We start from the raw sequence: 55,118 nt of genomic DNA, 5'->3' as shown, positions 1-55,118 counted from the left end.
GCCGACGCGATCTCGCGCCACTCGCCCTCGTAGCCGTTGTGGTCGGCGGGGAGGAAGGTCCGCACCAGTCCGCCGCCGACGAGGGAGGCCGTGCCCGAGCCCGCCTGGACGTACGAGGGAGTGAACTCGATCTCGGCGACGGTGTCCACTCCGATCGCCGTCAGACGCCAGTCCGGGGCCCAGTTGTCGCTCATCAGGGCGTGGAGCTCGATCTGCACCCGGCCCGCCGTCAGCACGATGAGGTACCCGAACGGGTCCAGCATCTCGGCCGAGTGCACCTCGATGTCGTCCCAGCCGGGACCGACGAGTGCGCGGACGAGCGGGAGGTCGTGGATCGCCAGCCCCATGATTCCGCCCGTGATCGCCTCGGCCGCCTGCTCGAGGCTCCGGACCGAGCCCTGCTCCGCGGGCTCCGGCCGTCCTTCCACCTCGGTCGCGAAGTCCTCGAAACGAGTATTCGGCGGCAGGACTATCGACGACCGGACGGTGTGCACGTCCCCGGTGGCGAGGCGGTCGGACACCGCGAGCCAGGCGGGATCGTAGGCGTGCATCGCGCCGACCAGGATGGGCACGCCCGTCTCGGCGCTCACCGCGGCGATGCGCTCGGCCTCCTCGCTCGTCATCGCGAACGGCTTCTCGCAGAGGATCGCCTTCTTGCCTGCTCGGCACGCGGCGATGACCTGCTCCGCGTGGAAGCGGTGCGGAGAGCAGACGGCCACGACCTCGACCGCGGGGTCGGACAGGAGCTGCTCCACGTCGGTCGTCCAGGTCGCGCCGACCCGGTCCGCCACGGCGCGCGCGACCTCGGCGCTCACGTCCATGACGCGCACCACCCGGAAGGTCCCGGTCAAGCGCGCGAGCGCCGGCAGGTGGATCGCCTGGGTCACGGGGCCGGCTCCCAGGATGCCGACGCCGATCACGCGCCGACCTCGCGGTCGTCGAGCAGGTCGCGGACGGGCGAGAGCATCGTCCGGACGCTCATCGATCTCGGCATTCGGTTCTCCTCGTCGAGTGGACCGCTCGAAACTTGATCGACCGGTCAGGTTTCCTGAAACATACATGCACGTTCAGGTTTAAGCAACGACCGAATAGACTGCCGGAGGAGGCGGTCGATGACAGCGCGCGAGGACCGGGGCACGAAGCCGAGAGGCCCCTACAAGAACGGACTGAAGCGCCGTCGCGAGATCGTCGACGCCGCGACGGTGGTCTTCGGGCAGTACGGCTACCACGGCGGATCGCTCCGGACGATCGCCGAGATGGTCGGCACGACTCCGGCGACCCTGGTCGGCTACTTCACGAGCAAGGAGCTGCTCCTTGTCGCGGTGCTCGAGAACTGGAACGTCGTCAGCTCGCAGTCCGACGGCGAGCGCGGGCTGGACTACTTCCGCGCGAACATCCCCCTGATGCGCTACCACGTCGCCCATCCCGGTCTGATCCAGCTGTTCCTCACGATGTCCACCGAGGCGACGCAGGAGGACCACCCCGCCCGGCCGTTCATGCGCGCGCGTCAGCAGACCACCCACCGGACGATGACGCGCGAGCTGCAGCGCCTGGTCGACGACGGCGTCGTGAAGCCTCTCTCCCCCGAGCTCGTCGAGCGCGAGGTCAGGGTGATGATCGGCGTCCTCGACGGCGTCGAGCTCGGCTGGTTGATCGACCCGGGCATCGATCTCGAGGGGGTCGTGCGGCACCACATCGATGAGGCGATCGCGCGGTGGAGCGGTCGCTCCCTCGACGCCGTGCGCGCGGAGACCGACGCCTACCTGGCCGGGAGAGCTGCGCGGGCCCGGTCCGAGAAGGCCGACGTCGGAGTCGGCTGAGCCCTCCCGACGTCGGCACGGCGGCCCCGGCGGAGCGCACCCGCCCTTCCCCGCTCGCGGCGTCCGCACGAGCGGCCGGCGGGCGCGGACCGGCTACTCCGCGACCTCGACCGTGAACACCACGTCGTCCGGGAGGCTGCGGAACACCGAGAGGTCGGACGTGATCTCTCCCATGAGGGTCAGGGTCGGGACCGAGCTCGTCTCCTCGTAGATGATCGTGAAGCTGTCCGCGGGGTTGTAGTAGACGATGTCGCCGGGCTGGACGTCCGTGAAGAACGGACCGGTCTCGGTGAGCGGCGCGTCGAGCTCGGTGATGTACTCGATGCCGAGGTTGCGGAACCAGGGCAGCTCGACGGGGAGCATCGCGAGGAGGTCCTGCGAGACCCGGCTGTCGTTCAGCACGGCCATGACGACCTCGTCGCCCGCGGTCAGGGTGATCGCGGTCGACGTCGCGGGAGTCTCCGCGGGAGCCGTCGCGATCGGAGGCGGCGAGGCAGGGCCGGGCGAGGCAGGGCCGGGCGAGGCAGGGCCGGGTGAGGCCGAACCGGTCGCGGAGGCCGCGCTGGTCGGCGTGGACAGGACGTCGGACGCCTCACCCGTCGATCCGGTCGAGCAGGCGGAGAGCGCGGCGACGAGGACGGTCGCAGCGAGGACGGCGGGGATTCTTCTCATGCCCCCAGTCGATCCGCGTCGCCGGATCCGAGCCAGTCCCGCCCGTAGGGTGCCCCGGCGGGACCCGCCTGCGGGATGGCGCCGGTGCCCGGGGGTTAACACGGAGGACCCCCTCCCCGCCGCTCCAGCGCGTAGCGTCGCTCGCATGGACAGCCGTGCCGAGATCAGCGAGTTCCTCACGTCCAGGCGCGGCAAGCTCACACCCGAGGCGGCCGGGCTCCCCGACTTCGGCGGGCGCCGACGCGTGCCTGGCCTGCGCCGCGAAGAGGTGGCGCTGCTCGCCGGGATGAGCTCCGAGTACTACAAGCGCCTCGAGCGCGGCAACGCCGCCGGGGTCTCCGAGGCGGTCCTCCAGGGCATCAGCCGAGCACTGCAGCTGACGGAGGCGGAGCACGCGCACCTCCTCGACCTCGTGCGGGCGGCGAACGCGGCCGCGCATCCGATGCAGCGTCGCACCGTCCCGCGGACGTCCCGCGTGCGAGCCTCCGTCCAGCAGATGGTCGACGCGATGTCGACCGTCCCGGTCTACGTGCAGAACGGGCGGCTGGACTGCGTCGCGACCAACCGGCTCGGCCGGGCGGTGTTCTCGGAGATGTTCGCCGATCAGCCGGCGCCGATGAACGCGGCGCGCTTCGGCTTCCTCGACGCTCGCGCCGAGACCTTCTACCGCGACCTGGCCGACTCGCGACGGCAGTCCGTCGCGCTCCTGCGACGCGAAGCGGGACGGAGCCCTTCGGACCGGCAGCTCACCTCGCTGATCGGCGAGCTCTCGACTCGCAGCGAGGTCTTCCGCGGCATCTGGTCGGCGCACGACGTGAAGGAGCACCGCACCGGCGTGAAGCGCCTGCACCACCCGCTCGTCGGCGACCTCGATCTGTCCTTCGAGTCGATGGACCTCGCCTCGGAGCAGGGTCTCCAGCTGATCGTGTTCTCGGCGGCCCCGGGGAGCGCGTCCCACGACGCGCTCACCTCGCTCGCCCGCCGGGCCGCCGGGAGCGACCCCGTCACGACCGGCCCGGGAGCGAGCACAGCGGGGCCCTGACCCGCTCAGGCCGTCTCGGGGAAGTACCCTCCCGCGGGGCCGCGGACGGCGCTCGCGATGAGGTCCCGGGCTCGCCGCCGGGACACCGGTACGACCGGCGCCGCGAGGAGCCAGGCGAGCAGCTGATCGAACGGGAGCGCCTCGGTCGGCCACTCCGGCATGTACGGATCGCAGTAGATCGGCGTTCCCGGCTCGCTGCGCCAACTCTGGGCGAGTCCGCCGATGTCGAGCGCGTCGTAGCCGAGCGCGTCGAGGACCTCCGCAGCCCGGGCCTTCGCGTCCGCGTCCTCCCCCGCGATCGGCAGAGTGCTGCGCTCGAGGTCCCCGGCCGGTCGAGCCCCGTTGCCCAGGCTCGCGAACGTGATGCTGTTGAACGCCTTCACGACGAACGAGTCCGCGAGGTGCGCCTGCACGAGCTCGCTCGCCGTCGACTCCCGGTCGTCCAGGACCGCGATCCGGCCGTCCCGCTGGGGGTAGTAGTTCGTGGTGTCCAGCACGACCTTGCCCGCGAGGGCGTCGGCGGGGAGGTCGGTGTGCGCGATGAGCGGGATCGCCGCGACGATCACGTCCGACTCCTCCGCCACCTCCCGCACGGTCGCCGCTCGGGCGCGCGGCCCGAGCTGCTCGACGAGCTCGGCGAGGCTCTCGGGGCCCCGGGAGTTGCTGAGGACGACGTCCAGGCCGCCGGCGACCGCGAGGCGCGCGAGCGTGCTCCCGATCGCTCCGCTGCCGATGATGCCGAGGGGTGCGTTCACGGTGGTGTCCTTCCTGGGGAGAGGGGTCAGGAGTCGTGCGAGAGCGACTCGGAGAGCGCGCGGTGCGCGTCGATCTGCTGCTGCACCGCGGCCTGCTTCTGCTCGATCGATGCCGCCGCATCCGCTCCCGCGATGAAGCGGAGGGGGAGGTCGCCGGAGTCGGACAGCGTGACGAGCGCGCGCGCCAGCTTCGCGGGATCGCCGGGCTGCTGCCCGTGCATCCCGGAGAAGGCGGCGAGAGTCTGCGCCGTCCCCTCGGCGTAGTCGTCGATCGCGATCTCGGGGTGGATCGTCGAGGAGCCCTCCACCAGCAGCTCGGTGCGGAAGAAGCCGGGCTCGACGGACATCGTCGAGACTCCGAACGGCGCGACCTCGGGATCGAGCGACTCCATCCACCCCTCGAGCGCGAACTTCGACGCGGCGTACGCCGAGGTGAAGCCGCCGCCGACGAAGCCGGCCGTCGAGGTGACCGTGATGATCTGCCCGGACCGCTGCCCGCGGAGCAGCGGCAGGACGGCGCGGGTGACCGAGAGGGCGCCGAAGAAGTTCGTCTCGAACTGCGCGCGCATCTGCGCATCGCTGAGTGTCTCGAAGTAGCCGGCGTAGAAGTTGCCCGCGTTGTTCACGAGCACGTCGATGCGTCCGAAGCGCTCGACGGCGGCGGCCGCGGCCTTCTCTGCGGCGGCGGGATCGGTGATGTCGAGGGCGACGGCGAGGAGGTTCTCGTGGTCGCCGATCGCCGTGCGCACGCGGTCGGAGTCGCGACCGGTCGCGACCACCTCGTGCCCCGCGGCGAGAGCGGCGCGGGCGATGTCGACGCCCAGTCCTCGTCCTGCTCCGGTGATGAACCAGACGTTCGTGTCAGCCATGCTCGTGCTTCCTTCGTCGAGGGCCCGTCCGGGAGTCGGGCGGGCGCTGAGGTCAGTCAACGAGGGGAGCGACGGGTCGAGACAGACCCGCTCGTGAGGGTCACCGGCAGGGTCCCCCTCGACCGCGACCGCTGCCGTAGCGTCGGGGCATGGACGCCGCCGCCGAGATCCGCGAGTTCCTCACGACGAGGCGGGCCCGGCTGACGCCCGCGCAGGCCGGTCTGCCGGACTACGGCGGCCGGCGCCGCGTCCCCGGGCTGCGCCGCGAGGAGGTCGCGCTGCTCGCGGGGATGAGCGTGGAGTACTACGTCCGCTTCGAGCGCGGGAACGCCCTCGGGCTGTCCGAGGAGATCCTCGACGGCATCGCCCGGGCGCTCCAGCTCGACACCGCCGAGCGCCGGCACCTCGACGACCTCGTGCAGGCCGCGACCGACGGAGTCCGCCCGTCCCGGCGCCGGGCAGCGGCTCACGAGCAGCGGGTCGGTTCCGGCGTCCTGCGCCTGCTCGACGCGATGACCGGGGTTCCGGCGCTGGTGCAGAACGGGCGGATGGACGTCGTCGCGATCAACGCGCTCGGGCGGGCGCTGTTCGCGGGGCTCGACGCCCGACCGGGACGGCCGGCGAACTTCGCCCGCTTCCTGTTCCTGGATGCGCAGGCGCGCGACTTCTACCGCGACTGGGACGACTCCGCCCGGCAGATCGTCTCGCTGCTGCGCGCCGAGAGCGGGCGCTCCCCTCGCGACGCGCAGCTGGCCGAGCTGATCGCGGAGCTCCGCGGGCGCAGCGACGAGTTCGCGGGCCTCTGGCTCGAGCACGACGTCGACGAGCACGGCACCGGCGCGAAGCGGCTGCACCACCCCGACGTCGGCGATCTCGACCTCGGCTACGAGGCGATGCAGCTCTCCGGCGACCCCGGTCTGCTGTTCCTGGCCTGGACCGCGGAGCCCGGAAGCGCGTCGCAGGACGCGCTCCGGCTGCTCGGCAGCCTGGCGGGGTCCGGCGCACCGGCCCGCCACTCGAGTTAGCGCGCCGGCCCGGTCCCGCCGTCGACGGCGTCCGGCCCCGAGGCCGGTGCGGACCAGCTCGCCAGCAACCGCAGATCCTCCGCCGACCGCGATCCCTGGGATGCGGTGTACGCGACGAGCAGCAGCCCGTGATCGCTCGTGATCTCCAGCACCTCGCAGTCGAGGTCGAGGTCGCCGACGAGCGGATGGTGCAGCCGCTTCGGCCCTGCGCTGTGCTCGCCCGCGTCGCGCGACGCCCAGAGGTGGCGGAAGCAGTCGCTGCGCGTGGAGAGCTCGCCGACCAGGTCGGTCAGCGGGCGGTCGAACGGGCGGCGGCCCGCTTCCGCACGCAGCAGCGCCGCGCACTGCTGCGCGATGCGCTCCCAGTCGCGGAAGAAGACGGGAGCGCGCCCGTCGAGGAAGACGAAGCGGCAGAGGTTCCGTGCCGGAGCGTCGAGCGCCTCGGAGAACAGCGCGGCTCCCAGGCGGTTGGCGCCCACCACGTCCAGTCGCCCGTTCTGCACGAGCGCCGGTACGTCGCCCATCGCGTCGAGCAGCTGCTGCACCGGCGGGCGCAGTCCGATCGGTCGGGGCGCGGAACGGCGCCTGCGCGGCTGCTCGCCTCCGTTGGCGGCGCGCACCAGCTCGAAGAGCCGGGACCGATCCCGGTCGTCGAGCCGCAGTGCGCTGCAGAGCCCGTCGAGGACGTCCTCCGAAACTCCTCCGACACGGCCCTGCTCGAGGCGGTGGTAGTACTCGGCGCTCATCCCGGCGAGGAGGGCGACCTCTTCGCGGCGGAGCCCCGGGACCCGTCGCCGTCCGCCGAAGTCCGGCAGTCCCGCCTGCACGGGCGTGAGCCGGCTGCGGCGGGAGATCAGGAAGTCCCTGATCTCGGTGCGGGTGTCCATGCCCTCGACGCTACGGGTGTCCCGTGCGGGGAGAGGGGCCCCGCCGGTGCCCCTTCCCGCAGGGACTCTCACGGATCCCCTGCGGAGCGGAGAGTGGATCCGCCGGCAGGACTCCGCGCAGGAAGCGCCCGGGCCGTCGGCATCGACAGGAAGGACTCCTCCATGACTCCGACGCTCTCCGGAACCGTCGCCGTGATCACCGGCGCCTCCAGCGGCATCGGCCGCGCGACCGCTCGCGCCCTCGCCGCCGAAGGCGCCTCCGTCGCTCTCGTCGCCCGTCGCGAGGACCGCCTCGACGAGCTCGTCTCCGAGATCGAGGGCCTCGGCGGCACCGCCCTCGCGCTCCCCACCGACATCACCGACCGCGACCGGGTCGAGGCCGCGATCGCGACCGTCGTCGAGCGCTTCGGACGCCTCGACGTGCTCGTCAACAACGCGGGCCTCATGCTGCTGGGCCCCGTCGCCGAGACCGACGTCGAGGAGTGGGAGCGGATGATCGCGATCAACCAGCTCGGCCTGCTCTACACGACGAAGGCGGCCCTCCCGCACCTCCTGCGCGCCGCCGAGGACGACCTGCGCGGTGTCGCCGACATCGTCAACATCTCCTCCATCGCCGGCCGCCAGGCCTGGGGCGGCTTCGCCGCGTACGCGATGACGAAGTTCGGAGTGACCGGCTTCAGCGAGGCGCTGCGCCAGGAGGTCACGAAGAAGAACGTGCGCGTCGGCGTGCTGCAGCCCGGCGCTGTCGCGACCGAGCTGGTCGCGCAGAACACCCAGCGCATCCAGGAGCAGCTCGCCGCCTCCGACGCGGAGGCGATCCCGGAGCGGCTCCAGCCCGAGGACATCGCCGAGAGCATCCTCTACATGGTCACCCGGAACCGCCGCTCCTCGATCGCCGAACTCTGGGCGATGCCCACCTCGCAGGCCTGATCCCCCATTCACCGACGCACAGGAGCAGCAGCAGATGAAGAACGCACGTCTCGGAGCCCTCGAGGTCTCCCGCATCGGACTCGGCGCGATGACCATGGCCGGCACGTACACGACCGGCGGAGGGCTCGACGACGACGAGTCGATCCGCACGATCCACCGCGCCCTCGATCTCGGCGTCACCCACATCGACACCGCCGAGGTCTACGGCCCGTTCCACAGCGAGGAGCTGGTCGGCCGCGCCCTCCGCGGACGCCGCGACGGGGTCGTCGTCGCCACGAAGTACGGGTTGATCCGGCACGACGGAGGCTCGACGAGCGGAGCGATCGACAGCAGCCCGGCGAACATCCGCGCGGCCGTCGAGGGCTCGCTGCGCCGCCTCGGCACCGACCGCATCGACCTCTACTACCAGCACCGCGTCGACCCCGGCACTCCGATCGAGGACACGATCGGAGCGGTCGCCGAGCTGGTCGCCGAGGGCAAGGTCCTCCACCTCGGACTCTCGGAGGCGTCCGCCGAGACGATCCGCCGCGCTCACGCCGTGCACCCGATCGCGGCCCTCCAGACGGAGTACTCGCTCTGGACCCGCGACGTCGAGGACGGGATCCTCCCGCTCCTGCGCGAGCTCGGCATCGGCTTCGTGCCCTACTCCCCGCTCGGGCACGGACTGCTGACCGGGCAGCTGCGCTCGGCGGCCGACCTCCCCGAGGGCGACTGGCGGACGTCGAACCCCCGCTTCACCGGCGGGAACTTCGAGCGCAACCTCGCCCTCGTCGACGAGGTGCGCGCGATCGGCGCCGAGATCGGCGCGACTCCCGCCCAGACCGCCCTCGCCTGGATCCTCACCCGCGGCGACGACATCGCGCCCATCCCCGGCACGCGCCGCGTCTCGCGGGTCGAGGAGAACACGGCGGCCGACGCCGTCGAGCTCAGCCCGGAGCAGGCGGCCCGCCTCGAAGCGCTCGAACCCGCGGCGGGCGCCCGGCACGACGACGCGAACATGGCCTCGATCGACCGCTGAGCCGCCGGTCGGGGCGTCAGGCCGGAACGCCCTGCGCCCCGCCCGGCAGCAGCGGCCGCTGCATCCGCCGCTCGTAGCGCACGATGCACCGGGAGTCCCGCGCCAGCTCGTAGGCGGCGATGCACTCCGGGTCGGTGAGCGAGTCGATCCGGTACCGCTCGTAGTCCGCGAGGGACGGGAACGTGAAGAGCGCGAAGGCCTCGTCACTGTCCCCCTCCGCCGGGAGGAAGTACCCGTGGTGCTGCCCGCCGAAGCGGTCGACCAGGGCCATCCACCGGGTGGCGTAGTCGGTGAACACGTCCAGGAGCGACGGGTCGATCCGGTACCGGAGGTGGATCGTGATCACGCGCGTCCCCCTCGGAGTCGATCGGGTGTGGTCGTGCTGCGCATGGCTCCCCCTCGGGAGATCGGCCGTCTCCGGCGTGCGGATCCTCCGCACTGCTCCCACCGTGTCAGCGCGCCGCGTCCCGCGAGGCGCGACGACGGCCGATCACCGTCGAGAAGCCGCCAGGACGTCTCACCAGCCCGCGGGCCCCGCGCTCCCCGCCTCGTACTCCTCGAGCGGCGCCGCCCCGTCGGCCCAGTGCGCGAGCACCGGAGTGACGATGCGCCAGCACTGCTCGGCGACGTCGCACGGCACCGACAGCAGGGTGTCGCCCTGCAGGATCCCCGCGAGCACCTGCCCGTAGGCGTCGAGGGTGGCGGTCCCGGGATGCGCCTCCAGCGTCGCGCGCTCGAGGTCGGTCAGGTCGTCGGCGCTGTTCACGAACAGGTCGAGCCCGACGTCGCCGCCCTTCAGCGACAGGCGCAGAACGGTCCCGGCGTCCTCCCCGCCCGAGCGGAGGCCCCGGGGCGGAGTCGCGGCGCGGAAGTGGACGGCGACCTCGGTGCGCGGGTCGCCGATCCCCTTGCCGGAGCGCAGCACGAACGGCACGCCCGCCCAGCGCGGGACGTCGACCTGGAGGAGGAGCTGCGCGAGCGTCTCGGTGCCGGCCTCGGGGTCGACGTCGGGCTCGTCGACGTAGGAGGGGAGCAGGCGGCCGTCGAGGCGCCCCTCGGTGTAGCGGGCGCGGCGGGCCGTGGCGGGGTCGTCGCGCCAGAGGCGGACGGCACCGAGCGCCTCGGCCATCCGGGCGTGGACGTCCTGGGGAGAGACCTCGTCGGGCCGCTCCATCACCGTCAGCGCCAGCACCATCAGCAGGTGGCTCTGCAGCATGTCGCGCAGCGCCCCGGTGCCGTCGTAGAACTTCCCGCGCCCCTCGATCCCGAGCGTCTCGTCGTAGACGATCTCGACCTTCTCGATGTGCTCGGCGCTCCAGCTCGCCTCGAGCAGCCGGTTGCCGAAGCGCAGGCCCAGCATCCCCATCACCGTCGCGTTGCCGAGGAAGTGGTCGATGCGCCAGAGGCGGTCCTCGGGGATCACGGCCGCGAGGGCGGCGTTGAGCGAGACGGCGTCGTCGAGGTCCTCGCCGAACGGCTTCTCGATCGCGACGACGAGGTCCTCCGGCAGCTCGATCCGCCCCAGCGACTCCGCGACCGCGTGTCCCATGGCCGGCGGGAGCGCCACGTAGAGCACGGGCGTCGACGGGCAGGCGTCGAGCAGGGCCGCCAGCTGCTCCGGATCGGAGGCGTCGGTCGCGACGAAGCGCGCCCGCGAGGCGAGGTCGTCGACGGTGTGCGCCGCGATCCCCGCGTCCTCGAGGCTGCGGCGGACGAGCGCCTGCCACTCCTCGTCGCTCTGCGGCGTGCGGGCGGCTCCGACGAGGGTGAGCTCGGAGTCGCGCGCGAGCTCCGCGACCCGTCCCAGCCCCGGGAGCAGCAGCCGCTCGGTGAGGTCGCCTCCGGCCCCGAGGATCGCGACGGTGCGCCGCTGCTGCTCGAGTGCGGTGGCCTCGGGGATCCCGATCTGCTCGGTCATGGTGTCTCCTCCTGTGCGTGGTCCCGGCTCCGGCTGTCCGTCCTGGATCCGGCGTGCGTCCTGGATCCCGTCGGCGGTGCGAGCCGCCACGCTAACCGACCGGTCTGCTCGTGCCCCGAGAGGGGGCTGACCGAGCGGTGACTCCGCCGCGGGAACCCCGGAGCGTCGAGGGAGCCCGCAGGAGCGGGTTCCCCCACCGCCCGCCGACCCGCGCTAGCGTCTCCCCCGACGGCGGACCACCGCCAGGGGGGAAGGTCCGCATGCTCGAGGAATCCGACCGGGAGCTGATGCGGGTCGTCTCCCGCTACCTCAAGCACGTCGAGAAGCTCGCCGCGACCGAGCAGATCGCCGAGCGCACGCCGCTCGGCGACGCCGTGAGCGAGCACCTCGGCGTCGACGCGACGACCCTGTCGGTCACGACCGAGGAGGTCCTCCCGCACCGCCTGGTCGACGCCGACCTCGCGCTCGACGTCCTCTCGGGAGCCGACTCCTCCGTCCTCGGCGTCGGCGGCGGCGAGCAGCGCGCCCACTCCTCGATCGGCGAGATGCTCGCGAACCCCTACAACCGGTTCGCGCCCGGCCCCGTGACGTACGCCACCCGCGCCACCGGACCCGACTCCGACCGCCGCGTCATCGCGTTCGGCCTGCGCCTGCTCCGCTTCGAGGGCGTGCCGGTCGCGGTGCTGCAGCGGGACGCGATGCCGCAGGTGGGTCGGGAGACCGCGACGCTCGAGATCCTCGCGGCCGACGAGGGGGTCGTGCCGGCGTTCGTCCGCCGCCTGCACGCGCTGATGATCGAGCACAGCGTGCTGCGCGGCCAGGTGCTCTCGTTCGCGGGCACCGAGTTCGGCCGTCACGCCGGAGCCGTCTTCCTCCCCCGTCCCGCGGTCGCCGCGAGCGAGGTCGTGCTCGAGGAGGGCGTGCTCGACTCCGTCGTCGACCACGTCGTCGGCATCGGCGAGCACCGCGCCGAGCTGCTCGAGGCGGGCCAGCACCTCAAGCGCGGCCTGCTGCTCTACGGCTCTCCCGGCACCGGCAAGACGCTCACGGTACGCCACCTGCTCTCCCGCACCCCGGGGACCACTGCGATCGTGCTGACCGGGTCGAGCATCCGCTTCATCGGCGCCGCCGCCGAGATCGCGCGCACCTTCCCGCCCGCGCTGGTCGTGCTCGAGGACATCGACCTGGTGGCGATGGAGCGCTCGCACAGCCCGCAGCCGCTGCTGTTCGAGGTGCTCGACGCGCTCGACGGCCTCGACGGGGACGCCGACGTGGCCTTCGTGATGACCACGAACCGCGTCCAGGTGCTCGAGCGCGCCCTCGCCGCGCGTCCCGGCCGGGTCGACCTCGGCGTCGAGATCCCGCTCCCCGGACTCGAGGCGCGCCGCCGCCTCTTCCGCCGGTACGCCGACGCCCTGCCGTTCAGCGGGGCGGCGCTCGACGCCGCGGCGGAGCGGGCGGAGGGGACGACCGGCTCGTTCGCGAAGGAGCTCATGCGCCGCAGCGTCCTCGCCGCCGCCCTCCGCGGATCCGCACCCGGCGACGGCGACCTGGCGGCCGCGCTCGAGGTGCTGCTCTCGTCGGCGGAGTCGCTCACCCGCCTGCTCCTGGGCAGCCCGGGCGAGCGGCGGGACCCGGAGGGCGACGACGTCGACCCGCACGACGCCGGCCCCGACGGCGAGGTCACGGCCGCGGGGTACTCCGCGTCCGCGATGAGCACCTCCTACTCGGTCTCGTACGACGACGACCCGGGCGTCTGACGGGGGCTCGCTAGCAGCACCGACCCGGCTCAGCCAGTCCCTGCGCGGCGTCGGCGATCGTGATCGACTGCAGGCACACCTCCCGAAAGCCGGTCCCATGCTCTCCCTCGTCTACTCCAGCCGCGCCACCGCCCCGTTCGACGAGGCGCGCCTCGCGTCGCTCCTGCAGCAGAGCCGCGCCGACAACGCGCGGGTCGACCTCACCGGCATGCTCCTGTACCGCGACGGCCGCTTCCTCCAGGTGCTCGAGGGCCCCGACGAGGCGGTGCGCGAGCGGATGGACGCCATCGAGCACGATCCCCGGCACGAGTCGATCCGCATCCTGCTCAAGGAGTCGACGACCGAGCGCCTGTTCCCGGAGTGGTCGATGGCGTACGCCGCCGTGCCCGAGACCGCGCAGCCCGAGGGCTTCCGCACCACGTTCGAGGACCTCGCCGGCGACCGTGAGACGAGCTTGACCCTGCCGGCCCTGCGCGAGCTCGTCCGCTGGTTCCAGGAGCGGCCCGCCGCCTGAGCGCGCGGCGGCCCACCCGTCAGCGCCCCGATCCGTCGCGAACGGCCGCGTTCCGACCTCTGCCGGGCCTCCGCCCGCGTCGACCCGTCGCGGACGGCCGTCCTGATCCTCCCGCGGCGACCATCAGTGACGGATCACGCCCGCGCCACTCCGTTCCGCGACTCAGCCCCAGCCGAGCTCGACCAGCGCCTCGCGCGCGTCGCGACGCGGCGAGTACGGCACCTCGACCCCGCGCACCAGGCGGTAGTCCGTGTCGCCCGGCCCCACCCACAGCACGCTGTCGGAGGCGGTGGCCGAGCCCAGCGCCGAGCGGATCGCCTCCGCGGGCTCCGCGATCTCGCGCACGTCGCCGCCGAGCCGGGCGCCCTCGAGCAGCGCACGGCGGATCCGCGCCGGATCCTCCGACCGCGGGTGGTGGTCGGTCACGACGACCACGTCCGCCCCCTCGGCCGCCGCCCGCCCCATCGGTGCGCGCTTGGAGGGGTCCCGGTCGCCGTCCGCTCCCAGAACCACGATCACGCGTCCCGGAGTCACCTCGCGCAGCGCCGCCACCGTCTTCTCGATCGAGTCGGGCGTGTGCGAGAAGTCGAGGAACACCCGCGGCCCGCGCTCCCCCGAGATTAGGAGCGAGCGGCCCGGCACGCGCGCGTGGATCCCGTCGCGCACCGCCTCGGCGAGCGCCGGGAGCGGATGCCCGGCCGACAGCAGCATCACCAGCGCGAGCCCCGCATCCGCCGCCATGTGCCGACCGACGAGGGGGACGGAGGTGGTCAGCGAGCCGCCGGGCCCGCTCAGCCGGAACGCGGTGCGCGTCGTCGTCGACTCGAGCACCTCGACCCGCCAGTCCGCGCCGGTGCCGCCGAGCGACGCGACGGTGACCACGGGCACCTCGGCCAGGTCGCGCATCCGCTCGCCCGCCGGCGAATCGAGCAGCACCACCGCCCGACGCGAGAGCGACGGATGCAGGAGCCTCGCCTTCGCCCGCAGGTACTCGTCCATGCCGCCGTAGTCGTCGAGGTGGTCGTGGCTGAGGTTGGTGAATCCCGCGACGTCGAAGTGCAGCCCGTCGACCCGGTGCCGCGTCAGCGCCTGCGCGCTCACCTCGAGGGCGGCGGCGTCGACCCCGTCCTCGACCATGCGCGCCAGCAGCGCGTGCAGCTCCGGGGCCTCGGGCGAGGTGAGCCGGCTCGCGATCTCGACGGAGCCGCTGCGCCGCGTCGCCGTCGAGCTGTGGCCGACGCGCCTCCCGAGCTGCTCGAGCACCGCCGTGAGCAGGTGCACGGTCGTCGTCTTGCCGTTCGTGCCCGTCACGCCGAAGAGCGGCGGGCGAGCGGAGTCGGTGCCGTAGACGCGCGCCGCGATCCGTCCCAGGACCCGCCGCGGATCCGGAGCGACCAGCACCGGCAGACCGGCGGTGCGCGCGGCCCCCTCCTCGTCGGTGAGCACCGCGACCGCTCCCGCCGCCCGAGCCCGCTCGACGAAGTCGGCACCGTGCGCGCCCCGCCCCGGCAGCGCGGCGAACAGCCCGCCCGGCTCGACCTCGCGGTCGCTGACGGTCACGCTCGTCACCCGGACGTCGGGGCCCTCGAGCCGCGCGCCCGTCGCGGCGAGCTCCGAGAGCACCGCCCCCGCCGTCGAGCGCGGCCGGAGGAACGAGAAGTCCGGCACTGCGCCCCTCGCTGCTCCCGGGCACCGCGATCCGGCCCGACCAGCCGATCGTAGGAAACCCGCCGACCGGGGTGAAGACGATTGACAAACCGGACCCGGTCCGATCCGCCGGGAGCGCTCTCAGCGTGCCGCGCCCTCCGCGTCCGCCCGTGAGAACCCGAGGTCGTATGATGCTTATTAATAGTCATGGAGGATCGATGTACACCGCACCGGAGCTCACGGACGAGGAACTCGAGGTCCGCCACGAGATCAGAACCGTGAGCGACTCCCTGCTGCACCAGGTGCGCCAGGCGAACCGCTGGACGGCGCCGCTGCGCCGCATGACGATCGCGCGCAACGTGCAGGGGTCGAACAGCATCGAGGGCATCACCGCGAGCGTCGACGAGGTGGGCGCACTCGCCCAGGGCGAGCAGCCCCCGGGAGTGGGCGACGACACGGCGCGCGCTCTCCTCGGCTACCAGCTCGCGATGACCTACGTCCTCCAGCTCGCGCAGGATCCGGTGGTCGTCGACCCGACACTCCTGCGCAGCCTGCACTACATGATGACGTCGCACGATCTGTCGGTGCGGCCCGGGCGCTACCGGCTCGGGCCGGTGTTCGTCCAGCAGGAGTCGACCGGGGACATCGTGCACGAAGGCGCGCCCGCCGACGGCCTCCCTCCGCTGATGGAGGAGCTGACCACGACCGTGCGCGGCACCGGCGACAGTCTCGTCGACGCGGCGATGGCGCACCTCAACTTCGTGCTCATCCACCCGTTCCGAGACGGCAACGGGCGCATGGCGCGCATCCTGCAGTCCCTCGTCCTCGCCGCCGACGACGACGTCTCGCCCGTCTTCCTCTCGACGGAGGAGTACCTCGGCCGCCACACGCAGGCGTACTACGACGTGCTCGCCGAGGTCGGCGGCGGGGGCGGGGGGTGGTCTCCGGGGCGCGTGCCTCCCGAACGTGCCCGCCCATGGATCCGGTTCATGCTCACCGCGCACCTCAACCAGGCCCAGGAGCGAGCCTTCCGCATCGCCGCCGCGAGCGAGGCGACGACGGACCTGAGCACGATGGTCCTCGCGGCCGGCGTCGACGACCGCACCCTGGACGCGCTGTTCGACGCCCTCCTCGGCGCGACGCTCACCAGAGGCCGCTACATCTCCTCGCTCGCCGAAGTGGGCGTGACGGTCAGCCCCCAGACCGCGACGCGCGACCTGGCGACGCTCGCGCAGGCCGGGCTCCTCGAGGCGACCGGCGAGAAGCGGGGGCGCGCCTACACCGCCGCAGCACCCCTTCTCGCCCTGCGCCGCGAAGTCGGCCTCGGGCGCGCGTGGCGGCACGTCGATCCGTTCGCCGGCTCGTGAGCGCGACGCCGCGCCGCGGTCCTCAGGCCCGCTGCCGGAACCAGTCCAGCAGCAGCTGCGCCCGCGACGGCTCGTCCCAGCTGCTCCGGCGCTTCTGCGGGGAGTCGAAGAACGCGTCGTAGCCCGGCGCCCGCCGCAGCTCCGCGTCCTCCGGCGTCGGGAAGCCCATCGACCACTGCGGGAAGCGCCGGCCCTCGATCGACTCGCTCAGCAGCTGGGTGACGTCGGTGTGCCGCGGGTCGGCCGCGATCACGCGGTACCGCTCGAGCACGTCCTCCTCCTCGCCCTCGAGGACCTGCATGAAGCGGCCGTTCTTGAACAGGAGCATCCCGGTCAGACCGGAGCGCGCGTTGTTCTCGCGGCTCTGCCGCAGCAGCTCGGCGAGGTCGGCGTCGCCGAAGGTCTCGGAGGCCGTGCTCACGTAGGTGACGGACAGCATCAGCGCTCTCCTCCTTCTTCCTCGTCCCGGCGGAGGACCAGCAGGGTGACGTCGTCGTCGGGCGGGACCGACTCGATGAGGTCCTGGACCGCGGCGAAGAGCTCGCCGTCGTCGGCGCACGAGCGGACGAGGGCCGCCAGCTCGTCGAGCGCGGCCAGGGTGCCGTCGTACAGGTCCAGCGCCCCGTCGGAGCAGGAGAGCAGCGTGTCGCCCGGGAGGAGCGTCGTCGCGCGCGCCTCCCATCCGACGTCCTCGCCGATGCCGATCGGGAAGTCGAACGACGTCAGCCGCTCGGCGGTGCCGTCGGCGCGGACGATCACGGTCAGCCCGTGGCCCGCGTCGGCGTAGTGCAGCTCGCCGGTCCGCGTGTCGAGGCTGGTGTGGACGAGGGTCGCGAACGTGCCCGTCGCGGACAGATCGGCGAGCAGTTGCTCGTTGACCGCGGTCACGGCCGCGCCGGGCTCCCAGCCGCGTCGGGCCTGGAACGCCGAGCGGACGGCGGAGGCGACGAGAGCAGCGGACACGCCCTTGCCCATGACGTCGGCGAGCGTCGCGTCGACGCGCCCCTCGAGCACATCGACCGAGAAGTAGTCGCCGGCCACCTCGGAGTGGGGCCGCGTGAATCCCGCGAAGGTGTAGCCGTCGACGCGCACCGGCGCGGGCAGCATCTGCCGCTGCGTCCAGCCCGCGTGGTCGGCCGCGCGCTGCTCCACGAGCTCGCGCTCCACCCACCGGCCGAGCTCGTCGAGGAGCTCCTGGTCCTCGCCGCTGAGGTCGCGCGGCGCCGTGTCGACCAGGCAGATGGTGCCCACCCGCGCGCCGTCGGCCACGCTGAGCGGGCGGCCGGCGTAGAAGCGCACGTGCGGCGGACCGGTGACCGTGCCTCGCTCCGAGAACCGCGGGTCCTCGAGCGCGTCCTGCACGACGACGATGTCGGGCTGCTGCACGACGACGTCGCAGAAGGAGTCGGCCCGCGGAGTGAAGTGGGACCCTCCCGGCCGCTGCGGCGACTTGGTGAACTGGTGCTGCTGGTCGATGAAGTTGATCTCGGCGATCGGCACGCCGAACAGCTCTTTGGCCATCCGCGTGACCCGGTCGAACCGCTCCTCCGGACCGGTGCCCACGATGTGCAGGTCGTCGAGTGCCGCGAGCCGGATCCGCTCCCGAGCCACCGACCGATCGATCGGCGCATTCTGCGTCACGTGACAGCACCTCTCCCCGAACTGCACCTCCGGCCCGAGCGAGCCGCTCGCGCTCCTCCCGGAGGGGAGCACTCGAGGGAACTCTGGCAGACGACACGTGTTTGATCGACGCGATCAGCCAGTACGCCCCTCAGACGGGGGTGGCACGAAACGTCACGCGCGCTCCGTCAGTCGTCCGTCGGACGCCGCCGCTGCCGCTTCGTCGCCGACCGCTGCTGCTTCGCCGCCAGGTGGCGCCGAGCCGATCCGCGGGTCGGCCGGGTCGGGCGCCGCGGAGCCGCCGGGGGCGCCAGCGCCGCGCTCACCAGCCCGCGCAGCGACTCGAGCGCCGCCTCGCGGTTCCGCAGCTGCGACCGCTGCTCCGACACCGTCACGGTCACGGTCCCCGCGACCAGCCGCCGCTCCAGCCGTTCCAGGAGGCGCGCCCGCTGCTCCTCGTCGAGCACCGCCGATCCCGCCACGTCCCAGGTCAGCTGCACGCGGCTGTCGGACGTGTTCACGTGCTGCCCGCCCGGCCCGGACGACCGCGAGAAGCGCCACTGCAGCTCCGACGCCGGGATCGTCAGGCCGCGCCCGATCTCGAGATCCATCGCGGCCTCCCCCTCGTCCGGCGGTCGCTCCCGCACACGGCGGCCCGGCACGCTCGACGGCGGCGACTCCCTCCGCTCACGCTATACGGCGGTCACGGCGGAGCGGAGTGGGGCCGGGGCGACCCTCCAGACGCCCCGGCCCGAGGAGCGGACGCGGACGCCCGCTCCCGTTCAGCCCGGGACGCGACGGTCCCGGTGGTCTGCGCTCACGCCGGAACCGGCGCGAGGTCCCTCCTGGGCGCGACGGCCGGGAACGACGGCGCCTGGCCGCCGGCCAGGGTCTCGAGGACCCGCACGACCTGGCAGCTGTAGCCGAACTCGTTGTCGTACCAGACGTAGAGCACGACCCCGTCTTCGGTCGCGATCGTCGCGAGGCCGTCGACGACTCCCGCGTGGCGGGAGCCGAGGATGTCGGTGGACACGATCTCGGGCGACTCGAGGTAGTCGATCTGCCGGCGCAGCGGCGAGTCCAGGGAGGCGCGGCGCAGGTGCGCGTTGATCGCGTCCCTCGTGATCGGCCGCTCCGTGCGCAGGTTCAGGATCGCGAGCGACACGTCGGGCGTGGGCACCCGGATCGAGCTGCCGGTGAGCCGTCCCTCCATCTCGGGCAGGGCCTTCGCGACGGCGGTCGCCGCTCCGGTCTCGGTGATCACCATGTTGAGCGCCGCCGAGCGGCCGCGGCGATCGCCGGCGTGGAAGTTGTCGATCAGGTTCTGGTCGTTGGTGAACGAGTGCACCGTCTCGACGTGCCCGCTGCGCACCCCGACCAGGTCGTGCACCGCCTTCAGGATCGGCGTGATCGCGTTCGTCGTGCACGACGCGGCCGACACGATCCGGTCGTCGGCGCTGATCGCGTCGTGGTTGATGCCGTGCACGATGTTCTTCAGCGCGCCCTTGCCCGGCGCGGTCAGCAGCACCTGCCGGGCACCGGGCGATTCGAGGTGCCGGGCCAGGCCCGCCTCGTCGCGCCAGCGGCCCGTGTTGTCCACGACGATCGCGTCCTCGATCCCGTGGGCGCGGTAGTCGATGCTCGCGGGGTCGTCGGAGTAGAGGAACTTCAGGAGCGTCCCGTTCGCGAGGATCGTGTCGTTCTCCTCGTCCACCGTGATCGTGCCCGCGAACGGCCCGTGCACCGAGTCGCGCCGGAGCAGGCTCGCGCGCTTGCGCAGATCGTCGGCCGAGCCGCGGCGCACGACCACGGCGCGCAGCCGCAGGGTCGAGCTCTGCCCGCCCCGCTCGATCAGGAGTCGCGCCACGAGGCGCCCGATCCGCCCGAACCCGTAGAGGACCACGTCCCGCGGCCCCTGCCCGCCCGCGACCCGCGGCACCCCGCCCACGACCTCGGCGAGCTGCTCCCGGAGGAACTCCTCCAGCAACTCGGACCCCTCCCGCGTGCGGAACAGGAACGCCAGCTGCGCGACGTCGATCGACGCCGCACCCAGCTCGAGCCGCGTCAGGACCCGCAGGATCGGCAGGGTCTCGGCCAGCGACAGCTCCGACTCGTCCAGGTGGCGGGCGAAGCGGTGCGCCTTCAGCAGCTCGATCGTCGACCGGTTGATCAGGCTCGTCCCGTGCAGCGACGTCACCACCCGGCGGCGGCGGTAGAGATCGCCGATCAGCGGGATCATCGTCTCGGCGAGCGCCTGACGGTCCTCCCACGTCGCGGCCTGCAGCTGGTGATCGGTCAGGTTCACTCGGGGCTCCTGGAGGGTCTCGCGGTCGCCGGAGGGTGCGGCGTCCCGGTGGTGTCGATGGGCCGCCGCGGAGTTCTGCTCCACGGCCGGCCGCCGGTTCCCGCTCCGCTCGGCAGGGGCGTCAGCGTCGTCGCGAGTCCTCGTCGAGCAGCGGATCGGGTCGCTTCGAGCCTGGCGCAGAGGCGCGGGCAGGTGCCGGCCGGAGCCACCGCAAGAACCGTGCTTTTTACGCTTCCGTCAAACCTCGGACCGCACCGACCTTCACGGCGGCCCTCAGCACTGCAGCACCACGGCCCCGTAGTGGGTGCCCGCGCCGGTCCCGACGAGCAGCACCGACTCCCCCTCCTGCACCCGCGCGCGGTGCAGCGCCAGCGGGATCGCCGAGCCGATCGTGTTGCCGACCTCGGCCAGCGTGACGACCATCCGCTCGCGCCCCCACAGCCGCGCCATGCCCTCGAGGCCCGCCTTGCTGGTCTGGTGCGGCACCACGCGGTCGATGCCCGGCAGCCCGGAGCCGAGCCCCGGCCGCACCGTCTCGAGGAACGCGGGGAAGTGCCGCAGCGCCTCGATCAGCAGGCGGGTGCCGTCCATGTCGAAGCGGAAGTCGGCGAGGCGCTCGGAAGCCTCCTCGATCCGGATGCGGGTCCCGAACCCGCGGATCTCGGCGTGCATAACCCCGCTCGTGCGCGTCGTGAACCTCGACGTCGTGATGCCCTGCCCCGGAGTCGTCGCCCGGCCCACGACGACGGCCGCGGCCGCGTCGCCGATCAGCAGCGCGCTCTCGGGCTGGCCGACGTCGATGCCGCGGCTGCCGCCCTCAGTCGACACGATGAGCACCCGCTCGGCGCGGTGCGTCGCGAGGAGGAACCCCGCCTCCTGCAGCGCGAAGAGGAACGAGAGGCAGGTGGCGTGGAGGCTGTAGGCCGAGACGTCGGCGAGGCCCAGTCCGGCGGCGAGCAGCGCCCCGCCGTCGGGGATCGCCTGCAGGTGCGTGCCCGAGGCGTTGAGCACGACGTCGATGTCGCCGGGCTCGAGCTCGGCGGCGGCGAGCGCCCGCCGCGCGGCCAGCAGGCCCAGCTCCAGCGGATCCTCGTCGTCCGCGAGCCAGTGCCGGGTCACGACGCCCGTGCGGCGGATCGCCTCGTCCGCGTCGATGCCGCAGAGGGCGGCCACCTCGGCCGTCGGGACGAGGCGCTGCGGCAGGGCCTCGCCCGTGCCGAGGATGCGGACGGGGAGCACATCGGACACGGTCGCGTCCCTCCTGCGCCGACCTGCCGGAGGGACGCCGCTCCCCCTGTATAGCGGGGATATGCACTCTGCGCTCTCCCGCGAGCGCCCTCCCCTGCTGGTCGAGCAGCCCCGCAGGCGCGTCTCGGGACCCACCACCCCCGGACACGGGGATCTCGATACGCCGCTGCGCGGCTGCTCGATCAGCAAGGACGGCGCCGGCCGTCTTGAGCGGCCGCCCTCCCCTCTGCTGGTCGAGTAGCGCCGCAGGCGCGTATCGAGACCCACGTCCACCAGAAGCCCTCCCCGTCCCGCTCCGCCCACGAGGCCGCCCCCTCCCCTCGCTAGGGTGGTCCCGGCGGAGCGCGAGGGGGTCCGGGTGAGCTTCTGGGTCGTCGTGCCGCTCTTCAACGAGGAGAAGCTGCTCCGCGGTACCCTCGATGCCCTCGCGGCGCAGTCCGATCAGGACTTCACCCTCCTGCTCGTCGACAACGGCAGCACCGACGGCTCGCGCGCGGTGATCGACGCGTTCGCCGCCGAGCGCCCTGAGCGGCCGGTCCTCACGATCGGCGAGGCGCAGAAGGGCACGGGAGCCGCCTCCGACACCGGTTTCCGGTACGCGATCGCGCACGGGGCTGCCGTGGTCGCCCGCACCGACGCCGACTCGCTGCCGGACGCGCGCTGGGTGGAGCTGCTGAAGGCCGACTTCTGCGCCGGCTTCCGCTTCGTCGGCGGCCGCGTCACTCCGCGCACCGACGAGCCCGAGTACCGCTGGTACGACGGAGTGATCGGCGCCGGTCTCATCCGGATCCTCGAGCGTGCGCCGGGCATCGTCTACCGCCGCCCGGGCCAGCGCTACCGGATGTTCATGATCGCCGGCCTGAACCTCGCCATCGACGCCGCGCTGTACCTCGAGGTCGGCGGCTTCCCGCGCTCGAGCATCGACGACACCGACGAGGACCTGGAGCTGCACCTCAAGGTCTGCCGGGTGATCCCGGGCACGCAGGCGCGGCTGAACCGCCGCGCGATCGTCCGCTGCTCCATCCGCAAGGGCAAGGCGCTGGGCTACCTGGGGATCCTGCTCTGGTACTGGGGCCGCAAGAAGGGGCTGGAGGTCGTCGATGTCCGCTGATCCGTCGGTGTCCGCCGGCCCCCGAGCGCCCCGCCGCGTCCTCGTCACCGGCGCCACGGGCTTCCTCGGCGGCCACGCCGTGCGCGAGTTCCTCGCCGAGGGCGACGAGGTGATCGCCGCCGGCCGCAACCTCCCGGCCCTCGAGCGCCTCGCCGCCGACGGCGCCGAGACGATCGCCGCCGATTTGGCCGACCTCGCCACCCTGCCCGTGCGCGCCGACGTGCTCGTCCACTCCGCCGCCCTGTCGAGCCCGTGGGGCCGGTGGAGCGAGTTCCGCGAGGCGAACGTCGACGGCACGGAGGCGATGATCGGCCTCGCCGAGCGCGTCGGCATCCCGCGCATCGTCTTCGTGTCCTCGCCCAGTATCTACTCCGCCCGCCGCCACCAGCACCTGGTGCGGGAGGACGAGTTCGATCCTGCGAGCCGGATGAGCCTCTACATCCGCAGCAAGATCGAGGCGGAGCGCCTTCTGCAGCGGGCGCTCGCCGAGGGACGGATCCGCGAGCTCGTGATCCTGCGCCCCCGCGGCCTCATCGGAGTCGGCGATCCGAGCCTGATCCCCCGCTTCGTGGCCGCGAACCGGCGCCGCGGCATCCCGCTCTTCGACGGCGGGCGCAACGTCGTCGACGTGACCTGCGTCGAGAACGCCGCCCGCGCACTGGTCCTCGCCGCCGGCACCGAGCACGCGGACGGCAGCGTCTACAACATCACCAACGGCGAGCCGACCCCGTTCGGCGAGCTCCTCCGCGCCTTCTTCGCCGCGATGGGCGAGGAGCCGCGCTTCCTCACCGTCGACCTGCGCCTCCTGACCGCGCTCGCCGAGGTCCTCGAGCGGGTCTACGCCCGGCTGCCCGGCGGGGCCGAGCCGCCCTTCACCCGCTACACCGTCGCGACCCTCGCCTACGCGCAGACCCTCGACATCTCGCGCGCCCGCGCCGAGCTGGGCTACGAGCCGGTCGTGCCGCTCGCCGAGGGCATCCGCCGCGTCGGCGAGCACTACCGGGCCGCGTCCCGTGCCTGAGCGCGAGCCCGCCCTGCGCGTCTTCGCGTGCGGAGACACCACCTTCCCGCTCTCGCGCGTGTTCCGCGGCGAGGGCCTCCCCCGCCGCACCTTCCCCTCCGCGGTCTTCCTCTACACGCACCCCAGCGGCCGCCGCGTGCTCGTCGACACCGGCTACCCGCCGTCCTTCGCGGGCACCGGCCCCATCGGCGCCCTCTACCGGCGGATCCTGCCGGCGCGCGTCACTCCGGCCGAGACCGTCGACGCCCGGCTGCGCTCCGAGGGCCTCGAGCCCGGCGACATCGAGTTCGTCGTCCTCACGCACCTCCACCCCGATCACGTGGGCGGCCTCCGGCACTTCCCCGACGCGACCCTCGTGCTCTCGCGCGGCCAGCTGCAGAGGATCGAGCGGAGCCGCGTCACCGACGGCGTCTTCACGGGCCTCATCTCGCCGTGGTTCGCCGACTCGGACCGCCTCGTCGTCGACGAGCAGCCGGTGAGCACGGTCGCCGGGGTGAGCGGCTTCGACCTCTTCGGCGACGGCCGCTGCGTCGTCACTCCGCTGCCCGGGCACGCCCTCGGCCACCTGGGCGTCCTCGTGGAAGGCCGGTTCCTGATCGCCGGCGACGCCGCCTGGGGCCGCGAGTTCCTGGAGTGGTCCGACCGCCTGCGCCCGCTCCCCCGCCTCATCAGCGACGACCCGGCGGCGCACCACCGCACCTCCGAGCAGCTGCTGCGCCTCGAGGCCTCCGGCATCACCCTCTGCTTCAGCCACGACGCGTACCCGTCCCGGGTGCTCCTCGACTGAGCGCCGCGGCGGTCGGGAACAGGTGAAGCCGCCGTGCCCTCAAGGGCTACGACGGCTTCCGGAACCCTGCTCAGCTCGCGCTGCGGGATTATGCGTCCAGTGTACGGAGCCGGGGCGATCCCTGTGGCTCGCCTGATCGGTTCGGATCGACAGACGCTGCAGGAACAAGGCTGAGCGCGCGGAACCGGATGAATCCGCCAGAATCGTGGCTGCCGACCTTAGTTCTGTTGGTGCAGCGGCTCGCAACCGAGGGTGGGAGCTCGTCAAGCGCCCGGGGGGATCGAAACCGCCGTCTCCTCCTCGGTTGCGAACGCCTTCAGCGGCGCTCCGTCGCGGTCGAGGAACCGAGGGTCGGCACTCCTCCTCGAGGAGGGATCGCCGTGCGCGACCCTCAGCCCGGGAAGTCCTCCGGCCAGCCGCGCTCGGCGAGCGAGCGGCGCACCCGCTCGACGTCCTCGTCCGACGGCAGCTCCGAGGTGACGCGGGCGATCGCCGCGGCGACGTCGATCCGGCTCGCGGGCAGGGCGCCCTCGGCGGCGAGGCGGGTGCCCACCTCCGTCACCTCGTCGTCGGTGAGGCGGCGGCGCAGCAGCGCGACCAGCGGGATGAAGTCCTGCTCCGGCAGTCCCGCCGGGTAGCCCGCGCGCAGCCAGCGGACGATCCGCGTGACGAGCCCGGCCTGCGGCGCGTCCTCCTCCGGGATCCCGAGCGGCCAGCCCGCGCTCGCGAGGCGGACGGAGACGCGCACGAGATCCTCGGGCAGGGCCGGACCCAGCAGGAGCTCCTCGATGCGGTGCCGCAGCTGCGCGCGGTCGAGGGGCACGCCGTCCGCGTCGGCCCGCGCGGCGTCGAGCACCAGCCGCTCGACCACCTGCTCGACCTCGTCCGCGGTGAGACTGCGCCGGAGGATGCCCAGCAGCGGCACGTAGTCCTGCTCGGGCACTCCCGTCGGGTAGCCGGCGCGCAGCCAGCCGACGACGCGGGCGACCGGCCCCGACACGGTCTGCTCACCCACGCTCAGCCCTTCGGGACGAAAACGGGCACGCCGTGCGAGAAGTCGACCTCCTGGCCGAAGCCGGTCGCGAGGATGACGCTCAGCCCCACGACCACCGCGAGCACCACGATCGCGAAGCAGGCGACTCCGATCGCGCGCAGCAGCGGGACGGGTAGGCGCGGCTGCTCCCCGGCCGCGCCACCGGCGACCGCGAACGAGCGCACGCCGAGGGCGAAGAGGACGGGGAGCCCGGCCCCGAGGAGGACGGCGACCACGGCCACCTGACCGGCGGCCTCGAAGAACAGTGCGAGCACGGTGCGACTCCTCAGGCGTTCGTGGGCTGGGGCGAGCGGCGGGCGTCCTGCCACTCGTCGTTGACGTTGTGCGAGCCGATCGCGTCGCGGCGCGAGCGGAGGTAGATGAGGACCGCGACCGCGACGAGGACCGCCGCCATCAGCAGTCCGCCGAGCGCCCCTCCCGCGAGGTGCCCGATCCACCACATGACCGCGCCGACGAGCCCTGCGGCGGGCAGCGTGATCACCCACGCGATCACCATCCGCAGCGCCACGCGCCAGCGCACCTGGGCGCCGGGGCGGCCGACGCCGGAGCCGAGGATCGAGCCGGTCGCGACGTGGGTGGTCGAGAGGGCGAAGCCGAGGTGGCTGGAGGCGAGGATCACCGCGGCCGACGAGCTCTCGGCCGCCATGCCCTGAGGCGTGTCGATCTCGACGAGGCCCTTGCCGACGGTGCGGATGATGCGCCAGCCGCCGAGGTAGGTGCCGAGCGAGATGGCGAGGGCGCAGCTGAGCTTGACCCAGAACGGCACCGACTCGGTGTCGCTCCAGCCGCCGGCCGCGATCAGCGCCAGCGTGATCACTCCCATCGTCTTCTGCGCGTCGTTGGTGCCGTGTGCGAGCGAGACGAGGGAGGCGCTGCCGATCTGGCCGATCCGGAAGCCGTGGTCCAGGCCCTTCGAGGCCAGGTTCCCGACGACCTTGAAGACCAGCCAGGTGCCGATCGCCGCGACCGCTCCGGCGAGCACGGGCGACATCAGCGCCGGCAGGATCACCTTGCCGACCACTCCGTCGAGCTTGGAGCCGTCGCCCGCCCAGTTGACGCCGTCGACGCCGAGTCCGGCGAGCGTCGATCCGATCAGCCCGCCGAAGAGGGCGTGCGACGAGCTCGAGGGCAGGCCGAGCAGCCAGGTCAGCAGGTTCCAGATGATGCCGCCGATGAGTCCCGCGAGCACGATCAGCAGTAGAGCGGATCCGCCGCTCTCGAGCAGCGCCGGGTCGGGTGCGCCGGACGAGTCCTGGATCCGGACGACCGCGTTCGTGACGGTCAGCGCCACCTCGATGCTGAGGAAGGCGCCCACGAGGTTGAGCGACGCGGAGAGGGCGACGGCGACCTTCGGCTTCAGCGCACCGGTCGCGATGGACGTGGCCATCGCGTTCGCGGTGTCGTGGAAGCCGTTGGTGAAGTCGAAGGCGAGGGCGGTGACGACGACCAGGACGAGCAGAACGAGGGGATCCACGCAGGAATCATGCGCTTGCTGACGGGCCCTGTGGCGGGGTCCCCGGATGTATTTACCGGCTATTCACTTTCACCGGGCGGGCGGGCTGCAGGACCTCGGTCGGGAGTGCTCCTCGCGCACGATCGTGGCTGACGAGCACTCCCAGCCGAGGGTGCGCTCTCAGTGACCCGAGGGCAGCGGCGGAGTGAGATCCGGGGTGTGCTCCGGGTCGGAGTCGACGACGGGCTCGTCCTCGTGCGGCACGCTCGGCAGCGGCGGAGTGAGGTCGGGGGTCGTGTCGGGATCGACGACCGGCGCCGCGTGCTTCGGCTCGCTCGGCTGCGCTCCCCGCTCGGCGGCGGCCGCCTTCTTCGCGGCCTTCTCCTGCTGGCGGCGCAGCTTCTCGGTCTGCTCCGACAGCTTGCGCGCCTTCTTGCGCAGCTTCTTGCTCGAGTCGCGCACGGCCTCGTGCGCCGCGCGGACCGACTTCTCGGCCTTCTTCAGAGCCTTCTTCGCCCGCTTCTGAGCCGCCTTGTCGTTCCCGGTGGTCTGCGCCATGGTGTCGTCCTCCGCTCGTCGGGCCCGATCGGCCGTGATCCTCCTAAAGTACCGAGCCGGGCCCGTGCGGCGCCTGGGCGATCCGCGGAGTGGCGGCGCTGGCGGCCGGGCGCGGGTCGGCGTAGAACTGCCGCATGAGCGATCGGATCTCCCCCCGCACCTTCCGCGCGACGCCCGGCACCGAGGGCTGGCGCGTCGTCGGCGACGGCGCCCGCGTTTGGTTCCCCACCGGCTCCTTCGCCCGCGGAGCCGCGCTGGTCGCCGCCGTCGCCGCTCTCGCCGACGAGGCCGACCACCATCCGGACGTCGATCTGCGATTCGGCGGCGTCGGGGTGCGCCTGACCAGCCACGACGTGGGCGACGTCAGCCGCCGCGACGCGGAGCTGGCCGGCCGGATCTCCTCCGCGGCGCAGGAGCTCGGGCTGGTCGCCGACCCGTCGGCCGTGCAGAGCCTGCAGATCGCGATCGATGCGGTCGACGTCGACGCCGTGCGGGCCTTCTGGGCCGCCGTGCTGGGCTACTCGCCCCGGGAGGACGCGGATGCGGCGGATCCCCGCGGCCTCGCCCCGAACGTCTGGGTCCAGCGCATCGACGAGACGCGCTCCGAGCGCAACACCGTGCACCTCGACCTGTACGTCCCGCGCGAGGCGGTCGAGTCGAGGATCGCCGCCGCCCTCGCCGCGGGCGGAAGGGTGGCCGACGACGACCACGCTCCGGACTGGTGGACGCTCGCCGACCCGGAGGGCAACGAGGTCGATCTCGCACCCTGGCGCGACGACAGCCCGTGGGGCGAGTGAGCGCGGGTCCGCCTCGTGCGTCTGGGAGTCCGGTTCGAAAGCCGCCTGCCCCGCAGCACCGCCGGGCAGGCTGAGGTCATGGCTTTTCAACCGAACCCCACGGGCTTCTTCGGGAAGGCCGCTCAGCGGCGGCCGATGCGCGGCCCGAGGCGCGACCGCTGGATGTGGTGGCGCCTGGGCACCGGAGTCGCGGTCGTCGTCGGCGGGGTCGTCGCACTCCTGGCCTTCACAGCGGGCTAGGCGCGACCGTGGAGAGAGTCACGGGGATCGGCGGCCTCTTCTTCGCCGCCCGCGATCCCGCGGCACTCGGGCGCTGGTACGCCGAGAACCTCGGCGTCGACGAGCCGCCGACCTCCTACGGATCCTCGTCGTGGCGGCAGGAGGCCGGAGCGACCGTCCTCGCGCCGATGCCGGTCGGCTCGAAGCACCTCGGCCCGACCGGCTGGGCCGTGAACTTGCGCGTGCGGAGTCTCGACGCGATGGTCGAGCAGCTGAGGAGCTCCGGGACGACGGTCGTGGTCGACCCCGAGCACTACCCGAACGGGCGGTTCGCCGATCTGCACGACCCCGAGGGCAACCGGATCCAGCTCTGGGAGCCGGCGGGCGCCGACGACTGACACCACATACGACGGCCGGAAACACGAGCCCGCACGAGGGGGCTTGACTGCTGACCCCGGACGGTGAGCGGTCTCCCAGGTGCGTTCCGGAGCATCCCGGGTACCCTGGAGGGTCGTACGGCGCGGACAACCCCTCCGCGCCCGACGGTTCCCCGCCCCAGCCGCGCGCATCTCCGCGCGGCGCACGACCCGGAAACTCTGACTGCATGCACCACTCCGATCTCGCCCCGACCCCCTCCCCCCGGGGAGTCGAGCAGACCGACAGCTCCACCGCCCTCCCGACCCGGAGGCAGCTGCGCGCCCAGCAGGAGGCGCAGCGCACCGCGTCGCGTCGCGCGTCGCGTCGTCCGACCCGGCCCCGCGCCTCCGCTCTGGCGGCCATGTCGTTCGTCGTCGGCATCGCGGTCACCACGACGATGCCCGCGTTCGCCACGCCGGGCGCCCCCGACTCCGAGCTCGCTCACGACACGGCGACCGCCGTCGCGGCCGCCCGCCCGCAGAGCTTCGTCGCCGCCGGTGCCGTGCAGCACACCGTCACCCGCGACGCCTTCGCCGCCGAGGCGAAGCCCGAGGTCCTCGTTCCCACCGCGTCCCTCGAGGCCATCACGGCCGGAGCGGGCGAGTCGACCGCCGCGGCGAACGGCGCCTCCGGCACCTGGGTCCTCCCCGTCTCGGGCCGCATCAGCAGCAGCTACGGCCCGCGTCCCGACGCGCCCGTGTCGGGCGTCAACCTGTTCCACAAGGGCACCGACCTCGCCGCGGCCTGCGGCACGCCGGTCGTCGCGGCCTCCGGCGGCGTCGTCGAGGAGTCCCGCTACTTCGGCACCTACGGCAACTGGGTCCTGATCGACAACGGCGGCGGGATCGAGACCGGCTACGCCCACAACAGCGAGCTGCTCGTCGGCGTCGGCGACGTGGTCGAGGCGGGCGACGTGGTCGCGCTGCTCGGATCCACCGGCGCCTCCTCCGGCTGCCACCTGCACTTCGAGACGCGCGTCGACGGCGAGGCGGTCGACGCCGTGCCGTTCATGAGCGCGCTGGGCGTGCCGCTGGGCTGACCCGCGTCACTCCCCGGACGCGCTTCAGCCCGGGGCCGAACGCGCTTCAGCCCGGAGCCGGCACCGTCCGCGGTCCGGTCGACACGGTCCCCGACCAGCGGGCGTCCGCCGGCACGGTCGTGACCACGATGCGGGCGTCCTGGTCGACGGAGATCTGCATGCTCGCGCCGTTGCCCTCGTTGGGGTCGCCGCGCGTGATGCCCTCGTTGTAGAGGCACTTCGAGCCGCTGGTCATCAGGCCCTCGATCTCGACCGTCACCTCGGCGTCCGCGGTGTCGCAGGCGACGGCCAGCCGTATCGAGAGCGGCTCACCCACCAGGCGGACCGTCTGCGGCTCCGGTGCCCCGATCTCGTCGGTCCAGGTGACCGCCGCGGTCTGACCCTCCGGCAGATCCAACGGCCCGATCGGAGTCGGGGTCGGTGTCGGTGTCGACGTGGCCGTCGCGGTCGGCGTCGCCGCCTCCTCCTCGGCCGGTGCCGTGCAGCCCGCCAGCGCGAGCACCGCGAGCACCGTCGCGGCCCCTGTCGCGGTCGTCCTTCTCATCACCATCGCGGCTCCCCCTGTCCGTCTCGGTCCTTCCGGTCTACCCGAGGTCGGCATCCGGCGGGACGGTCTCTGCGGCCCTTGCCAGGGTCCGCCGGCGCGGCGCTGCGCCCCGGCACGGAGGCGGCACCCAGAAAACCGAGCAACACTTGGGAGCGAGTCGAAGGGCGTCCGTGAACGAGCACGGAGCCGGACTCGCCGGCCCGCCGACCCCTTCGCTCCACGAGCAGGAGGTCACCATGTCCACCACCCAGCGCTTCGCCGACCGCGTCGTCCTCATCACCGGAGGAGGGTCCGGACTCGGCCGCGCCAGCGCCGTCCGCCTCGCCGAGGAGGGAGCGAAGCTCGCCCTCGTCGACATCTCCGAGCACGGTCTCGCCGCGACCGTCGAGGCCGTGACCGCGGCCGTTCCCGGCGCCGAGACCCTCACCGTGACCGCCGACGTGTCGAAGGAGGAGGACGTCGACGCCTACGTCGCCGCGACCCTCGAGCGCTTCGGCCGGATCGACGGCTTCTTCAACAACGCCGGCATCGAGGGGAAGCAGAACCTCACCGAGGACTTCACCGCGGCCGAGTTCGACAAGGTCGTCGCGATCAACCTGCGGGGTGTGTTCCTCGGCCTCGAGAAGGTCCTCAAGGTGATGCGCGAGCAGGGCTCCGGCATGGTCGTGAACACGGCGTCCGTCGGCGGGATCACCGGCATCGGCAACCAGTCCGGCTACGCGGCCGCCAAGCACGGAGTCGTCGGCCTGACCCGCAACTCCGGCGTCGAGTACGGCCGCTACGGCATCCGTATCAACGCGATCGCGCCCGGTGCGATCTGGACGCCCATGGTCGAGAACTCGATGAAGCAGCTCGACCCCGAGAACCCGCGGAAGGCCGCGGAGGAGTTCATCCAGGTCAACCCGACGAAGCGCTACGGAGAGGCGGCCGAGATCGCCTCCGTCGTCGCGTTCCTGCTCTCGGACGACGCCGCGTACGTCAACGCCGTCGTCCTCCCGATCGACGGCGGCCAGTCCATCCAGTACTGAGCCCCGCGTCGGACGGACGGGACGCGCCGCCACGGCGGCCGATCCCGTCCGTCCCTCCGCCTCCGCGGGGGAACCCCGGCCGCCGGCGCGACCGGAGGAGAATGAGCGCATGAATCCCACCGGGAGCTTCCGCGCCGCGCGCGACGTCCTGCTCGAGCACCGCACCGACGTGGCGGCCGCCACCGAGGCCTTCCACTGGCCGGATGTCGGCCCCCGTTTCAACTGGGCCGTCGACTGGTTCGACGCGATCGCGATCGGCAACGAGCGCCCCGCACTGTGGATCGTCGAGGAGGACGGCTCGGAGCAGAAGGTCTCGTTCGACGAGATGCGCTGGCGGTCGGACGAGGTCGCCACCTGGCTGCACTCGGTCGGCGTGGAGCAGGGCGACCACGTCATGCTCATGCTCGGCAACCGGGTCGAACTGTGGGAGTCGATGCTCGCGATCATGAAGCTCGGCGCGGTGATCCTGCCGACGACGACGCTCCTCTCGCCCGCCGATCTGGCCGACCGGCTCGAGCGCGGCGAGGTGGCGCACGTCATCGCCGACGCCTCCGAGACCGCCAAGTTCGACGACGTCGAGGGCGACTTCGGCCGCATCGCCGTCGGTGGCGCCGTGGACGGCTGGCTCGACTACTCCGACTCCGCGGAGCCCTTCGGCATCAGCCCGACGGTCAGCGTCGAGAGCACGGATCCGTGCCTGATCTACTTCACGTCGGGCACGACCTCGAAGCCCAAGATGGTCGTCCACACCCACGAGTCGTACCCCGTGGGCCACCTCAGCACGATGTACTGGCTGGGCGTGCAGCCGGGCGACGTGCACTCGGCGATCAGCTCGCCCGGCTGGGGCAAGCACGCATGGAGCTGCTTCTTCGCCCCGTGGAACGCCGAGGCCACCGTCTTCGTCTACAACTACAGCCGCTTCTCGCCGTCCGCGATGCTCGAGCAGCTCGACCGGGCGGAGGTCACCACCTTCTGCGCGCCGCCCACCGTCTGGCGGATGCTGATCCAGTCCGAGCTCGGCGCGAAGCCCCGCGCGCTGACGCAGATCCTCTCGGCGGGCGAGCCGCTGAACCCCGAGGTGATCGGCACGGTCGAGCGCGAGTGGGGTCTGGGGATCCGCGACGGCTACGGCCAGACCGAGACCACGGCCATCATCGCGAACCCTCCCGGTTCCGAGATCGTGCCCGGAGCGATGGGCCGCCCGCTGCCCGGAGTGGCGATCGCGCTGATCGACCCGCTCACGGGCGAGCGCTCCTCCACCGGCGAGATCTGCCTCGACCTCTCCACCGAGCCGGTGAACCTGATGTCGGGCTACCACGGCGACGACGAGCGCACCGCCCGCGCCCGCGCCGACGGCCTCTTCCACACCGGCGACGTCGCGGTGCGCGCGGTCGACGGCACCATCACCTTCGTCGGACGCACCGACGACATCTTCAAGTCCTCCGACTTCAAGATCTCGCCCTTCGAGGTCGAGAGCGTGCTGCTGCAGCACCCGGCGGTCGCCGAGTCGGCGGTGGTGCCCGCACCCGACGCGGTGCGGCAGAGCATCGTGAAGGCGTACGTCGCGCTGGCCGAGGGCTGGGAGCCGACGGCCGAGACCGCGGCGGCGATCTTCGCGCACACCCGGGACGTGCTCTCGTCGTTCGAGCGCGTGCGCCGGATCGAGTTCGCCGAGCTCCCCAAGACGATCTCGGGCAAGATCCGCCGCGTCGAGCTGCGCCAGCGCGAGCAGGAGGCCTTCGACCGGGGCGAGGAGATCACCACGGAGTGGCGGAGCGACCGCGTCCCGTCCGCGGCGACCGAGCCGGAGCGGCGCATCGAGACCCGCTGACTCCGAGCGAGGGGGGATCTCGATACGGCCGCTGCGCGGCCTACTCGATCAGCAGCGTCGCCGTGCTGGTCGAGTAGCCGCGCAGCGGCGTCTCGAGACCCCGGATCGGGACAGCAGGACGGCCCTCCGCGTCCTGTTCGGCGCGGGCCGACGGCACGGGAGCGGAGGCGCGGCTCGCTCCCGTCCGGAACCACGCGGCGAGAGCAGGGGTGCCGCGCCACCGGCGGAAGTCGCGGTCGAGGGACGGGACTCCGCGGTAGCCGGAGGCGCGGGCGATCTCCTCCAGCGCACCGAGGCGGTGGGGAGTGCTCGCCATGAGGACGGATGCGAGCTCCATCCGGCACCGGGCCAGGTGCTCGTCGATCGAGAACCCGTAGGAGTGCCGGAACCGCAGGCGCAGCGTCAGCACCGGCACGCGGAGCTCCTCGGCCAGGCGGGCGGGGGTGAAGCGCGGATCGAGGAAGCGCTCGGTGACGAGCGCCGCGGTCGCGACGGCGAGCACGTCGGGTCGGTGGGGTGCGCGGGATCGGAAGGGACGGGAGGCGGGAGTCAGGCGACGAGGGAAGGGCATGGTGAGGAGACTCGCCCGCTGCCGATCTATGACGCGGTGGCGCACGATGATCTCACCGTGGCGTGCCGGAAGGGATCAGCCCGTCTCACCACCGTGCGCGGGCACGGGCCCGCGACGAGATCCGATCGAGCTCGGCCGTCGAGCGGAAGCCCGCCGCCTCGACGGCCCGCACCCGAGCCGACTCCCCCGAGCCGGAGTCGGCGAGCAGCACGTCCTCGGCGACGGTGAGGCGGATCCGCTCGACGCGGCGACGGATCGAGACCCCGTGATGCAGTCGGTGGACGACCCGCACGCGGATCTCGGAGACGCCGAGGACCCGCGCGACGGCGCCGGCGTCGAGCTCGGGCACCGCATGGAACTGCCGCAGGGCGTGGTCGACGCGATCGCCGAGTCCGGTCGGACGGCCGGGCTCCTCCGCCCTGGACCGCCGGGCTCGCGGGCTCGCGGCGCGCAGGATCTCCGTCATCATCGTCGATCACCTCTGGTTCGGTTCGGGGCGGACGCCGACGGATCGGCGGTGCGGGCTCGTCATCGCCGGAGAGGCGGGAGCGAGCGGGCGCGCGTCCGAGCGCAGCGCGCTGGAGCGAGCGGGGTCATCTGATTATGGGTGCGCCGCGCCCGACGCGACCGGCCTGGCACACGGTCCGGGGCGAATGGCGCGAGCCGTCGCGGATCCCGCCGGTCGCGCCCAGGACGCCCGTCTTCGCGACGAGTCCGGGCGGGGAGAGGAGCGCACCGTCGATCATCGTCGTGCCGCCGCCCGACCCGCCCCGAAGGAGAACGATGCCCCCCTGCCCGCCCGCGGCGCTCGCGAGGAACCCGCTCGCTCCGCCCGACGGACCGGTTCCCCGCCTGGAGCTCGACGTGACCGTGTCGCACCTCCCGCTCACCGCGGCAAAGGGGCTCCGGAGCGACGCGCTCGTCCTCGTGTTCTGGATCAGCGTCCGCAACGGCACGCGGGCGAGCCTCCACGACCTCCACCTGCTGCAGGACCGATTCTCGGACGGGTCGGCCGACGATCTCGAGTACGACACCGCCCCGTCGACCCTCGTGGGCTGCGCCGAGCGGATCGCTCCCGGCGCAGGATTCGTCACGGCGGCCCGCTACACCGTCCGTCCGCTCGCGACACCGCGGACCATCGTGAACTCGCTCGACGTCCGGGGAACGGACGCCGACGGTGCTCCGATCAGCGGCCACGGGCAGGTGCACGTCGCGGTCCGCCCCGACCGGACTCCGTCCGTGCTGTACCCCTTAGTGAGGTAGCGCGCAACGACGAGGGTGATCCCCGTCCCCTCGAAGGGTGAAACTCTCTCAGGAGTCCGGTCGCCGCGGGCAGTGTTCTGCCTGTCGGACCGCCCGAACGGCTCGGCAGAAAGGTGCACCGTCATGACCATCAGCGCGTTCGACCGGACCTCCATCGAGCGGGGCGTCACCCGCCGCGACGACGAGGCGAGGTCCTGGTTCCGCCGTATCGGACTCGAGGCGAGGCCGTCCGGCCCTCTGCGCGTCGTCGCCGACGTGCTCCGGAGCGGCACGTTCGACGTCGTCCGGCTCTGGCACACGGCGGCCCGGCTGCACCGCAGCGCGCCCCTCGGCTCCGGGATCCGGCTCCTCATCCCCCTCGAGGGCGAGATCGTCGTGCAGCCGGACGACCCCGCGGCGCTCGAGGTGCGCGTGCACGTCGGATGCATCGCGTATCTGCGGCGCAGCCACTCCTACACGCTCGTCACCGACGGGCCCAGCGCGCGGATCGAGATCGCCCTCGAGAGCCCGCTCCTCGGCCTCCTCGACTGGGAGGACGGCGGTGCGCTGGTGACCGAGGCGGACACCGCGGGCCGGGGCATCCTGCTGTCGACCGTCAACGCCACGTTCGGCTCCTCGCTCGACGCCGACTCGCCCGCGTTCCCGCTCGTGCGCGCGGCGATCGAGCAGCTCACGGGCGCCGTGCTGGCCACCTCGCTGCCCCGGGAGCGGACCGAGACCGTGCACACCCGCGCCCTCGCGCTCATCGCGGCGATGTCAGCGGATGCGAACCTCTCGGTGCAGGAGGTCTCGGAGCGTCTCGGGGTGCCCAAGCGGACGCTCCAGCGCGTGTTCGCGGCCAACGGCACGACCGTCTTCAACGAGATCCGACGTGCGCGGCTGGCGACGGCGCGGGCGGTCCTCGGCGATCTGTCGGCCCCTCCCGTTCCGGGCCACGCGATGAGCGGCTACCTCCGCTCGCAGCGGTTGCAGCGGGATCTCCGGCACCTCGAGCCGGAGGCGTCCGAAGGGCTGCACTGACGGTACTCGCCCGCCTCCCCTCTCCGACGATAGGGAGGGGAGGCGTGCCCGTGCAGGCGGATCTCGAAGCAGCAGTCGGGCGCCTCCCTCCGACGTGCGCTCGGCGGGCCTACTCTGGCCCGACCGGTTCTCCGTCACCCCTCCCCGCTGTGCCGGCGGGAGCCGGCCGCACCCGTCTCCGCCCCCGAGGATCATCCACTCATGATCGACACCGACAGCCGCGCCGCACTCCTCGCCGTCATCGATCAGCACCGCGCGTCCGCCGCGGTCGACCTCGAGGGGTGCAGGCGTCCTGACTACCACGCTCCGGGCGGCCCCTCGTGACGCCGGATCCCGTCGCCCGACGGCTGACGTCCGCGGTCGACCAGGGCGACTGGACGGCGGTCCTCGACCTGCTGCGCTCCTCGTACACGCATCTCGTGCAGGTCGAGCCCGCGGTCCTCCTCCGTGCCCTCGAGCGCATGCCGCCGGAGGTCCTGGACCGGTCGCCGCGCCTGCGGATCGCGATGGCCCATCTCGGCCGCACCTTCCACGGCGACGGCTGGGTCGATCCGGCGCCCGGACGGCGGCCGCTGCCGGTGCCGCTGTCCGCGGCCGATCAGCTGAGCGTCTGGGCGGCACGGGGCTCGGTGTCGCGCGGCCAGGGACGGATGGAGGACGCCTTCCGGCTGATGGAGGACGCTCGGGCGCTGCTGAACCGGCTCGCCCCCCCTGGAAGAGGCCTCGCTCTCTGCCGCGCTTCCCGAACTCCTGCAGGAGTGGGCGCTCACCTGCGAGCAGGACTCGCGCCTCGAGGAGGCCCTCGAGCTCCACGCCTCCGCGCACGAGTGGGCGATGGTGATCGGCCATCGCACGATGACCGCCTCGACGGCGGGATCGGCGGCGCTCCTGGAGGCGGTCGCCGGCCGCAACACCGCCGCCAGCGACTGGCTCCGGCGAGCGCCCGACCTGGACTGCGCCGCCCGGTCGGCGAGGCCCGTCGTCGCCGCCGTCCTCGCCGAGGCGCTCCTCCGCGCTGATCGGCTCGACACCGACGGCGCCGCGCTGCTCCTGGACGGCCTCGACGGCACGGCCCTCGGGGAGCGCGGTCCGGCGGTCGACTTCGTCCGAGGCGTCGTCGCCCGCGGGCGGCCGCTGCTGTCGGACTCGGTCCTGCACGACGTCCGCGCGTCCCTGAGGGTCGCCGGGCCCCGGCCGGGACGGGGGCATCCCGAGATCCTCGACGCGGTCGAGGCCTTCGCCGACGCGGCGGAACGGCGGGTCCCGCAGGACGGACCGCTCTCGATGATGGCGCGGATCACCGCGGCGACCCGGGCGCTGTCGGCGCAGCTGCGCGGCGACGAGGCCACCGCGCGCCGACTCGCCGCGCCCCTCCTCGACTCCGCCGAGTGCCCCCGCGTGCTCATCCCTGCACTGCTCGCCGCCTCCGCCGACCCCGCCGGCGAGGTGGAGGAGGTCGCGGCGCTCGCGCACGCTCACGCGAGCTTCGGGGCGTTCGGCCTGCTCCCCGCCGACCGGCGGCAGCGGATCGCCGACGAGCTCGCGGCCTCCGGCGACCACGACGTGGCGGGGCGACTGCGTGCGATCGGCGAGCCGGCGGAGCTCACTCCGGCACGACGCCGGATCGCCTACGCGGCCGCCCGCGGCGCCTCCGCCCCCGACATCGCCGAGGAGAACGGGATCAGCGTCAACACCGTGAAGACCCAGCTGCGGGCGGTCTACCGCCGGCTGGGCGTGCGGTCGCGCGCCGAGCTCGCGGCGGCACTCGACGGGATCCCGGCGACGAGCCGGGGCGACGAGGCGCCGGAAGGCTGAGAGGCCCGCGGGCGGGAGCGCTCAGCGCGGGTAGGGCACCGACGCCGCGGGCCACGACGAGGCGAGCAGCTCGGAGCGGAGGCGGTGGTACTGCTGCACGGCGCTCAGGGAGTCGGTGCGGAACGCGATCGAGACCGCTCCGTCGCGCCAGTAGTCGTCCCAGCTCTCGTAGCGGGTGAAGACCCGGTCGCCGATCGCCTCGAGCAGCTGCCACGCGCGTTCCGCGGGCAGGTAGCCGGCGACGTAGGCGTAGCGGACGGCTCCGATCGCGCGCTCGGCGTCTCCCGCGAGCAGCAGCACCGGAGGCCGGCCGCCGAGCGGCTGGGCGCGCTCGAGCAGATGGAACTCGCTCTCGCCGGTGAGCGCGGCGACGCGGGAGCGCATCCGCTCGGCTTCATCGGACGCCGACACCTCGGCGAAGCGGGCCGACAGGGGGCCGACGGCGAGCACGTCGGCGACGAAGAGCTCGAGATCCTCGGCCGATGCGATGCGGAAGTCGCGATCGAGCGCAGCGCGCTGCTCGCTCAGCACGGGCATCGGCAGCTCCGTCCAGGGCGACCCCTTGGCGCCGTCGGCGAAGCGGGCGCGGAGCGGCTGCGGCAGCTCGGCCCACGTCGGCTGGAAGGCGAGGGACGAGTTCCACCCGCCGAAGGAGAAGTCGCTCACGGCGTCCAGAGCCAGCAGCTGCTGCTGACGGAGGGTCGGCGACGGGGTGCCCGCCTCGGCGAGGTAGGCGAGCTGCTCCCGTCGCGGAGCACCCGCATCGCGGACGGTGAAGACCAGCGAGCCGACGGCCAGGCCGATCGCCATGCCCACCGCGAACGTGAAGAAGGGGAAGGCGGGCTCGCCGCCCTCGTCCCCGGCGAGGCCGAGCACGAACCCGACGACTCCGAAGGGTGCCGCGAGGGCCGTCAGCAGCAGGGCACGGCGGGCGCCGGCCCGACCGGAGCCGCGTCGGCGCTGATCCGCGGCCCGGGTGAAGCGCAGGCGGGGGCGGACGGGGAACTCGACATCACCCGGGTGATTCTGCAGCGGCACGGTCGCAGCCTAGACGGAGGGCAGCACCGGGCCGAGACGGATGTCGGTGACGTGTGCGAGCCTCGAGGCATGAAACTCGCCGAAGCCCTCCTCGAACGGGCGGACCTGCAGAAGCGGATCGAGGCCCTCCAGTCGCGGATCGTCGCGAACGCCTCCTACCAGGAGGGCGAGGCTCCGGCCGAGGACCCGGCAGAGCTGCTCGCCGAGTGCACGCGGGCGCTCGCCGCACTCGAGCTGATCGTGACCGCGGTGAACCTGACGAACACGGCCGTGCTCACTCCCGACGGACGCACCCTCACCGCCGCCCTCGCCCGGCGCGAGACGCTGCGCGCCGAGCACTCGATGCTGGTGCGCGCGGCCGACGCGGCGGCCGGCTCGTGGGGTCGGCGCCAGATGAGGAGCGAGCTGCGGCAGCTGTCCGCTCTCCCCGTGAAGGAGCTGCGCACGCGCGCCGACGAGATCGCCCGCGAGCTGCGCGACCTCGACGCGGCGATCCAGCGCACCAACTGGGAGGCCGATCTGGTGGTCTGACGCGGAGCGCGGTGAGTCGGTAGGCGCACCCGGAGCGAGCACACACCGTCGGGCCGGCGGTTCATCCGGCCCACTGTCGACGCGGTGGGCAGCGTCACGGCTCCGGCCGTCACCACTCAGCCCCGCACCGAGGACCGGTGACCGCGCAGACAGGACACCTCATCACCACGTGCTGGCCGGACGCCGAGGGCGGGTTCGGGGACCTCACTGCGCTCCGGGGCGGGCCGCGGCGTCCGGCGACGGCGGGTCTCGAGACAACGCCGGCGGCTGCTCCACCAGCAGGGACGACGCGACGCCCCCGTGCGTCTTCACGATGGACGGCCGCGCCCGGGCACTGATCGAGCAGCCCGCGGTGCGGGCGCATCGAGATCCGCGCCGACCGGAGAGACGGCATGTCTCCAGGCGCCGCCCGCGGTGGCGGCTCGACGGGAGGGAAGTGCGCCTGAGCGCCCCTGACGGGCCTCCCGGTCATCGCCGCGGTGACGCCGATCGGCGGCTCTCCCAGCCCCGGGGTACCGCTTGGGACACGAGGTCCGTTCTGGGGGCAGAAGCCCCTTGACAGGGGACAAGGAGGCGAAGAGACTCTCGCTCGACGCCACCCGAAGGCGTCCAGCGACGCCACCCGAAGGCGTTCCCGCTCGGTCCTCCGCCTCACCCACGGAGGCACCGCGCGGAGTTTTGTGGATCCTCGAGGAAGAGGGACCAGATGTCAGGAAGAACTCCGCGTGCGAAGCGGACCCCTCACTCCGCGATCAGGCCGGGGCTCGCCGCGGCCCTCACGATCGCGTTGGCGGCGGGCATGGTCGGCGCGACGAACGGCGCGAGCCAGGCCGCATCCCCGGCGCACACGGCAGCGGTAGCACCGCACACGCACGCGACCGAGGAGGCCCCGCACGACCACACGGCCGCCGAGGCCGCACCGCACGACCACTCGAGCACCGAGGCCCTGGCCGTCGTGTCAGCCGCGGCGGTCGCTCCGGCGACCATCACCTGGCTGCAGCGAGCGTCGGCGGCCATCGCGCGCGCCGAAGCGGGCGGAGTCGCCGTCGGCGGGAAGCTGTACGTCTTCGGCGGGCAGTTCTCCGGAGTCACGCAGACGCTGCGCTCCGACCGCTACGACCCGGCGACGAACAGCTGGACGCGCCTGCGCGACCTCCCCGAGCTGATCACGCACGCGCCCGTCGTCGCCGACGGGACCACCCTGTGGATCCTCGGCGGCTACGTCGGACTCGACAAGAAGGACTCGTCGCGGCGGGTGTGGAAGTACGACATCCCGACCGACACGTACACGGCGGGTCCGGCACTGCCGGCCGCGCGCGGCGGCGGCGGCGCGGCGATCGTGGGCCGTCAGCTGCACTACCTGACGGGCGCCGTCCGGCAGGACTCGACGGGCGCCTCGACCGTCGACCACCCCGACCACTGGGTGCTCGACCTCGACGGCGGCACCACGTGGACGGCGTCGACGCCGGTGCCGAACCCCCGCAACCACGTCGGCACGGTCGTCCTGGGCTCGAAGATCTACGTGATCGGCGGGCAGCACCGCGAGAACGAGTCGGGCACTCCGCAGGTGCAGGTGGACGCGTTCGACGTGGTGACGAAGACGTGGACCCGACGCGCCGACCTGCCGGTCGCGCGCGGCCACATCAGCGCCTCCACCTTCGCGTGGAACGGCAAGGTCCTGGTGCTCGGCGGCTCCGAGGCGGGCGCGGTCTCCTCCCGGACCCTGTACGAGTACGACCCGGCGACCAACGCCTGGATCACGCGCACCAGCCTCCCCGAAGCGCTGAAGAGCCCGGTCGCCGACCTGATCGACGGGAAGATCATCGTCAGCGGTGGACGCACCGCGTCGGGTGCGACCACGAAGACGTGGTCAGGATCCACGACCACGTCGCCGTCGCCGTCCCCCTCGCCCTCCACCGGCACCGCCGGCGCCTGGAGCACCGGACCGGCCCTGCCGATCGACCTCCTCGACGCGGGCGGTGCCGCGATCGGCACGAAGATCTACGTGGTCGACGGCAAGACCAGCACCGGCCCCAAGTCGTCGCTGCGGATCTTCGACACCGCCACCTCCGCCTGGACCACCGGGGCCGGGCTGCCGGGCAGCGCGGTCGAGAACCCCGCGGTAGTCGCGCACAACGGCAAGCTCTACGCCTTCGGCGGATCGACCGGTCCGTTCTCGGGGGCGTCCAGGAGCCTGTACCGCTACGACCCGGCGACCAACGCCTGGACGGCGCGGGCGAGCATGGCGACCGGCCGCGGAGGAGTCGCGGGCGTCGTCGTCGGCGGCAGGATCTGGGCGATCGGCGGGATGGACTCGACCGGCGCCTCGCTGAAGACGACCGAGAAGTACGACATCGCGACCAACACCTGGTCGGCCGGTCCGTCGCTCCTGACTGCTCGCGACAACCCCGGGGCCGCGGTCGTCAACGATCGGATCCACGTCTTCGGTGGCCGCACCCGACTGGCGAGCGGCACCGAGGTCAACCCGAACCTCGCGAGCGCCGAGATGCTGAACCCGCTCTCGGGGGGCTGGCTGTCGCGCGCTCCGATGCCCACCGGGCGCCGCACCATGGCGGTCGGAGTCGTGAACGGACGCGTGATCGCGGCGGGCGGCGAGAAGCAGCCGAGCGGAGCGACCTGGCCGCAGACGCAGGAGTACGACCCTGCGACGAACACCTGGCGCTCGCTGCCGAACATGATCACGCCCCGCCACGGTGCCGTCGGCGCCGTCGTCTCGGGCAGGCTGCACGTCATCGCGGGCGGCCCCCGAGGCGGATCGTCCTACAGCCGGGTGCACGAGATCCTCACCCCGACGAGCGCGTCGTCACCGTCGCCGGCGACTCCGCCGCCGACGCCCACTCCCTCCGGAGCGACGTCGGTCAAGGTGCGCTTCGCCACCGCGACCGCGACCCCTCCCACCGGCTACCTCGCCGACTGGGGGCAGCCCTACGGAGCTCGCACGAGCGCCGGCCAGGGAAGCGGCCGGAGCTACGGCTGGGTCCGCGACGGCTCGAGCACCGCGATCGACCTCACGTTGAACGGCCGCCTGCGCACCGGGACCCCCACCCTGGACACCCGGCTGACCGGTGTCATGCACATGGACTGGCGAGGAGGCACCACGGGGACCAGAGGTGCGGGCTCGTGGGAGATGGCCGTTCCGAACGGCCTGTACTCGGTGACGATCTCGGTCGGCGACGCGGGGAACTACTTCGACAGCGTCGACCAGGTCAGCATCGAGAACCAGAACGCGGTCGCGAGGTTCGTGCCCAGCGATGAGGACCGGTTCCGGACGGCCGTCCGGACGGTGCAGGTCTCGGACGGACGGCTCACGCTGAGTCCCCGCGGCGGAACCAACACGAAGATCAACTTCGTCGAGGTCGAGCCGGTGCCGGCGAGCCCGGACCGCCCGCAGGTGGCGAGCGTCACCCCGGTCAACCTCACCACCGGCGCGACCCGCGACATCAGCGTCACCGCCGGCCTGGCCGTGACGGCGGGAGGGATCGCCACGTCGACGCTCACCCGGGAGACGGTGCGGCTGAGCGTGGCCGCCGACGGCTCGTCGGTCCCGGCCAATGTGAACACCAGCGGCGGCGGCGACGTCATCGTCCTCACTCCCGACGCCCCGCTCGTCGCGGGCACCACCTACCGCTTCGACGTGACGAGCGCGGTGCGGGACGTGTCCGGCAACGCCTTCCACCCCTGGTCGAGCGTCTTCACGGTGGGCACGGCCAGCGAGGGCACCGGCATCACCGGAGTGGCCTTCGACCAGGTCGCGACGACCGCGACCGGGCAGGGCTTCACCAGCGTGGCGATGGGCCCCGACGGCAAGCTCTACGCGGCGACGCTGGACGGGTACCTGTTCCGGTACCCGGTCGCGGCCGACGGGTCGCTGGGCACCGGCGAGCGGATCGACACGATCCGGACGCTCGCCGGCGGAGCGCGGACGGTGATCGGCCTCGCGTTCGACCCGGCCGCCACGGCCGCGAACCCGATCCTCTGGGTCACCGAGAACCGCAAGTACGTCGGCGTCTCGGACGTGCCGGACTGGACCGGGAAGATCGTCCGCCTGTCGGGCGCCGCGCTGCAGAACGGCCAGGACGTCGTCGTCGGACTGCCTCGCTCGGCCCGCGACCACGAGAGCAACTCGCTCGCCTTCAAGGACGGGATGCTCTACCTCACCCAGGGCAGCAACACGGCGATGGGCGCCCCGGACTCCGCGTGGGAGTACCGACCCGAGAGCAAGCTCAGCGCCGCCGTGCTGCGCCTCGACCCGGCGAAACTGCCCGCGACCCTGCCGCTGAACGTCAAGACCGCGGAGGGAGGCACGTACGACCCGTCCGCGCCCGGCGCGGCCCTGACGCTCTACGCGACCGGAGTGCGCAACGCCTACGACCTGATCTGGCACAGCAACGGGCGCCTCTACGTGCCGACGAACGGATCCGCCCGCGGCGGCGCCTTCCCGGCGACCCCCGCGACGCTCCCCTCGTCGTGCACCTCCCGGATCGACGGCCCCTGGACCGGACCGAGGGCGCCGGGAGTCGGCTCCAATCCGGTCGACGAGACGGACTGGGTCTTCAAGGTGGCCCAGGGCGGCTACTACGGCCACCCCAACCCGTCGCGCTGCGAGTGGGTCTTCAACGGAGGCAACCCCACCTCGGCGCAGGACGCGTTCGAGGCGACCGCCTACCCCGTGGGCGTCCTTCCCGACCGCAACTACCGCAAGGCCGACGTGTTCGACGCCGGGCTGCACGCGTCGGCGAACGGGGTGATCGAGTACCTCGGCGGCGGCTTCGGCGGCGCACTGAAGGGCAAGCTCATCGTCGTCCGCTACAGCGCGAGTCAGGACCTGATGGTGCTGGACCCGAGCGGTGCCGACGGCACCATCGTGAACCGGACGCTCGGGGTGGTCGGCTTCAAGGGCTTCGACCAGCCGCTCGACGTGGCGCAGCACGCCGCCTCGGGGAGCATCTACGTCACCGAGCTGGGTGGGCGGAAGATCACCCGCCTCGTTCCGCGCGGCTGACGCGCGCCGGCCGTCGACTCCTGCGAGCGCCGGCCGGCCCTCCCCCCGCGACCGCTGCTCCGCGGTCGCGTCCCCACCGCGGAACCCGTCGTCGCCACCCGGTGCCGTCACCGCGGCTCGACGGGCGTCGTCCGCCGACACCTCCGCGTCGGCGGCGCCCCTCCTGCGCAGCCCACAGACCCCGTGCCCCGAAGGACCATCATGAAGTTCAGAATCGTCTCCGCAGTGACCGCGGCAGTGACCGCCGTGGTCCTGCTCGTCGCCCCGACCGCCGCGGGCCTCGGATCGAGCGCCTCCCGATCAGCGACCGGAGCGGTGTCGATGGCGCAGACTCCGGTGACTCCCGCCGCCACGGCGTCGGCGACGGAGCTGCTGCAGTTCCTCTCGGCGCTGCAGCACCGCTCGAGCGACAAGTTCCTGACGGGCCAGTTCGTGGCTCCGAACTACGGCCGCCCCGAGCGGTCGACGCCGGGCATCACCCTGACCACCGTGCAGGACTGCTGGAACTACCACATCGGGCGCGTGCAGACCGCGACGGGCGAGTCCCCCGCGCTCGTCGGCTTCGATCTCACGAACCGCACGTTCGACAAGAGCGGGACGGCGACGACCGCCGCCAACATGCCCAGCGACAGCAACATCCTGGCTCCCTCGATCGCGCACGCGGCGAACGGCGGCGTCGTCACGCTGAGCTGGCACGCCTCGAACCCGTGGACCGCGGAGGACGCCTGGTCGCGCATCCCCGCCGGGCACACCCTGTCCGAGGCGTACACGCCCGGCACCGCCGCCTACGGGGAGTACATGCAGTGGCTCACCCGGGTCGGCGACATCCTGCAGCACTACTCGGACGCGGGCGTGCCGGTGGTCTGGCGTCCGTTCCACGAGATGAACGGGACCTCGTTCTGGTGGGGGTACCACGCCAGCGGCGCGGCTCCGGCGGCCCAGTACACGGCGCTGTGGAAGCACATGTACGACTACCTGACCGTGCAGCGCGGGCTGACGAACGTGCTCTGGGCGTGGTCGCCGAACAGCGGCACGGCGTTCGGCCGGGCGATCACCGATCGCTACCCGGGCGACGCCTACGTCGACGTGCTGGGCCACGAGCGCTACTGGAGGGAGCTGACCGACACCGCCCGGTACGACTGGATGATCCAGAAGAACAAGGTGATCCTGTTCACCGAGGCGGGGCAGACCACGGGCACGTCCGCACCGTGGGACACCACCCAGATGCTGCGGGAGGTCCGCGGCCGCTTCCCGAAGGTCGTCGGGGCGATGAACTGGATGAAGACGACCGTCGACTACAGCATCATCGGCAATCTCAACGCACCCGCCTACATGAACGACCCCCTCAGCCTGACCCTGGACGAGATGCCGGGCCGGATCTCCGACAACTCCGCTCCGACGGTCCTCTACAGCGGGATCTGGACCCATTCGGCCGACGCGGGCTACTACTCCGGCACCAAGTCGGTCTCGAACCGCGCCGGCGCGCGGGCGGCCCTCACGTTCACCGGCACCTCGGTGTCGGTCTGGGGGCGGAGGATCGCCACCAACCCCGGGAAGTTCGACCTCTACGTCGACGGGCGGCTCCAGCAGGCGAACATCAGCACGGCCGCGTCCGTGAACCAGTTCGGGATGAAGCTCGCCGAGGTCACGGGGCTGGCCGCGGGGACGCACACCGTCGAGGTCCGGCTGACGAATCCGGTGGGCTACGTCGGCTTCGACTACTTCGGCGTGAAGTGAGCGCGGCCGGTGCTCAGCCGAGGGCGCGGAGCAGGCCCGCCGGTGCTCCGCCGAGCGCGCGGAGCTGCGCGGCGAAGAAGGCGAGCGAGCGGTCGACCTCGGGCAGCGACGGCGTGCGGTTGAGGTGCCCGTGGGGCATGCCCGCCGCGAGGTACCCCGTCGCGGCGACGCCCGCCTCCGCCAGCTGACGCAGGAGGAGCTCGGCCGAGCCGCGCAGTTCGTCGAACTCGCTCACCAGCACCGAGATCGGCGGGAGCCCGGCGAGCGGGGCGGCTCCGGGCAGGGCGTCGGACGGCAGAGCAGAGAGGCGGCCGACGTAGTTCTGCACCATCGCCTCGATGCTCGAGGCGGGGAAGCGCATCGCGGCCGGCAGCGTCAGCAGCTCGCGCACGACGTCGTCGTCGACGGTCGGGTTCGGGAAGTGCGCGAACGGGTAGGCGAGGAGGACGTGCTCGGGCCCGGGCGCCCCGGCGTCGCGCTCGCGCAGCGCGGTGGCGAGGGCGAGCGCGGCACCGGCGCTCGCCCCGCCGATCGCGACAGGGTGCTCGCGCGGGGTCTCGGCGCGCACGTGCCGCCACGCGGCGTGCACGTCGTCGAGCGGCACGGGGTAGCGGATGCTCGCGCTGGCGAGCCTGTAGCCGACCGACACGACACGGGCGCCCGAGCGGCCGGCGAGCTCGGCCGAGACGACGTGCGACTCCGGCATGTCGAGGTCGCCCGCGGCGAAGCCGCCGCCGTGCACCCAGAGCAGTGCCCGACCGGACGGCTCCGCGGGCTCGTAGGTCCGCAGCGGCACGGGGCCGTGCGGGCCTTCGATCGTGGCGTCCGAGACGCTGACACCCTCCGACAGCGTCCACGGGGCGGGATCCACGGCGAACTCGGCGAGGCGGGCCGCCTGCTCCGGATCGAGCGGATCGGTGACGTCCTCGAGCAGGTGCACGCGGGCGGCGAGGTACGGGTCGAGCGGCACGGGCGCCTCCAGGTCGTGGGTACGCCGACACGCTACCGAGCGCGGCGCTCCAGCAGGACCACTCCGTCGAGCAGCACTCCCTCGTGGCCGTCGGGCCCGGAGGCGGTGCGCTCGCGCGTGCCGACGACGCGCTCGATCCACTCGGTCGGGTCGAAGGCGAGCTCGGCGAGCTCCTCCTCGGGCGAGGGCAGGTGCTGCACGGGGTGCTTGTGGCCCGACCAGGGCGGAGGGGCGGCGTGCGTGACGATCGCGAGGCGTCCGCCCGGAGCGACGAGATCGCCCGCGCGCCGCAGGATCGCGGTGCGCGGCAGCTCGACCATCGAGTGCAGGAAGCTCGCGCAGACGAGATCGAACGGCCCGGCGGTCGGCCAGTCAGCGCCGAGGTCGGCCTGCCGGAACTCGACGGCGAGTCCGCGGTGCTCCGCCTCCTGTCGGGCGCGGCCGAGCGCGGTCTCGGAGAGGTCGAGGCCGGTGACGCTCCAGCCCTGTGCGGCGAGCCAGAGGGCGTCGCCGCCCTCGCCGCAGCCCAGATCGAGGGCGCGGCCGGGCGGCAGGTCCTGGACGAGGTCGACGAGCGCGGCGTTGGGCCGGCCCGACCAGATGCGATCGGAGTCGGCGTAGCGCGCCTCCCAGTGGTCGCGTGCGGTGGTCATCGCGGTTCCTTCCGTCGTGGTCGAGGATGCCGGGTGCGGGGCGGCGGGGCGAGCGGTCGTGCTGGAACAGCAGGAGTCGCCTCTCGGGGAGGGGTTCCGCGACGCCGGGAGCGCCGATTAGCGTCGGGGGCATGGCCCTCCGACTCGAAGAGATCATCGTCGACTGCACCGACTTCCGGATGCTCGGGCACTGGTGGCAGGAGGCGCTCGGCTGGGACGTCGTGGACGAGGACGACGAGGGCATCGAGCTGCTCCCTCCGTCGGGCCGCGGGCCGAGCCTGCTGTTCTTGAACGTGCCGGAGCGCAAGAGCGTCAAGAACCGCCTGCATCTGGACTTCGTGCCGGACGACCAGGACGCCGAGGTCGCGCGCCTGCTCGGGGCGGGCGCATCCCGGGTGGACGTGGGTCAGGGCGAGCAGTCCTGGGTCGTGCTCGCGGATCCGGAGGGGAACGAGTTCTGCATCCTTTCCGCGAGGGAGTGACCGGCAAGCCCTTCCCATGCATCCGCATGGAGACTTCCTGAGAAGTCAAGGGTAGAACGAGCGTTCTCCTCCCCCTAGCATCGGTGCGAACCACCCCGGACGGGTGGTACCGAGTCGAGGGAGAGACCGTGAACGCATACGAAGGGCCCGTGGCGGCCGTGGGTGCGTCGCAGGCGCAGCAGCAGCGCGAGATGCTCGTCGGACGCGTGCTCGCCTCGCGCGGCTCCGGGCTCTACGCCTACGCCTACCGGCTCACGCTGTCGGAGTCGGCGGCCGGCGCCGCCCTGCAGAACGCCGCCGTCACCCTCCGCAGCGGTTCGCCGCAGGTCGTCGACGAGGCGTCGGCGCTCGAGCTCGCGCGCACCGAGATCGGCCGGGCGAGCCTGGAGCGCGGCGAGCAGGCGGTGGCCGTCGTCGCACCGGCCCGCCTGCGCGACGAGGACCTGCTCCGCTCGGGCTTCCACCGCCGCCTCCACGCTCTGCCCACGCTCCAGCGCCAGTGCTGGCTGCTGCGGCACACCGGCCGGCACGACCTCGACGCGATCGCGGAGATCCTCGGCGTCACGCAGGAGCAGGTGCGCTCCTCGCTCGCCGCCGCAGCGTGCGCGCTGGTCGAGGGGGAGCTCGCGGAGGCGGAGGGCGCCGAGTAGGCGCTCCTCCGCACTCTCACGAGGGGCCCGAGAGGCGCCGGGTCGAGCCGGCGGCACCCCTCAGGCGCTCAGGACCCGGGGACTCGCCCCGGGAAGTGCGTCAGTCGAGGTACTCGATGTCGTCCCACGGCTCCTGGACGTCGCCCGTGTCGCGGTCGTCGTCCGGAACCTCGTGGTCCTCGAAGATCACCGGCACGCCCGGCGACACCAGCGCGCTGACCTGACGGTTGCCGACCACCACGAAGTCGACCATGCCGCCACCGGCCCGGGACGCCTCGGTCGTCGACTGCTTGAGTCCCGCGACATCCGCCCCCTGCGAGAGCCCGTAGGTCTTGCCGTCGATCGTGACGGTGGTTCGGATCATCAGGTGGCGCTCCTCGTATCGGTCGTGTCGAGACTACGAACCGGGCGGAACCCGCTCCAGGCCTTGCGGACGGCGCGAAGGACTGGCACGGGACGCCGGTCGGGCGAGCGGTGGCGGGAGGATGAGCGGATGATCCGGCTCCTGCGCTCGCTCCGGCACCTGCTCGCCGCCCGCCTCGGGGACCTCGGCGCGGGCCTCCTCGCCTCCGCTCTCGACCGCGCGGCCGCGCACGACCCGCGCGGGGCCGCGGCGCCCGCGTGGCACTCCTCCGCCCCTCGCGTCAACGGGGGCGCGGCGGGCGAGGAGCGCGACGTAGCGTTGCCCGCGAACCGCACGATCCGACACGACCAGAAGGAGGATCCGATGACCGACAAGACCACACCCGGCGACGTTCCCGACACCGAGACCGTCGATCCGGAGCACGTCGACCCCGACACCGCGACCGACCCCGAGGGCGACCCGGTCGAGAACCCGTCGGGCTGACGCCCGCTCGTCACGGAAGCCCCGAGCCGCTCCGGCGCCTCGGGGCTTCGTCGCGTCCGGGGCCTGGTGCGTCTTCCGCGCCAGTCGTCTCGGTCGCGGAGCCAAGCGGGAGTACAGCTTGTACACTGCGTACACACCGACCGAAGGATCCACTTCGCCCATGCCCCTCACCGTCGACTACCCGACCGCGTCCGACGCCCGCAAGCACCTCAAGGACGTCCTCGACTCCGTGCAGCGCGGGAGGATCGTCACGGTCCGCCGGGACGAGCTCGTCTCGGCCGTCGTGCCCGCAGACCGACTCCGCGACTACTTCTTCCACACCGTCTCCCCCCGGGTCTCGCTCACACGGGAGGACGACCGCGTCATCGCACTGATGGACGATCGGCCGTTCGTCTCGGAGGGAGCGGACGTCGACGACGCTCTCGACGACCTGGCGCTCTCCCTCCGCGAGTACGCCGAGGACTGGGAGGATCGCCTTCAGCACGCCCCGAACCACGCCGGGAACTGGGCGCTCGTGCAGTTGATCAAGCTGTCGACCGAGGAGGAGCTCCTCGCCTGGTTCCGGCACGGCGGTGAGTGAGAAGCGACCCCCCGCCACCCGTGAGCACCACGACCGGTTCTGCGAGACCGAGGAGTGGGTGCTGGTCCGGGGCGCCAGCGGGAAGCCCGTCACCCACCACCGCACCTACGAGCTGACCCTGTGGGACGGCCGGATCCTCCGCACGAGGATCTCGCGACCGGTCGACAGGAGCGAGTACGCCGCCGCGATGTGGTCGCACATCCTCCGCACGCAGCTCGAGGTCGTGCACGACGTCTTCTGGGCCTGCGTGCTCGAGGGTGTGCGGCCCGATCGAGGAGAGCCGCGGCCGCTCCCGCCGAGGCGATCGGTGCCCCTGTACCTGCGCGATGCGCTGCGCGATCAGGGGGTATCGGACGACGACATCCTGGGGCTCGACGCCGCCGGTGCCGCCGAGCTCCTGGCCCGGATGTACACGAACCGGGGCGAGTGACTGTGGCGCCGTTGGGCACGTCCTGCTGCTCCGAGCGGCTCGACGCCGCGAAGAGTGCCCAACGACGGTCCCCAGGGGTCAGGCCGACTCGACGTAGCGGCCGAAGCGGCGGTCGCGGGCCAGCAGGGCCTCGCGGGCGGAGTCGTGGCGCAAGTCCTGCACGCGCAGGACGACGAGGAGGTGGTCGCCCGCGTCGTGCACCTGCTCGACGGAGCACTCGAGGTGCAGCGCGGCACCGTCGATGGTCACGGCTCCGGCCTCCGAGGCGGTCCACGCGACTCCGGCGAACCGGCCCGCCCGGTCGCGCGACGCGATCCGCAGCACCGCCGCGTCCTGATCCGAGCCCAGCACCGAGACTCCGAGACGCGCCGCACCGGCCAGGTGCGGCCAGGTGCTGGAGGAGCGCTGCACCGCGATCGTGCACAGCGGCGGATCGAAGCTGACGCCGAGGGCCAGGGTCGCCACCACCATGCCGACCGGGGCGCCGTCGACGAGGGCGGCGATCGCGGCGACCGGAGTCGGGACCGCGCGGTGCGGCTGCACCACCGCGTCCAGGAGGGTCACCGCGCCTCGCCCACCCGGAACGCGGAACCGGGGTGCCCGGCGGGCAGCGTCGGCACGCCGCGTCCGAGGATCCGCTCGCGCATCGATCCGGAGCGGGGCGTCTCGGGCAGCATGCCGCGCTCGCGCAGCAGCGGCATCACCTGCTCCGCGAAGTCGCGGTACGTCTCCCACGAGCCGTAGGTGTACTCGATCAGGAAACCGTCGACGTCGGTGCGGTCGACGATCTCCTGCAGCTGATCGGCGACCGACTCCGCGGTGCCGGTGACGCGCATGCCTCCGATCGAGGACGTGATCACGTCGAGGATCTCGGCGACGGTCGGGCTGTACTCGGGCTGCTGGAACATGGCGAGCATGGTCTGACCGACCTCGGTGGTCACCTCGGCCAGGGTCGCGTCGAGCGGGAACGACATCAGGTCGACGCCGCTCCAGCCCATGAACAGCGCGGCGGCGGCCTCGCGCGAGGGCGTCGCGTCGAGCTCGGCCCGCAGGCGCGCGGCCTCCTCCTCCGTGTCGCCGACGATGATCGAGACGGAGGGGATGACCGTGATGTGCCGCGGGTCGCGGCCGTTCGCCTCGGCCCGCGCCCGCAGGTCGGCGACGGTGGCGGCGGCCTTGCCGAGGTCGCGGTCCTGGATGAAGACGCACTCGCCGTAGCGGCCGGCGAAGGCGCGGCCGGCCGAGGAGGTGCCCGCCTGCAGCAGGAGCGGCGTGCGCTGCACCGACGGGATGGCCGGGAAGTAGCCGTCGTAGCGGAAGTACTCCCCCTCGTGGGTGATGCGGTGCACCTTCGCGGGGTCGGCGTAGGTCCGGGTCGCCTTGTCGTAGACGACCGCGTCGTCCTCCCACGCGCCCTCCCAGAGCTTCAGGCACAGCTCGACGAACTCGGTGGCGCGGCGGTAGCGCTCGTCGTGGGGCGTGACTCCGTCGTGCCCGAGGAGCTTGGTGAGCGCGACCTGGTTGTCGGAGGTGACGATGTTCCAGGCGATGCGGCCCTTCGTCAGGTGATCCAGCGTGGTGAAGGTGCGGGCGTTGAGGTAGGGCTGCTGCGCGGTGGTGGAGGCGGTGACGACGAAGCCGAGGCGGTCGACGGTGGCGGCGAGCCCGCTGACGAGGGCGAGCGGATCGTGCACGGGCACCTGCACGGCCTCGCGGATCACGACCTCGGGCACGTCGTCGCCGCTCATCGGGTAGCCGAGCGCCTCGGCGAGGAAGAGGAAGTCGAAGCCGGCGTCCTCCAGCTTCCGCGCGAGGTCCTGCCAGTACTCCAGAGTCGCGAATCCGCTCGTGTCACCGCGGGGGTGGTGCCAGGCGTTGCTGATGAAGTTCGGCGTGAACTCCTCGAACGCGCCGAGGAAGATCTGCTTGGTCACGGGTGCCGCCCTTCGATGGCGATCGGATGCTCCCGATCGGAGGGCTGATAACCTCGCGTTATCAACACGGCGATGATAACCAGGAGTAATCAGCTGCCGCAAGACCGCACCACCGCACCACCCGGAGGACCGATGAGCGACGATGCTGCGGAGGCACCTGCCCTCGCTTCCGAGATCGGCGCGCTCGTCCGCGCCCTGCGGACCTCCCGCGGCCTGTCGATGCGGGCGCTCGCGGCCGAGGCCGGCGTCTCGCAGCCGTTCCTCTCGAAGCTCGAGAACGGCCGGCTGCTGCCCAGCCTCTCGACCCTCTACGCCCTGGCCGCGGCGTTCGACGTACCGCCGGCCGAGCTGGTGCCGGCGATCGCCTCCTCCGACGACACCACCCCGGAGGCGCACCTGCGCGCGAGCGACGCACCGCACGCCCCGCGCGCGCGGCTGGTCGCGGGGGGACCCGGGCGCCGGACGGAGGCGTACCTCTTCACCGCGCAGCCGGGCCAGTCCGACGACGTCGACTTCGCGCATCCGGGCGAGGAGTTCGTCTTCGTGACCGAGGGGGCCGCCGTGCTGACCTACGCCGACGGGGCGTCCCGCACGGTGTCGGCGGGCGAGTCGATCACGATCGAGACGACGCGCCCGCACCGCTGGTCGGTGCCGGCCGACGCGGCCGGGGCGGCGCGCTACCTGCTGGTGACGACGCACTCCGGCTGAGGGCCCGGCGCGCGAGACCGCGAGATGCCACTCCGGTACGCCGGGGACGGCGTGTCGTGTACCGGAGTGGCATCTCGCGGGGGCTCACCGAGGGGTCAGCGGCAGCGCTTCGCCGCCGACTCGATCGGGACCACGGCGGAGGCGGGCGTGCCGGCGACCGTGCCGCGCACGTCGACCGTGAGCGAGAAGGCCGGCACCGAGCGCAGCGGAGTGGGCACCGTCACCGACGCGGACTTCCCCGCGGACAGCGACGGCAGCTTCGCGCTGCCGTAGGGCGTGCGCACCGAGAGGGCGACCCGGTCGGTGCCGCCGTTGGCGGCCCTCACCGCGATCACGGCCTTGCCGGCCGCGCAGGTGACGGTCGCGCCGAGGTTCACGCGCAGCGCGTTCTCGAGGGCGCCGAGGGAGTCGCGGAGTCCCTGCTCCGCGGCGTCCACGTCGGCCTGCGTCGCAGCGGATCCGGCGAGCACCACGGCGGCGATCGTGCGGCTCTCGTCGAGACGCGCGAGCGACTCCTCGGTCCACGCGTCGCGGTCGACGGCGTCGGCCTCGGCGAGCGCCGCCTCGAGGGAGGTGGTGTCGGCGGTCGACTCCGCGGTGTCGGCGACGAGGCGCACGTCGTCGAGGACGCCCCACGCTCCTCCGGTGAGCGCGAAGTCGGCGGCGATCTCGACCACGCCGTCCTCGCCGACCACCACGGGGACCGTCGTCGTCGAGAAGGAGCTCCAGGTCGTGAGCACCAGCGGGGCGCTGGTCGTGCCTGCGGAGGTGGTCGCGCTCAGGGTGCGGACGTCGCTCGCCGGGCTGTTGGTGCCCTGCGTCGTCGCTCGCAGCGTGTACTCGCCGGCGGGGACTCCGGTGATCGTCTGGCGCGCCGAGGTCTCGTAGGCGGTGCCGTTCCAGAAGGTGACCGCGAAGTCGCCCTCGGCGGCGTCACCGGTCTCGGTGCGCGCCGCCGGTCCGGTGAAGGTCCACGCCGACGTGTCCGCGTCCTCGAATCCGGGGTTCCGCACGAGGTTCGGAGCGACGACCACGACGGTCGCCGAGACGTCGAGCCCCGAGTCCGTGCGACCGGGGATCGTGTACTCGCCGGGTCCGCGGATCCAGGAGGCGGCTCCGCTCCAGGTGACCGCGGGCGTCTCGACCGTGCCGTCGTTGAAGTTCACCGAGACGGTGGCGGGGAGCTCGACCGGCTCGCCGTCGACGACGGTCAGCTCGACCGCGTCCACCCCGGTGACCGCGCGGGGCGCGACCGCTCCGGTGTCGACGTAGCGGAAGGTGCTGAGCGACTCGAGCGGCGTGCCGTCGGCGGCGAAGAGGGCCTGGTTGTCCCAGCCCGATCCGCCGAAGTCGTCGCCCACGTGCGCCGGGTCGTAGGGGGCGGCGAAGCTCGTGGCCCAGCCGGAGCCGTCGCGCTCCCAGAGCACGCGGTTCTGCTCGACGCCGCTCGCGGGCCCCACCGGCAGCCAGGCCGGCTCCCAGTAGTAGACGCCGATGCCCGCGTCGCCGACCGCGTGCACGGCCGCGATCACGTCGCGCAGCGCCGTGGCCTGGCCCTGCACGCTGATCGGGTAGTCGTCGGTGACGGTGCTCTCGTCGATGACGTT

Annotated in this window: 57 protein-coding genes (2 of these 57 cut by a window edge); 30 read left to right on the top strand and 27 right to left on the bottom strand. The window is 72.9% G+C overall.

Going from position 1 to position 55,118, the window contains the following annotated elements:
• On the bottom strand, nt 1-920 hold the 5' portion of the coding sequence (locus tag ASF48_RS01345; protein ID WP_055785232.1) for a Gfo/Idh/MocA family protein. The gene continues 121 nt to the left of window position 1, outside the view; only the first 920 of its 1,041 coding nucleotides appear in the window; its start codon is at nt 918-920; its stop codon lies off the left edge, out of view.
• A 192-nt stretch (nt 921-1,112) separates the two neighbouring features.
• Here ASF48_RS01345 and ASF48_RS01340 point away from each other — a divergent pair, with 192 nt between their 5' ends.
• Nucleotides 1,113-1,820, top strand: coding sequence for a TetR/AcrR family transcriptional regulator (locus ASF48_RS01340; RefSeq protein ID WP_055785229.1), 708 nt, complete (start codon nt 1,113-1,115; stop codon nt 1,818-1,820).
• Nucleotides 1,821-1,913: 93 nt separating this feature from the next.
• Here the strand turns inward: ASF48_RS01340 and ASF48_RS01335 are convergent, their stop codons facing one another.
• Nucleotides 1,914-2,492, bottom strand: a complete 579-nt coding sequence (locus ASF48_RS01335; protein ID WP_055785226.1) for a cyclophilin-like fold protein — start codon at nt 2,490-2,492, stop codon at nt 1,914-1,916.
• A gap of 145 nt (nt 2,493-2,637) precedes the next feature.
• Here ASF48_RS01335 and ASF48_RS01330 point away from each other — a divergent pair, with 145 nt between their 5' ends.
• Entirely contained in the window at nt 2,638-3,534 is an 897-nt protein-coding gene (locus ASF48_RS01330; RefSeq protein ID WP_055785223.1) for a helix-turn-helix transcriptional regulator, read from the top strand.
• Between the two features lie 5 nt (nt 3,535-3,539).
• Here ASF48_RS01330 and ASF48_RS01325 read toward each other — a convergent pair whose 3' ends face one another.
• Nucleotides 3,540-4,289 carry an NADPH-dependent F420 reductase gene (locus ASF48_RS01325; protein WP_055785220.1) on the bottom strand — a complete coding sequence of 250 codons (750 nt, stop codon included), beginning with the start codon at nt 4,287-4,289 and terminating at the stop codon, nt 3,540-3,542.
• A gap of 26 nt (nt 4,290-4,315) precedes the next feature.
• Nucleotides 4,316-5,158: an SDR family NAD(P)-dependent oxidoreductase gene (locus tag ASF48_RS01320; protein WP_055785217.1), complete on the bottom strand. Its 843-nt coding sequence runs from the start codon at nt 5,156-5,158 to the stop codon at nt 4,316-4,318.
• A 149-nt stretch (nt 5,159-5,307) separates the two neighbouring features.
• Here ASF48_RS01320 and ASF48_RS01315 point away from each other — a divergent pair, with 149 nt between their 5' ends.
• Entirely contained in the window at nt 5,308-6,183 is an 876-nt protein-coding gene (locus ASF48_RS01315; protein ID WP_055785214.1) for a helix-turn-helix domain-containing protein, read from the top strand.
• Here ASF48_RS01315 and ASF48_RS01310 read toward each other — a convergent pair.
• Nucleotides 6,180-7,070 (bottom strand): helix-turn-helix transcriptional regulator, encoded by an 891-nt coding sequence (locus ASF48_RS01310; protein ID WP_055785211.1) that lies wholly within the window; start codon nt 7,068-7,070, stop codon nt 6,180-6,182. The genes ASF48_RS01315 and ASF48_RS01310 overlap by 4 nt on opposite strands.
• 162 nt (nt 7,071-7,232) lie before the next feature.
• Between ASF48_RS01310 and ASF48_RS01305 the strand changes: the two genes are divergently transcribed.
• Together ASF48_RS01305 and ASF48_RS01300 are read left to right on the top strand one after the other, a co-directional pair.
• Nucleotides 7,233-8,000 (top strand): SDR family oxidoreductase, encoded by a 768-nt coding sequence (locus tag ASF48_RS01305; protein ID WP_055785209.1) that lies wholly within the window; start codon nt 7,233-7,235, stop codon nt 7,998-8,000.
• 34 nt (nt 8,001-8,034) lie between these two features.
• Nucleotides 8,035-9,018 (top strand): aldo/keto reductase, encoded by a 984-nt coding sequence (locus ASF48_RS01300; RefSeq protein WP_055785205.1) that lies wholly within the window; start codon nt 8,035-8,037, stop codon nt 9,016-9,018.
• Nucleotides 9,019-9,034: 16 nt separating this feature from the next.
• On the opposite strand, the gene ASF48_RS01295 is transcribed toward ASF48_RS01300, so the two are convergent.
• Nucleotides 9,035-9,364 (bottom strand): NIPSNAP family protein, encoded by a 330-nt coding sequence (locus tag ASF48_RS01295; protein ID WP_055785202.1) that lies wholly within the window; start codon nt 9,362-9,364, stop codon nt 9,035-9,037.
• A gap of 171 nt (nt 9,365-9,535) precedes the next feature.
• Entirely contained in the window at nt 9,536-10,936 is a 1,401-nt protein-coding gene (locus ASF48_RS01290) for a glucose-6-phosphate dehydrogenase (RefSeq protein WP_055785192.1), read from the bottom strand.
• A 260-nt stretch (nt 10,937-11,196) separates the two neighbouring features.
• Here ASF48_RS01290 and ASF48_RS01285 point away from each other — a divergent pair, with 260 nt between their 5' ends.
• Both ASF48_RS01285 and ASF48_RS01280 read left to right on the top strand, forming a co-directional pair.
• Complete coding sequence (locus ASF48_RS01285; RefSeq protein WP_082480902.1) at nt 11,197-12,696, top strand: AAA family ATPase; 1,500 nt, start codon at nt 11,197-11,199, stop codon at nt 12,694-12,696.
• Between the two features lie 97 nt (nt 12,697-12,793).
• Nucleotides 12,794-13,210 (top strand): BLUF domain-containing protein, encoded by a 417-nt coding sequence (locus ASF48_RS01280; protein WP_055785189.1) that lies wholly within the window; start codon nt 12,794-12,796, stop codon nt 13,208-13,210.
• A gap of 162 nt (nt 13,211-13,372) precedes the next feature.
• On the opposite strand, the gene ASF48_RS01275 is transcribed toward ASF48_RS01280, so the two are convergent.
• Complete coding sequence (locus ASF48_RS01275; protein ID WP_055785186.1) at nt 13,373-14,878, bottom strand: Mur ligase family protein; 1,506 nt, start codon at nt 14,876-14,878, stop codon at nt 13,373-13,375.
• Between the two features lie 197 nt (nt 14,879-15,075).
• Between ASF48_RS01275 and ASF48_RS01270 the strand changes: the two genes are divergently transcribed.
• Nucleotides 15,076-16,224, top strand: a complete 1,149-nt coding sequence (locus tag ASF48_RS01270; protein WP_055785184.1) for a Fic family protein — start codon at nt 15,076-15,078, stop codon at nt 16,222-16,224.
• 22 nt (nt 16,225-16,246) lie between these two features.
• On the opposite strand, the gene ASF48_RS01265 is transcribed toward ASF48_RS01270, so the two are convergent.
• From ASF48_RS01265 to ASF48_RS01245, 5 genes are all read right to left on the bottom strand, one after another.
• The gene (locus ASF48_RS01265; RefSeq protein ID WP_055785181.1) at nt 16,247-16,663 is read right to left on the bottom strand and encodes a BLUF domain-containing protein; all 417 of its coding nucleotides are present in this window, start codon (nt 16,661-16,663) and stop codon (nt 16,247-16,249) included.
• Nucleotides 16,663-17,865: a PP2C family protein-serine/threonine phosphatase gene (locus ASF48_RS01260; RefSeq protein ID WP_055785178.1), complete on the bottom strand. Its 1,203-nt coding sequence runs from the start codon at nt 17,863-17,865 to the stop codon at nt 16,663-16,665. Before ASF48_RS01260 ends, ASF48_RS01265 begins: the two co-directional genes overlap by 1 nt.
• Before the next feature lie 167 nt (nt 17,866-18,032).
• Nucleotides 18,033-18,455, bottom strand: a complete 423-nt coding sequence (gene arfB / locus ASF48_RS01255; protein WP_055785175.1) for an alternative ribosome rescue aminoacyl-tRNA hydrolase ArfB — start codon at nt 18,453-18,455, stop codon at nt 18,033-18,035.
• Nucleotides 18,456-18,661: 206 nt separating this feature from the next.
• Nucleotides 18,662-20,149, bottom strand: coding sequence for a glyceraldehyde-3-phosphate dehydrogenase (locus ASF48_RS01250; protein WP_268788493.1), 1,488 nt, complete (start codon nt 20,147-20,149; stop codon nt 18,662-18,664).
• A gap of 273 nt (nt 20,150-20,422) precedes the next feature.
• Nucleotides 20,423-21,397: a 3-oxoacyl-[acyl-carrier-protein] synthase III C-terminal domain-containing protein gene (locus ASF48_RS01245; protein ID WP_055785172.1), complete on the bottom strand. Its 975-nt coding sequence runs from the start codon at nt 21,395-21,397 to the stop codon at nt 20,423-20,425.
• A 358-nt stretch (nt 21,398-21,755) separates the two neighbouring features.
• Between ASF48_RS01245 and ASF48_RS01240 the strand changes: the two genes are divergently transcribed.
• From ASF48_RS01240 to ASF48_RS01230, 3 genes are read left to right on the top strand one after another with little or no spacing between them, the layout of a single operon-like run.
• Entirely contained in the window at nt 21,756-22,508 is a 753-nt protein-coding gene (locus ASF48_RS01240; RefSeq protein ID WP_162238012.1) for a glycosyltransferase family 2 protein, read from the top strand.
• Nucleotides 22,498-23,529, top strand: coding sequence for an NAD-dependent epimerase/dehydratase family protein (locus ASF48_RS01235; RefSeq protein ID WP_055785166.1), 1,032 nt, complete (start codon nt 22,498-22,500; stop codon nt 23,527-23,529). Before ASF48_RS01240 ends, ASF48_RS01235 begins: the two co-directional genes overlap by 11 nt.
• Nucleotides 23,522-24,316, top strand: a complete 795-nt coding sequence (locus tag ASF48_RS01230) for an MBL fold metallo-hydrolase (protein WP_055785163.1) — start codon at nt 23,522-23,524, stop codon at nt 24,314-24,316. Before ASF48_RS01235 ends, ASF48_RS01230 begins: the two co-directional genes overlap by 8 nt.
• 391 nt (nt 24,317-24,707) lie before the next feature.
• On the opposite strand, the gene ASF48_RS01225 is transcribed toward ASF48_RS01230, so the two are convergent.
• The 4 genes from ASF48_RS01225 to ASF48_RS01210 all read right to left on the bottom strand — a co-directional run bounded on the left by ASF48_RS01225 (nt 24,708) and on the right by ASF48_RS01210 (nt 27,381).
• Nucleotides 24,708-25,331, bottom strand: a complete 624-nt coding sequence (locus ASF48_RS01225) for a DUF3349 domain-containing protein (RefSeq protein ID WP_082480900.1) — start codon at nt 25,329-25,331, stop codon at nt 24,708-24,710.
• Nucleotides 25,332-25,333: 2 nt separating this feature from the next.
• On the bottom strand, nt 25,334-25,624 hold the full coding sequence (locus tag ASF48_RS01220) for a hypothetical protein (RefSeq protein WP_055785159.1): 291 nt from the start codon (nt 25,622-25,624) through the stop codon (nt 25,334-25,336).
• A gap of 11 nt (nt 25,625-25,635) precedes the next feature.
• Nucleotides 25,636-26,844, bottom strand: a complete 1,209-nt coding sequence (locus tag ASF48_RS01215; protein WP_055785155.1) for an inorganic phosphate transporter — start codon at nt 26,842-26,844, stop codon at nt 25,636-25,638.
• Between the two features lie 159 nt (nt 26,845-27,003).
• On the bottom strand, nt 27,004-27,381 hold the full coding sequence (locus tag ASF48_RS01210) for a hypothetical protein (RefSeq protein ID WP_055785152.1): 378 nt from the start codon (nt 27,379-27,381) through the stop codon (nt 27,004-27,006).
• Between the two features lie 134 nt (nt 27,382-27,515).
• On the opposite strand from ASF48_RS01210, the gene ASF48_RS01205 reads away from it, so the two are divergent.
• From ASF48_RS01205 to ASF48_RS01195, 4 genes are all read left to right on the top strand, one after another.
• The gene (locus tag ASF48_RS01205) at nt 27,516-28,178 is read left to right on the top strand and encodes a VOC family protein (RefSeq protein ID WP_055785149.1); all 663 of its coding nucleotides are present in this window, start codon (nt 27,516-27,518) and stop codon (nt 28,176-28,178) included.
• 78 nt (nt 28,179-28,256) lie between these two features.
• Nucleotides 28,257-28,418: a hypothetical protein gene (locus tag ASF48_RS19185; RefSeq protein WP_157602110.1), complete on the top strand. Its 162-nt coding sequence runs from the start codon at nt 28,257-28,259 to the stop codon at nt 28,416-28,418.
• A gap of 8 nt (nt 28,419-28,426) precedes the next feature.
• Nucleotides 28,427-28,795, top strand: coding sequence for a VOC family protein (locus ASF48_RS01200; RefSeq protein ID WP_055785146.1), 369 nt, complete (start codon nt 28,427-28,429; stop codon nt 28,793-28,795).
• 206 nt (nt 28,796-29,001) lie between these two features.
• Entirely contained in the window at nt 29,002-29,853 is an 852-nt protein-coding gene (locus tag ASF48_RS01195) for a M23 family metallopeptidase (RefSeq protein WP_055785143.1), read from the top strand.
• A 46-nt stretch (nt 29,854-29,899) separates the two neighbouring features.
• Here ASF48_RS01195 and ASF48_RS01190 read toward each other — a convergent pair whose 3' ends face one another.
• On the bottom strand, nt 29,900-30,403 hold the full coding sequence (locus tag ASF48_RS01190) for a hypothetical protein (protein WP_157603006.1): 504 nt from the start codon (nt 30,401-30,403) through the stop codon (nt 29,900-29,902).
• 233 nt (nt 30,404-30,636) lie between these two features.
• On the opposite strand from ASF48_RS01190, the gene ASF48_RS01185 reads away from it, so the two are divergent.
• Together ASF48_RS01185 and ASF48_RS01180 are read left to right on the top strand one after the other, a co-directional pair.
• Entirely contained in the window at nt 30,637-31,428 is a 792-nt protein-coding gene (locus ASF48_RS01185; RefSeq protein ID WP_055788710.1) for a glucose 1-dehydrogenase, read from the top strand.
• Nucleotides 31,429-31,537: 109 nt separating this feature from the next.
• Nucleotides 31,538-33,259, top strand: coding sequence for an AMP-binding protein (locus ASF48_RS01180; RefSeq protein ID WP_055785137.1), 1,722 nt, complete (start codon nt 31,538-31,540; stop codon nt 33,257-33,259).
• A gap of 40 nt (nt 33,260-33,299) precedes the next feature.
• On the opposite strand, the gene ASF48_RS01175 is transcribed toward ASF48_RS01180, so the two are convergent.
• Nucleotides 33,300-33,761, bottom strand: a complete 462-nt coding sequence (locus ASF48_RS01175; protein ID WP_055785134.1) for a helix-turn-helix domain-containing protein — start codon at nt 33,759-33,761, stop codon at nt 33,300-33,302.
• 154 nt (nt 33,762-33,915) lie between these two features.
• Nucleotides 33,916-34,299 (bottom strand): hypothetical protein, encoded by a 384-nt coding sequence (locus tag ASF48_RS01170; RefSeq protein ID WP_157603005.1) that lies wholly within the window; start codon nt 34,297-34,299, stop codon nt 33,916-33,918.
• A gap of 314 nt (nt 34,300-34,613) precedes the next feature.
• Here ASF48_RS01170 and ASF48_RS01165 point away from each other — a divergent pair, with 314 nt between their 5' ends.
• The 4 genes from ASF48_RS01165 to ASF48_RS01150 all read left to right on the top strand — a co-directional run bounded on the left by ASF48_RS01165 (nt 34,614) and on the right by ASF48_RS01150 (nt 37,928).
• Nucleotides 34,614-35,093: a hypothetical protein gene (locus ASF48_RS01165; protein WP_055785128.1), complete on the top strand. Its 480-nt coding sequence runs from the start codon at nt 34,614-34,616 to the stop codon at nt 35,091-35,093.
• 123 nt (nt 35,094-35,216) lie between these two features.
• Nucleotides 35,217-36,113 carry a hypothetical protein gene (locus ASF48_RS01160; protein ID WP_055785125.1) on the top strand — a complete coding sequence of 299 codons (897 nt, stop codon included), beginning with the start codon at nt 35,217-35,219 and terminating at the stop codon, nt 36,111-36,113.
• Between the two features lie 201 nt (nt 36,114-36,314).
• Nucleotides 36,315-36,437, top strand: coding sequence for a hypothetical protein (locus tag ASF48_RS19995; protein ID WP_268788492.1), 123 nt, complete (start codon nt 36,315-36,317; stop codon nt 36,435-36,437).
• Between the two features lie 510 nt (nt 36,438-36,947).
• Nucleotides 36,948-37,928 (top strand): helix-turn-helix transcriptional regulator, encoded by a 981-nt coding sequence (locus ASF48_RS01150; RefSeq protein ID WP_055785119.1) that lies wholly within the window; start codon nt 36,948-36,950, stop codon nt 37,926-37,928.
• A gap of 21 nt (nt 37,929-37,949) precedes the next feature.
• Here ASF48_RS01150 and ASF48_RS01145 read toward each other — a convergent pair whose 3' ends face one another.
• The gene (locus ASF48_RS01145; RefSeq protein ID WP_055785116.1) at nt 37,950-38,966 is read right to left on the bottom strand and encodes a DUF1266 domain-containing protein; all 1,017 of its coding nucleotides are present in this window, start codon (nt 38,964-38,966) and stop codon (nt 37,950-37,952) included.
• A gap of 69 nt (nt 38,967-39,035) precedes the next feature.
• Between ASF48_RS01145 and ASF48_RS01140 the strand changes: the two genes are divergently transcribed.
• From ASF48_RS01140 to ASF48_RS01130, 3 genes are all read left to right on the top strand, one after another.
• Nucleotides 39,036-39,497, top strand: coding sequence for a DIP1984 family protein (locus tag ASF48_RS01140; RefSeq protein WP_055785113.1), 462 nt, complete (start codon nt 39,036-39,038; stop codon nt 39,495-39,497).
• 706 nt (nt 39,498-40,203) lie between these two features.
• Nucleotides 40,204-44,520: a Kelch repeat-containing protein gene (locus ASF48_RS18820; protein ID WP_082480899.1), complete on the top strand. Its 4,317-nt coding sequence runs from the start codon at nt 40,204-40,206 to the stop codon at nt 44,518-44,520.
• Nucleotides 44,521-44,721: 201 nt separating this feature from the next.
• Nucleotides 44,722-46,257 carry a glycosyl hydrolase gene (locus ASF48_RS01130; protein ID WP_055785110.1) on the top strand — a complete coding sequence of 512 codons (1,536 nt, stop codon included), beginning with the start codon at nt 44,722-44,724 and terminating at the stop codon, nt 46,255-46,257.
• A 13-nt stretch (nt 46,258-46,270) separates the two neighbouring features.
• Here the strand turns inward: ASF48_RS01130 and ASF48_RS01125 are convergent, their stop codons facing one another.
• Nucleotides 46,271-47,227 carry an alpha/beta hydrolase fold domain-containing protein gene (locus ASF48_RS01125; RefSeq protein ID WP_055785107.1) on the bottom strand — a complete coding sequence of 319 codons (957 nt, stop codon included), beginning with the start codon at nt 47,225-47,227 and terminating at the stop codon, nt 46,271-46,273.
• A 32-nt stretch (nt 47,228-47,259) separates the two neighbouring features.
• Nucleotides 47,260-47,880, bottom strand: a complete 621-nt coding sequence (locus ASF48_RS01120; RefSeq protein WP_055785104.1) for a class I SAM-dependent methyltransferase — start codon at nt 47,878-47,880, stop codon at nt 47,260-47,262.
• 131 nt (nt 47,881-48,011) lie between these two features.
• Here ASF48_RS01120 and ASF48_RS01115 point away from each other — a divergent pair, with 131 nt between their 5' ends.
• Together ASF48_RS01115 and ASF48_RS01110 are read left to right on the top strand one after the other, a co-directional pair.
• Nucleotides 48,012-48,362 carry a VOC family protein gene (locus ASF48_RS01115; protein WP_055785101.1) on the top strand — a complete coding sequence of 117 codons (351 nt, stop codon included), beginning with the start codon at nt 48,012-48,014 and terminating at the stop codon, nt 48,360-48,362.
• A 128-nt stretch (nt 48,363-48,490) separates the two neighbouring features.
• On the top strand, nt 48,491-49,012 hold the full coding sequence (locus tag ASF48_RS01110; protein ID WP_157603004.1) for a hypothetical protein: 522 nt from the start codon (nt 48,491-48,493) through the stop codon (nt 49,010-49,012).
• A gap of 100 nt (nt 49,013-49,112) precedes the next feature.
• On the opposite strand, the gene ASF48_RS01105 is transcribed toward ASF48_RS01110, so the two are convergent.
• A complete protein-coding gene (locus ASF48_RS01105) occupies nt 49,113-49,376 on the bottom strand; it encodes a hypothetical protein (RefSeq protein WP_055785095.1) in 264 nt (87 codons plus the stop codon).
• A gap of 129 nt (nt 49,377-49,505) precedes the next feature.
• Between ASF48_RS01105 and ASF48_RS01100 the strand changes: the two genes are divergently transcribed.
• The 3 genes from ASF48_RS01100 to ASF48_RS01090 all read left to right on the top strand — a co-directional run bounded on the left by ASF48_RS01100 (nt 49,506) and on the right by ASF48_RS01090 (nt 50,869).
• A complete protein-coding gene (locus ASF48_RS01100) occupies nt 49,506-49,859 on the top strand; it encodes a hypothetical protein (RefSeq protein WP_055785092.1) in 354 nt (117 codons plus the stop codon).
• A gap of 160 nt (nt 49,860-50,019) precedes the next feature.
• On the top strand, nt 50,020-50,439 hold the full coding sequence (locus tag ASF48_RS01095; protein ID WP_055785088.1) for a hypothetical protein: 420 nt from the start codon (nt 50,020-50,022) through the stop codon (nt 50,437-50,439).
• A complete protein-coding gene (locus ASF48_RS01090) occupies nt 50,432-50,869 on the top strand; it encodes a hypothetical protein (RefSeq protein WP_055785085.1) in 438 nt (145 codons plus the stop codon). Before ASF48_RS01095 ends, ASF48_RS01090 begins: the two co-directional genes overlap by 8 nt.
• Nucleotides 50,870-50,947: 78 nt before the next feature.
• Here ASF48_RS01090 and ASF48_RS01085 read toward each other — a convergent pair whose 3' ends face one another.
• Both ASF48_RS01085 and ASF48_RS01080 read right to left on the bottom strand, forming a co-directional pair.
• Nucleotides 50,948-51,433, bottom strand: coding sequence for a flavin reductase family protein (locus ASF48_RS01085; protein WP_055785083.1), 486 nt, complete (start codon nt 51,431-51,433; stop codon nt 50,948-50,950).
• Nucleotides 51,430-52,803: an NtaA/DmoA family FMN-dependent monooxygenase gene (locus tag ASF48_RS01080; protein ID WP_055785080.1), complete on the bottom strand. Its 1,374-nt coding sequence runs from the start codon at nt 52,801-52,803 to the stop codon at nt 51,430-51,432. Before ASF48_RS01080 ends, ASF48_RS01085 begins: the two co-directional genes overlap by 4 nt.
• 132 nt (nt 52,804-52,935) lie before the next feature.
• Between ASF48_RS01080 and ASF48_RS01075 the strand changes: the two genes are divergently transcribed.
• On the top strand, nt 52,936-53,511 hold the full coding sequence (locus tag ASF48_RS01075) for a helix-turn-helix domain-containing protein (RefSeq protein WP_055785077.1): 576 nt from the start codon (nt 52,936-52,938) through the stop codon (nt 53,509-53,511).
• Between the two features lie 95 nt (nt 53,512-53,606).
• On the opposite strand, the gene ASF48_RS01070 is transcribed toward ASF48_RS01075, so the two are convergent.
• Nucleotides 53,607-55,118, bottom strand: partial view of a glycosyl hydrolase 53 family protein gene (locus tag ASF48_RS01070; protein ID WP_082480896.1) — the 3' portion only. The gene runs 939 nt beyond the window's last position; the window shows 1,512 of its 2,451 coding nt (coding positions 940-2,451); its start codon lies beyond the right edge, outside the window; it ends in the stop codon at nt 53,607-53,609.

The sequence above is a fragment of the Rathayibacter sp. Leaf299 genome, assembly GCF_001423055.1.
Classification (GTDB): Bacteria; Actinomycetota; Actinomycetes; order Actinomycetales; family Microbacteriaceae; genus Rathayibacter; species Rathayibacter caricis.
This window is presented reverse-complemented; position numbering and strand designations above follow the sequence as displayed.

Excerpts from the sequence above, each read along its gene's own strand:
- ASF48_RS01095 (WP_055785088.1), top strand. The coding sequence starts at position 50,020 with ATGCCCCTCACCGTCGACTACCCGACCGCGTCCGACGCCCGCAAGCAC.
- ASF48_RS01265 (WP_055785181.1), bottom strand. The coding sequence starts at position 16,663 with ATGCTGTCCGTCACCTACGTGAGCACGGCCTCCGAGACCTTCGGCGAC.
- ASF48_RS01075 (WP_055785077.1), top strand. The coding sequence starts at position 52,936 with ATGAGCGACGATGCTGCGGAGGCACCTGCCCTCGCTTCCGAGATCGGC.
- ASF48_RS01165 (WP_055785128.1), top strand. The coding sequence starts at position 34,614 with ATGCCCCCCTGCCCGCCCGCGGCGCTCGCGAGGAACCCGCTCGCTCCG.
- ASF48_RS01115 (WP_055785101.1), top strand. The coding sequence starts at position 48,012 with ATGGCCCTCCGACTCGAAGAGATCATCGTCGACTGCACCGACTTCCGG.
- ASF48_RS01310 (WP_055785211.1), bottom strand. The coding sequence starts at position 7,070 with ATGGACACCCGCACCGAGATCAGGGACTTCCTGATCTCCCGCCGCAGC.
- ASF48_RS01105 (WP_055785095.1), bottom strand. The coding sequence starts at position 49,376 with ATGATCCGAACCACCGTCACGATCGACGGCAAGACCTACGGGCTCTCG.
- ASF48_RS01270 (WP_055785184.1), top strand. The coding sequence starts at position 15,076 with ATGTACACCGCACCGGAGCTCACGGACGAGGAACTCGAGGTCCGCCAC.
- ASF48_RS01195 (WP_055785143.1), top strand. The coding sequence starts at position 29,002 with ATGCACCACTCCGATCTCGCCCCGACCCCCTCCCCCCGGGGAGTCGAG.
- ASF48_RS01305 (WP_055785209.1), top strand. The coding sequence starts at position 7,233 with ATGACTCCGACGCTCTCCGGAACCGTCGCCGTGATCACCGGCGCCTCC.
- ASF48_RS01205 (WP_055785149.1), top strand. The coding sequence starts at position 27,516 with ATGAGCGATCGGATCTCCCCCCGCACCTTCCGCGCGACGCCCGGCACC.
- ASF48_RS01340 (WP_055785229.1), top strand. The coding sequence starts at position 1,113 with ATGACAGCGCGCGAGGACCGGGGCACGAAGCCGAGAGGCCCCTACAAG.
- ASF48_RS01130 (WP_055785110.1), top strand. The coding sequence starts at position 44,722 with ATGAAGTTCAGAATCGTCTCCGCAGTGACCGCGGCAGTGACCGCCGTG.
- ASF48_RS01285 (WP_082480902.1), top strand. The coding sequence starts at position 11,197 with ATGCTCGAGGAATCCGACCGGGAGCTGATGCGGGTCGTCTCCCGCTAC.
- ASF48_RS01280 (WP_055785189.1), top strand. The coding sequence starts at position 12,794 with ATGCTCTCCCTCGTCTACTCCAGCCGCGCCACCGCCCCGTTCGACGAG.
- ASF48_RS01300 (WP_055785205.1), top strand. The coding sequence starts at position 8,035 with ATGAAGAACGCACGTCTCGGAGCCCTCGAGGTCTCCCGCATCGGACTC.
- ASF48_RS01120 (WP_055785104.1), bottom strand. The coding sequence starts at position 47,880 with ATGACCACCGCACGCGACCACTGGGAGGCGCGCTACGCCGACTCCGAT.
- ASF48_RS01190 (WP_157603006.1), bottom strand. The coding sequence starts at position 30,403 with ATGGTGATGAGAAGGACGACCGCGACAGGGGCCGCGACGGTGCTCGCG.
- ASF48_RS01150 (WP_055785119.1), top strand. The coding sequence starts at position 36,948 with ATGGTGATCGGCCATCGCACGATGACCGCCTCGACGGCGGGATCGGCG.
- ASF48_RS01100 (WP_055785092.1), top strand. The coding sequence starts at position 49,506 with ATGATCCGGCTCCTGCGCTCGCTCCGGCACCTGCTCGCCGCCCGCCTC.
- ASF48_RS18820 (WP_082480899.1), top strand. The coding sequence starts at position 40,204 with ATGTCAGGAAGAACTCCGCGTGCGAAGCGGACCCCTCACTCCGCGATC.
- ASF48_RS01235 (WP_055785166.1), top strand. The coding sequence starts at position 22,498 with ATGTCCGCTGATCCGTCGGTGTCCGCCGGCCCCCGAGCGCCCCGCCGC.
- ASF48_RS01335 (WP_055785226.1), bottom strand. The coding sequence starts at position 2,492 with ATGAGAAGAATCCCCGCCGTCCTCGCTGCGACCGTCCTCGTCGCCGCG.
- ASF48_RS19995 (WP_268788492.1), top strand. The coding sequence starts at position 36,315 with ATGATCGACACCGACAGCCGCGCCGCACTCCTCGCCGTCATCGATCAG.
- ASF48_RS19185 (WP_157602110.1), top strand. The coding sequence starts at position 28,257 with ATGGCTTTTCAACCGAACCCCACGGGCTTCTTCGGGAAGGCCGCTCAG.
- ASF48_RS01160 (WP_055785125.1), top strand. The coding sequence starts at position 35,217 with ATGACCATCAGCGCGTTCGACCGGACCTCCATCGAGCGGGGCGTCACC.
- ASF48_RS01290 (WP_055785192.1), bottom strand. The coding sequence starts at position 10,936 with ATGACCGAGCAGATCGGGATCCCCGAGGCCACCGCACTCGAGCAGCAG.
- ASF48_RS01185 (WP_055788710.1), top strand. The coding sequence starts at position 30,637 with ATGTCCACCACCCAGCGCTTCGCCGACCGCGTCGTCCTCATCACCGGA.
- ASF48_RS01320 (WP_055785217.1), bottom strand. The coding sequence starts at position 5,158 with ATGGCTGACACGAACGTCTGGTTCATCACCGGAGCAGGACGAGGACTG.
- ASF48_RS01180 (WP_055785137.1), top strand. The coding sequence starts at position 31,538 with ATGAATCCCACCGGGAGCTTCCGCGCCGCGCGCGACGTCCTGCTCGAG.
- ASF48_RS01140 (WP_055785113.1), top strand. The coding sequence starts at position 39,036 with ATGAAACTCGCCGAAGCCCTCCTCGAACGGGCGGACCTGCAGAAGCGG.
- ASF48_RS01330 (WP_055785223.1), top strand. The coding sequence starts at position 2,638 with ATGGACAGCCGTGCCGAGATCAGCGAGTTCCTCACGTCCAGGCGCGGC.
- ASF48_RS01170 (WP_157603005.1), bottom strand. The coding sequence starts at position 34,299 with ATGATGACGGAGATCCTGCGCGCCGCGAGCCCGCGAGCCCGGCGGTCC.
- ASF48_RS01210 (WP_055785152.1), bottom strand. The coding sequence starts at position 27,381 with ATGGCGCAGACCACCGGGAACGACAAGGCGGCTCAGAAGCGGGCGAAG.
- ASF48_RS01315 (WP_055785214.1), top strand. The coding sequence starts at position 5,308 with ATGGACGCCGCCGCCGAGATCCGCGAGTTCCTCACGACGAGGCGGGCC.
- arfB (WP_055785175.1), bottom strand. The coding sequence starts at position 18,455 with ATGGATCTCGAGATCGGGCGCGGCCTGACGATCCCGGCGTCGGAGCTG.